This is a genomic window from Faunimonas sp. B44 (assembly GCF_052655945.1).
In genome coordinates this window covers 274807-329636 of record NZ_JBQYEX010000002.1, presented here as the reverse complement: position 1 = coordinate 329636, position 54830 = coordinate 274807, and the positions used below count along the sequence as shown (strand labels likewise).

At 69.2% G+C, this 54830-nt stretch carries 56 protein-coding genes (2 of these 56 only partly in view); 26 read left to right on the top strand and 30 right to left on the bottom strand.

What is annotated here, in order from left to right; genetic code table 11:
* The 3 genes from ACUN0C_RS04800 to ACUN0C_RS04790 form a co-directional block, all read right to left on the bottom strand.
* Positions 1–717 carry the beginning of an ATPase domain-containing protein gene (locus ACUN0C_RS04800; RefSeq protein ID WP_445465182.1) on the bottom strand. The gene continues 819 nt to the left of window position 1, outside the view, so 717 of the gene's 1536 nt are visible here — the first part of the coding sequence; it begins with the start codon at positions 715–717; its stop codon lies beyond the left edge, outside the window.
* 383 nt (positions 718–1100) lie between these two features.
* Positions 1101–2216 (bottom strand): diguanylate cyclase domain-containing protein, encoded by a 1116-nt coding sequence (locus ACUN0C_RS04795; protein ID WP_445465181.1) that lies wholly within the window; start codon positions 2214–2216, stop codon positions 1101–1103.
* A 112-nt stretch (positions 2217–2328) separates the two neighbouring features.
* Complete coding sequence (locus tag ACUN0C_RS04790) at positions 2329–3288, bottom strand: DUF2125 domain-containing protein (protein ID WP_445465180.1); 960 nt, start codon at positions 3286–3288, stop codon at positions 2329–2331.
* 65 nt (positions 3289–3353) lie between these two features.
* On the opposite strand from ACUN0C_RS04790, the gene ACUN0C_RS04785 reads away from it, so the two are divergent.
* Positions 3354–3932, top strand: coding sequence for a gamma-glutamylcyclotransferase (locus tag ACUN0C_RS04785; protein ID WP_445465179.1), 579 nt, complete (start codon positions 3354–3356; stop codon positions 3930–3932).
* Here ACUN0C_RS04785 and ACUN0C_RS04780 read toward each other — a convergent pair.
* The 5 genes from ACUN0C_RS04780 to ftsE form a co-directional block, all read right to left on the bottom strand.
* A complete protein-coding gene (locus ACUN0C_RS04780) occupies positions 3890–4207 on the bottom strand; it encodes a hypothetical protein (protein ID WP_445465178.1) in 318 nt (105 codons plus the stop codon). The genes ACUN0C_RS04785 and ACUN0C_RS04780 overlap by 43 nt on opposite strands.
* Before the next feature lie 101 nt (positions 4208–4308).
* The gene (locus tag ACUN0C_RS04775) at positions 4309–5079 is read right to left on the bottom strand and encodes a lysophospholipid acyltransferase family protein (RefSeq protein ID WP_445465177.1); all 771 of its coding nucleotides are present in this window, start codon (positions 5077–5079) and stop codon (positions 4309–4311) included.
* 69 nt (positions 5080–5148) lie between these two features.
* Positions 5149–5793 carry a YdcF family protein gene (locus ACUN0C_RS04770; protein ID WP_445465176.1) on the bottom strand — a complete coding sequence of 215 codons (645 nt, stop codon included), beginning with the start codon at positions 5791–5793 and terminating at the stop codon, positions 5149–5151.
* A gap of 32 nt (positions 5794–5825) precedes the next feature.
* A complete protein-coding gene (locus ACUN0C_RS04765) occupies positions 5826–6848 on the bottom strand; it encodes a cell division protein FtsX (protein ID WP_445465175.1) in 1023 nt (340 codons plus the stop codon).
* Entirely contained in the window at positions 6841–7500 is a 660-nt protein-coding gene (gene ftsE, locus ACUN0C_RS04760; protein ID WP_445465439.1) for a cell division ATP-binding protein FtsE, read from the bottom strand. Before ftsE ends, ACUN0C_RS04765 begins: the two co-directional genes overlap by 8 nt.
* Before the next feature lie 110 nt (positions 7501–7610).
* Here ftsE and ACUN0C_RS04755 point away from each other — a divergent pair, with 110 nt between their 5' ends.
* The 3 genes from ACUN0C_RS04755 to ACUN0C_RS04745 are packed head-to-tail and all read left to right on the top strand — an operon-like array spanning position 7611 to position 9337.
* Positions 7611–8357, top strand: a complete 747-nt coding sequence (locus ACUN0C_RS04755; RefSeq protein WP_445465174.1) for a hypothetical protein — start codon at positions 7611–7613, stop codon at positions 8355–8357.
* Between the two features lie 29 nt (positions 8358–8386).
* Complete coding sequence (gene hpt, locus ACUN0C_RS04750) at positions 8387–8944, top strand: hypoxanthine phosphoribosyltransferase (RefSeq protein ID WP_445465173.1); 558 nt, start codon at positions 8387–8389, stop codon at positions 8942–8944.
* A 12-nt stretch (positions 8945–8956) separates the two neighbouring features.
* Positions 8957–9337 carry a response regulator gene (locus ACUN0C_RS04745; protein WP_445465172.1) on the top strand — a complete coding sequence of 127 codons (381 nt, stop codon included), beginning with the start codon at positions 8957–8959 and terminating at the stop codon, positions 9335–9337.
* A gap of 9 nt (positions 9338–9346) precedes the next feature.
* On the opposite strand, the gene ACUN0C_RS04740 is transcribed toward ACUN0C_RS04745, so the two are convergent.
* The 4 genes from ACUN0C_RS04740 to argH form a co-directional block, all read right to left on the bottom strand.
* On the bottom strand, positions 9347–11947 hold the full coding sequence (locus ACUN0C_RS04740; RefSeq protein ID WP_445465171.1) for a TIGR02302 family protein: 2601 nt from the start codon (positions 11945–11947) through the stop codon (positions 9347–9349).
* A gap of 90 nt (positions 11948–12037) precedes the next feature.
* Positions 12038–13300: a diaminopimelate decarboxylase gene (gene lysA, locus ACUN0C_RS04735; protein ID WP_445465170.1), complete on the bottom strand. Its 1263-nt coding sequence runs from the start codon at positions 13298–13300 to the stop codon at positions 12038–12040.
* Positions 13301–13315: 15 nt separating this feature from the next.
* Positions 13316–13522, bottom strand: a complete 207-nt coding sequence (gene lptM / locus ACUN0C_RS04730; protein WP_445465169.1) for an LPS translocon maturation chaperone LptM — start codon at positions 13520–13522, stop codon at positions 13316–13318.
* A complete protein-coding gene (gene argH / locus ACUN0C_RS04725; RefSeq protein ID WP_445465168.1) occupies positions 13522–14958 on the bottom strand; it encodes an argininosuccinate lyase in 1437 nt (478 codons plus the stop codon). Before argH ends, lptM begins: the two co-directional genes overlap by 1 nt.
* Positions 14959–14991: 33 nt before the next feature.
* On the opposite strand from argH, the gene tlpA reads away from it, so the two are divergent.
* Complete coding sequence (gene tlpA / locus ACUN0C_RS04720; protein WP_445465167.1) at positions 14992–15630, top strand: thiol:disulfide interchange protein TlpA; 639 nt, start codon at positions 14992–14994, stop codon at positions 15628–15630.
* Positions 15631–15634: 4 nt separating this feature from the next.
* On the opposite strand, the gene ACUN0C_RS04715 is transcribed toward tlpA, so the two are convergent.
* The gene (locus tag ACUN0C_RS04715) at positions 15635–16822 is read right to left on the bottom strand and encodes a diguanylate cyclase (protein ID WP_445465166.1); all 1188 of its coding nucleotides are present in this window, start codon (positions 16820–16822) and stop codon (positions 15635–15637) included.
* Between the two features lie 144 nt (positions 16823–16966).
* Positions 16967–17848: a 3-hydroxybutyryl-CoA dehydrogenase gene (locus ACUN0C_RS04710; protein WP_445465165.1), complete on the bottom strand. Its 882-nt coding sequence runs from the start codon at positions 17846–17848 to the stop codon at positions 16967–16969.
* A gap of 195 nt (positions 17849–18043) precedes the next feature.
* On the opposite strand from ACUN0C_RS04710, the gene ACUN0C_RS04705 reads away from it, so the two are divergent.
* Positions 18044–20047 carry a BCCT family transporter gene (locus ACUN0C_RS04705; RefSeq protein WP_445465164.1) on the top strand — a complete coding sequence of 668 codons (2004 nt, stop codon included), beginning with the start codon at positions 18044–18046 and terminating at the stop codon, positions 20045–20047.
* Positions 20048–20071: 24 nt separating this feature from the next.
* Here the strand turns inward: ACUN0C_RS04705 and ACUN0C_RS04700 are convergent, their stop codons facing one another.
* The 8 genes from ACUN0C_RS04700 to ACUN0C_RS04665 all read right to left on the bottom strand — a co-directional run bounded on the left by ACUN0C_RS04700 (position 20072) and on the right by ACUN0C_RS04665 (position 25510).
* On the bottom strand, positions 20072–21019 hold the full coding sequence (locus tag ACUN0C_RS04700) for an electron transfer flavoprotein subunit alpha/FixB family protein (protein ID WP_445465163.1): 948 nt from the start codon (positions 21017–21019) through the stop codon (positions 20072–20074).
* A gap of 14 nt (positions 21020–21033) precedes the next feature.
* Positions 21034–21783 (bottom strand): electron transfer flavoprotein subunit beta/FixA family protein, encoded by a 750-nt coding sequence (locus tag ACUN0C_RS04695; RefSeq protein ID WP_445465162.1) that lies wholly within the window; start codon positions 21781–21783, stop codon positions 21034–21036.
* Positions 21784–21858: 75 nt separating this feature from the next.
* A complete protein-coding gene (locus ACUN0C_RS04690) occupies positions 21859–22572 on the bottom strand; it encodes a rhomboid family intramembrane serine protease (protein WP_445465161.1) in 714 nt (237 codons plus the stop codon).
* A gap of 4 nt (positions 22573–22576) precedes the next feature.
* Positions 22577–23158 carry a cob(I)yrinic acid a,c-diamide adenosyltransferase gene (locus tag ACUN0C_RS04685; protein ID WP_445465160.1) on the bottom strand — a complete coding sequence of 194 codons (582 nt, stop codon included), beginning with the start codon at positions 23156–23158 and terminating at the stop codon, positions 22577–22579.
* Positions 23159–23201: 43 nt separating this feature from the next.
* A complete protein-coding gene (locus ACUN0C_RS04680; protein ID WP_445465159.1) occupies positions 23202–23813 on the bottom strand; it encodes an acyloxyacyl hydrolase in 612 nt (203 codons plus the stop codon).
* Between the two features lie 144 nt (positions 23814–23957).
* Positions 23958–24149, bottom strand: coding sequence for a twin transmembrane helix small protein (locus ACUN0C_RS04675; protein ID WP_445465158.1), 192 nt, complete (start codon positions 24147–24149; stop codon positions 23958–23960).
* A 23-nt stretch (positions 24150–24172) separates the two neighbouring features.
* Positions 24173–24670, bottom strand: coding sequence for a TspO/MBR family protein (locus tag ACUN0C_RS04670; RefSeq protein ID WP_445465157.1), 498 nt, complete (start codon positions 24668–24670; stop codon positions 24173–24175).
* 12 nt (positions 24671–24682) lie between these two features.
* Positions 24683–25510: an SDR family oxidoreductase gene (locus ACUN0C_RS04665; protein WP_445465156.1), complete on the bottom strand. Its 828-nt coding sequence runs from the start codon at positions 25508–25510 to the stop codon at positions 24683–24685.
* A 40-nt stretch (positions 25511–25550) separates the two neighbouring features.
* Here ACUN0C_RS04665 and ACUN0C_RS04660 point away from each other — a divergent pair, with 40 nt between their 5' ends.
* Complete coding sequence (locus tag ACUN0C_RS04660; RefSeq protein WP_445465155.1) at positions 25551–26582, top strand: AEC family transporter; 1032 nt, start codon at positions 25551–25553, stop codon at positions 26580–26582.
* Here ACUN0C_RS04660 and gluQRS read toward each other — a convergent pair.
* Complete coding sequence (gene gluQRS, locus ACUN0C_RS04655) at positions 26579–27448, bottom strand: tRNA glutamyl-Q(34) synthetase GluQRS (RefSeq protein WP_445465154.1); 870 nt, start codon at positions 27446–27448, stop codon at positions 26579–26581. The two genes, ACUN0C_RS04660 and gluQRS, sit on opposite strands and share 4 nt — an antisense overlap.
* Before the next feature lie 110 nt (positions 27449–27558).
* Between gluQRS and ACUN0C_RS04650 the strand changes: the two genes are divergently transcribed.
* The 6 genes from ACUN0C_RS04650 (at position 27559) to ACUN0C_RS04625 (ending at position 32541) form a co-directional block, all read left to right on the top strand.
* Entirely contained in the window at positions 27559–28374 is an 816-nt protein-coding gene (locus ACUN0C_RS04650; protein WP_445465153.1) for a creatininase family protein, read from the top strand.
* A 27-nt stretch (positions 28375–28401) separates the two neighbouring features.
* Complete coding sequence (locus ACUN0C_RS04645) at positions 28402–28614, top strand: cation transporter (RefSeq protein ID WP_445465152.1); 213 nt, start codon at positions 28402–28404, stop codon at positions 28612–28614.
* 74 nt (positions 28615–28688) lie between these two features.
* Positions 28689–29879: an amidase gene (locus tag ACUN0C_RS04640; RefSeq protein ID WP_445465151.1), complete on the top strand. Its 1191-nt coding sequence runs from the start codon at positions 28689–28691 to the stop codon at positions 29877–29879.
* Between the two features lie 5 nt (positions 29880–29884).
* A complete protein-coding gene (locus tag ACUN0C_RS04635; RefSeq protein WP_445465150.1) occupies positions 29885–30793 on the top strand; it encodes a LysR substrate-binding domain-containing protein in 909 nt (302 codons plus the stop codon).
* A 99-nt stretch (positions 30794–30892) separates the two neighbouring features.
* The gene (locus ACUN0C_RS04630; RefSeq protein ID WP_445465149.1) at positions 30893–31540 is read left to right on the top strand and encodes a DUF1007 family protein; all 648 of its coding nucleotides are present in this window, start codon (positions 30893–30895) and stop codon (positions 31538–31540) included.
* Entirely contained in the window at positions 31537–32541 is a 1005-nt protein-coding gene (locus ACUN0C_RS04625; RefSeq protein ID WP_445465148.1) for a nickel/cobalt transporter, read from the top strand. Before ACUN0C_RS04630 ends, ACUN0C_RS04625 begins: the two co-directional genes overlap by 4 nt.
* Before the next feature lie 8 nt (positions 32542–32549).
* On the opposite strand, the gene ACUN0C_RS04620 is transcribed toward ACUN0C_RS04625, so the two are convergent.
* Entirely contained in the window at positions 32550–33311 is a 762-nt protein-coding gene (locus tag ACUN0C_RS04620; protein ID WP_445465147.1) for a gamma-glutamyl-gamma-aminobutyrate hydrolase family protein, read from the bottom strand.
* A 137-nt stretch (positions 33312–33448) separates the two neighbouring features.
* Between ACUN0C_RS04620 and ACUN0C_RS04615 the strand changes: the two genes are divergently transcribed.
* The 5 genes from ACUN0C_RS04615 to ACUN0C_RS04595 all read left to right on the top strand — a co-directional run bounded on the left by ACUN0C_RS04615 (position 33449) and on the right by ACUN0C_RS04595 (position 37938).
* A complete protein-coding gene (locus ACUN0C_RS04615) occupies positions 33449–33997 on the top strand; it encodes a TRAP transporter small permease subunit (RefSeq protein WP_445465146.1) in 549 nt (182 codons plus the stop codon).
* Between the two features lie 38 nt (positions 33998–34035).
* Positions 34036–35613, top strand: a complete 1578-nt coding sequence (locus ACUN0C_RS04610; RefSeq protein ID WP_445465438.1) for a TRAP transporter large permease — start codon at positions 34036–34038, stop codon at positions 35611–35613.
* Complete coding sequence (locus ACUN0C_RS04605) at positions 35603–36397, top strand: SDR family NAD(P)-dependent oxidoreductase (protein ID WP_445465145.1); 795 nt, start codon at positions 35603–35605, stop codon at positions 36395–36397. The genes ACUN0C_RS04610 and ACUN0C_RS04605 overlap by 11 nt, the downstream gene beginning before the upstream one ends.
* Positions 36398–36464: 67 nt before the next feature.
* Positions 36465–36653, top strand: a complete 189-nt coding sequence (locus ACUN0C_RS04600; protein ID WP_445465144.1) for a DUF3008 family protein — start codon at positions 36465–36467, stop codon at positions 36651–36653.
* 76 nt (positions 36654–36729) lie between these two features.
* On the top strand, positions 36730–37938 hold the full coding sequence (locus tag ACUN0C_RS04595; RefSeq protein ID WP_445465143.1) for an acyl-CoA dehydrogenase family protein: 1209 nt from the start codon (positions 36730–36732) through the stop codon (positions 37936–37938).
* Positions 37939–37944: 6 nt separating this feature from the next.
* Here the strand turns inward: ACUN0C_RS04595 and ACUN0C_RS04590 are convergent, their stop codons facing one another.
* Complete coding sequence (locus tag ACUN0C_RS04590) at positions 37945–38874, bottom strand: branched-chain amino acid ABC transporter permease (protein ID WP_445465142.1); 930 nt, start codon at positions 38872–38874, stop codon at positions 37945–37947.
* A 77-nt stretch (positions 38875–38951) separates the two neighbouring features.
* Between ACUN0C_RS04590 and ACUN0C_RS04585 the strand changes: the two genes are divergently transcribed.
* The 5 genes from ACUN0C_RS04585 to ACUN0C_RS04565 all read left to right on the top strand — a co-directional run bounded on the left by ACUN0C_RS04585 (position 38952) and on the right by ACUN0C_RS04565 (position 45612).
* Complete coding sequence (locus tag ACUN0C_RS04585; protein ID WP_445465141.1) at positions 38952–39572, top strand: CGNR zinc finger domain-containing protein; 621 nt, start codon at positions 38952–38954, stop codon at positions 39570–39572.
* The gene (locus ACUN0C_RS04580; protein ID WP_445465140.1) at positions 39573–40151 is read left to right on the top strand and encodes a hypothetical protein; all 579 of its coding nucleotides are present in this window, start codon (positions 39573–39575) and stop codon (positions 40149–40151) included.
* 79 nt (positions 40152–40230) lie between these two features.
* A complete protein-coding gene (locus ACUN0C_RS04575; RefSeq protein WP_445465139.1) occupies positions 40231–43683 on the top strand; it encodes an indolepyruvate ferredoxin oxidoreductase family protein in 3453 nt (1150 codons plus the stop codon).
* A 2-nt stretch (positions 43684–43685) separates the two neighbouring features.
* Complete coding sequence (locus tag ACUN0C_RS04570) at positions 43686–44048, top strand: MliC family protein (protein WP_445465138.1); 363 nt, start codon at positions 43686–43688, stop codon at positions 44046–44048.
* Between the two features lie 142 nt (positions 44049–44190).
* The gene (locus ACUN0C_RS04565; protein ID WP_445465137.1) at positions 44191–45612 is read left to right on the top strand and encodes a mannose-1-phosphate guanylyltransferase/mannose-6-phosphate isomerase; all 1422 of its coding nucleotides are present in this window, start codon (positions 44191–44193) and stop codon (positions 45610–45612) included.
* 42 nt (positions 45613–45654) lie between these two features.
* Here the strand turns inward: ACUN0C_RS04565 and ACUN0C_RS04560 are convergent, their stop codons facing one another.
* The 3 genes from ACUN0C_RS04560 to ACUN0C_RS04550 form a co-directional block, all read right to left on the bottom strand.
* Positions 45655–45960 (bottom strand): chorismate mutase, encoded by a 306-nt coding sequence (locus tag ACUN0C_RS04560; protein WP_445465136.1) that lies wholly within the window; start codon positions 45958–45960, stop codon positions 45655–45657.
* 163 nt (positions 45961–46123) lie between these two features.
* Positions 46124–47386 (bottom strand): M23 family metallopeptidase, encoded by a 1263-nt coding sequence (locus ACUN0C_RS04555; protein ID WP_445465135.1) that lies wholly within the window; start codon positions 47384–47386, stop codon positions 46124–46126.
* A gap of 114 nt (positions 47387–47500) precedes the next feature.
* Positions 47501–47980: a peroxiredoxin gene (locus tag ACUN0C_RS04550; RefSeq protein WP_445465134.1), complete on the bottom strand. Its 480-nt coding sequence runs from the start codon at positions 47978–47980 to the stop codon at positions 47501–47503.
* 226 nt (positions 47981–48206) lie between these two features.
* Between ACUN0C_RS04550 and ACUN0C_RS04545 the strand changes: the two genes are divergently transcribed.
* Positions 48207–51401 (top strand): hypothetical protein, encoded by a 3195-nt coding sequence (locus ACUN0C_RS04545; RefSeq protein ID WP_445465133.1) that lies wholly within the window; start codon positions 48207–48209, stop codon positions 51399–51401.
* On the opposite strand, the gene tyrS is transcribed toward ACUN0C_RS04545, so the two are convergent.
* Positions 51398–52648, bottom strand: coding sequence for a tyrosine--tRNA ligase (tyrS, locus tag ACUN0C_RS04540; protein WP_445465132.1), 1251 nt, complete (start codon positions 52646–52648; stop codon positions 51398–51400). The two genes, ACUN0C_RS04545 and tyrS, sit on opposite strands and share 4 nt — an antisense overlap.
* A gap of 98 nt (positions 52649–52746) precedes the next feature.
* Between tyrS and ACUN0C_RS04535 the strand changes: the two genes are divergently transcribed.
* A complete protein-coding gene (locus ACUN0C_RS04535) occupies positions 52747–53892 on the top strand; it encodes an anhydro-N-acetylmuramic acid kinase (RefSeq protein ID WP_445465131.1) in 1146 nt (381 codons plus the stop codon).
* Here ACUN0C_RS04535 and ACUN0C_RS04530 read toward each other — a convergent pair whose 3' ends face one another.
* A complete protein-coding gene (locus ACUN0C_RS04530; RefSeq protein WP_445465130.1) occupies positions 53893–54549 on the bottom strand; it encodes an alpha/beta hydrolase in 657 nt (218 codons plus the stop codon).
* Positions 54550–54737: 188 nt separating this feature from the next.
* Here ACUN0C_RS04530 and ACUN0C_RS04525 point away from each other — a divergent pair, with 188 nt between their 5' ends.
* Positions 54738–54830 carry the start of a cysteine desulfurase family protein gene (locus ACUN0C_RS04525; protein ID WP_445465129.1) on the top strand. It continues 1071 nt past the right edge of the window, so 93 of the gene's 1164 nt are visible here — the first part of the coding sequence; its start codon is at positions 54738–54740; its stop codon lies beyond the right edge, outside the window.

Below are 54830 nucleotides of genomic sequence, written 5' to 3'. Positions count from 1 at the left end.
GCGCCGGATGGTGAAGTCGTGAAAGCCGCCACGGAAATTCGTCCCCCGCATCTTGAACACGCGAAGGCGGCGGCGTTCGGACCCATACTGAACGGCGATCTGCTCGAGGCGAATCACGCCATGGCTGATCGAGTGGAGGTTCAGGTCGTCGCCTTCGGAGGTGAGGTCGTCGAGCAGCAGAACGGTGCAGGCGTGCTGCGCGAAATAGTGCTTTAAGGCGAGCACCTGCCGGCGGTAGCGCAGCGACGACTGCGCGAGGAGGCGGATCTCCGAAAGGCTGTCGAACACGATCCGCTGCGGCCTGACCGTGTCGACCTGTTCCAGCACGGTCTGCACGGTTTCGCCGAGCTCGAGGTCGGCCGGATAGACCACCGTCTGGGTCTGATCGGAATCGAGGCTCAGTTCGGGCGGCACGAGCTCGAAGATCTCGATGCTCTCGAGCGACCAGCCATGGGTCTTGGCGACGGCGAGAAGCTCGTTCTTCGATTCCGACAGCGTGATGTAGAGGCCCCGTTCGCCGCGCGCGGCCCCGTCCATGAGGAACTGGAGCCCGATCGTGGTCTTTCCGGACCCCGGCGCACCTTCCAGCAGGTGGACCCGGTGGCGGGCGAACCCGCCGGCGAGAACGGCATCGAGCCCTGGCACGCCCGAGGGCACGACGGCAGGTTCATCGAGTTGCACGTTGTCGTGCGTCGTGTGCCCGGACGAAACTGACATGCAGCGATACGACCCCGCTCATTGCGCGATCCGGGCGGCGCGGTCCGGGACCGAATGTAGCCGTCGAAGCGCTTTGGCGCCCCGTTAACGAGCAGGATGGCGGTTTTGTTTCTGCGACTAACCCGGACTTCCCGACCGCATGCCGCGTAGCCTTTGGGCCTATGCGAGGGCTGCGTTCTGTCGCTGCTACCGCGGGCCTGCCGTCGCCATGCGGACAGGATCCCATCGGGATCCGTGATGCACGTTCCGCATGGTCGTCCGACTGGGGTCCGGTGCCGAAGAGCTGGCGATCGGCTCTTGCCACCGCCGCGTTCCGCGAGGCGCCGCACGCGAGAGGCACCGAGGCGATTGCCGTCGGCGCAGCCCGTGGGCGAGGTCCGGTGTCACCCCGTCTTCGCGAGGACTCGATTTTCCCTGCTCACCCGACGGCCGACCTCTGCAGTGCGGCCCGAATGCGTCGGCGGGCCGTAGACCCGGAAGGTGTTCCGGCCGGCCGCCTTCGCGGCATAAAGGGCGGCGTCGGCGCGCATGAAGAGTTCCTCGGCGGCGCAGCCGTTCGCGTGCGCGATGCCGACCGAGGCGCCGAGCCTCAGGGTTTCGCCGCCGAGTTCCACCGGCCGGCTCACGGCGCGGACGATCGCATTGGCCAGGCGCTCGATCCCGGTGCGGGCCGGGTCGGGTCCGAGGAGCACGGCGAACTCGTCGCCGCCGATCCGCGCGACGAGTTCGGCCTCCTGGCAGGCGCGGGCGAGACGCTGGGCCGCGAGCTTCAGGCACTCGTCGCCGAGGGCGTGGCCGTAGGTATCGTTCACCTGCTTGAAGCCGTCGAGGTCGACGAGAAGGAGGGCGCCGATCCGGCTCTCTTCGGGACCCGAACTCTCCAGTTCGGCCAGCCTGGCCTGGAAGCGCGCGCGGTTGGAGAGGCCGGTCATGACGTCGAACTCCGCCAGGTAGCGGGTCCGGTCGGCGAGGATCTTCTCCTCGGTGATGTCCTGCTTCATTCCGAAGATGCGGACGGCCCGCCCGTTCTCGCACTCGACGGTCGCGGTGATCCGGATCCAGCGGTGCCGGCCGGCGGCCGTGACGATCTCCGCGTCGAGACCGAATCCGCTGCGCTCGGCGATCGCCTGGCTGCGCAGCCGGTGCAGCTCTTGCCGAGACTGTTCGGAATAGCAGGTGAGGATATGGTTCCGGTCGAGAGCGGAACCCCGCGGCAGGTCGAAGATGTCGTAGACGACATCCGTCCAGCGGAGCGTCTGATCGGGGAGGTCGCATTCCCAGACGCCGATCCGGGCGGCCTCGGATGCGCGCGCGAAGGTCTTGCGGCTGTGGGCGAGTGCGGCCTCCTGCTCGCGGATGATGCGTGCCTTTGCCGCGAGCTCCGCTTCCAGGCGCGCGATGATCGCGGCCGATTCCGTTCCGGCCTTCGGGGCAACCGGCTCGTTCGCCGGCGCGCCGGCGGCCGCCGATGGAACACGGATGTGCTGGATGCCGGCCATGCGAGCTGATGCGTCCCCTTCTCCCATCGGCCCATAGACTAGCCGACATGGCATTAAGACTTCCCTTCGGTCAACCGCTGGCGATCCGGGGGACCCGCGGCCGGCCTGTGGCTCACCAGAGCGGAGGAAGGCGTCCGGCCGAGAGCATCGCGATCGAGAGCTTGCCGCGGTCGACGACCACGTCGATCTCGCGCGCCGGCCGGCCGTCGCGTTCGACGGATCGGCCGAAGGCGAGCAGGCCCGCGACGACGGTGTTCGCCATGCCGCGGGCGCCCTCGGGAAGGAGCGCGACGAATTCCGGCAGCCGGTCGATATCGGCGATCGAGAGGGTGAGCCGCCCGTGGGGGATGCCGTCGGGGCTGACGGCGAGATCGCCGGAGAGGAGCGCGTCGAGCGAGCCGGAGGCGATCGCGAGCCGCAGGGCGGAGATGTCGAGCCCGTCGGCGCGGGGCTCGACGCTTCCGGTGAGGAGGGCGGCTGCGGGGGCGGCGACCTCCGCCCCGAGATCGAGGTCGAAGGCGGGCAGGGCGGTCCCCGCGAATTCGGCCGCCACCGCCTCGGCGCGGGCGGCGACCGTGCTCCACTGCCCCGACCCGCCGGACGGCGCGACCTCGGCGTTGAGCGATCCGAAGGCGAGGCTCAACTCGCGCCAGGCGAGCTTCAGCCCGGACGCGTCGATCGCGGCCCTGTCGCCCGCGGTCGCGACGCTGCCGTCGGCATTGTCCCAGGCGAGCGTCACGGGCTCCGGGAGCGCAGCCCCGCCGATCTCGGCCGGCCCGCCGAAATCGAGCGCGAGCGTAGTCGGGCGATAGATCGCCGCCTGCGCCGTCATCGTCCTGAGCGATGCGGACAGTCCCCGGGCCGAATCGGTTGCGCCTGCGCCGTGGCACTCGAGACGGATGTGGAACGGGAAGCCGCCGATCGTCCGGTCGCCGCAGGCGAGCGCGATCGGCCCCGATGCGGCGTCGACGGCGAGTCCGACGGCGTCATCGACGCGGCCCGCGAGCACGTGCCAGCCGACCGCCCAGGTCGCAGCCAGAATCACAACGAAAGCAAGGAGAAGACGGCGCATGGCGTTCCCGTACGCAGCGGTTGCGGCGGCGTGATGGCGCTGCTACCGACACCCGAGGATATTCCATGAACTATCTCTGGGTCTTCGGCTACGGTTCGCTGATGTGGCGCCCTGGCTTTTCCTACGTGGAGGCCCGTCCCGCCCGCATGATCGGCGTCCATCGCGCGCTCTGCGTCTATTCCTGGGTGCACCGGGGCACGCCGGAGCGGCCCGGACTTGTCCTCGGCCTCGACCGCGGCGGGACCTGCCGCGGCATCGCCTTCCGGGTCGCAGCCGAGGACAGCACGGCCGTCATCGGCTATCTTCGCGCCCGCGAGCAGGTCACCGGCGTCTACCTGGAGCAGATGCGGGCGGTGCGCTTCGAGGACGGGCGGACGGCGCAGGCACTGACCTACGTCGTCGACCGGGCGCACGAACAATATGCCGGCAAGCTCGGCGCCCACGACCAGCTCCGCATCGTCGCGCAGGCGCAGGGGCAGTCGGGCCGCAACGCGGAATACGTCATCAATACTGCCCTCCACCTCGCCGCCATGGGCGTACCCGACCGACTGCTGAGTGCGCTGGCGGAACGGCTCGGCGCGGGCGAGCATCTCGATGCCGATCAGGCAGCGTCCGAGACGGCCGACCCGGGCGCAAGATCCTGAATTATGCGCGTGCGCTCGGCCGGGCTGGAGGCGAGGAAATGCACGAACACCGCGCATCCGGCAGTCGTTTCCGCAGGGGTTTCGGCCGCGGGGCCGACCCATGTAACGGCGTCGCCATCGGCGAGGATCGCCACGGTGCCCTCCCAGTTCGGGAGATCCTCGGCTTCCGTGCGCGTGAAGAGATAGCGCGCGCCCGAGCGCCCGATCCAGTAGCGGTACCGGTCGAGAAGGCCGGCCTCGCGGGCGATCTGCGGAATGGACGACGATCGGGTCATGGCCGTTGCCCAGCAACGCTGGAACATAAAGGGAACGCTGTATAGCCGCAACAATGGCTGCATGTCAACCAGGCGCCGACGGTGAGCGACTGACGGCTGCCTCAGCCGGTCTCTGCCGCCGCCTCGCCGGGCGCGGAGTAACGGCGGAGCGCCGGATTGCGCGCGATTGCTTCCCGGATGACGGCGTCCGTCTCGCCTTCGAGCCGCTCCTTCAGCAATGCCGCGAAGGCGTCCGCCTCAAGTCCCGGCGCGATCGGCGGAAGACAGCTGAGGGTGACCGTGCCCGGCCGATGCGCGATGGAGCGGCGTGGCCAGAACAGCCCGGAATTCAGCGCCACCGGCAGACACGGGATCTGCAGGGCGCGATAGAGGTGAACGACGCCGTAGCGGTATGCGGGCGGCGCGAGCGGCGCCCGGCGGGTGCCTTCCGGGAAGATGATGATCTGGCGCCCTTCGGCCGCGGCGCGCCTTGCGCGCTCCGTCATGCCGGCGAGCGCCTTGCTGCGCTTTCCGCGGTCCACGGGAATCTGGCCGAACTTCCAGAGGTACCAGCCGAACAGCGGGACCCAGAGGAGTTCGCGCTTCAGGATGAAGGTCGGGCGCTCGAACAGGCTGACGAGACGGAGCGTCTCCCACGCCGACTGGTGCTTCGCCGCCACGAGCAGCGGGCCGTCCGGTATGTTGTCCCGCCCTCGGATGTCCTCGTCGATGCCGCAGATGATCCGGTACAGCCACAGCATGGATCGGGCCCAGAAATGGACGACGGGCCAGCCGTAGCGCTCGGGCAGGAGCAGGACCGGGGAAAACAGGACGCCTTCCACGAGAAAGGCAACGTAGGCGGCGAAATAGAAGACGATCGAGCGAAGGAGCACTGGCCGTTCCTGGTGTGCGTTCGATACGGCCGAATCCGACCGGCCGCCGATCGGCCGATCCGCGCCGGCTCAGCCGAGCCGCGCCACGATATACTTGGTGTATTCGACCAGGAGAAGCCGCAAGGTCTGCCGATTGGAGTACCACCCGGAGAGCTTCTCGGTGTGGATCGGGAATGGCACGAGCCTGACGTTCGGCAGTTCGCGCGCCATCTCCGCGAGGCTGCGGGGCATGTGATAGGCGCTGGTCACGACGATGAGGGAATCGTAGCCGTTGACGCGGGCCCATTCACGCGTTTCTCGCGCGTTCCCCTTGGTATCGTGCGCCGCATAGCCGATATCGACGCAGCAATCGAGGAGGGCGGCGAGCTTCGGCGTGCGGTCTGCCAGCGCGTCCGGGCTCGTCCGTTCGTATACGCCTGAGATGAGCAGGCGGTTCGCCGAGCCGCGGCCGAGGAGGTCCACCGCACCCTCGATCCGCTGGGCGCCCCCTGTCAGAGCGACGATCCCGTCCGCCTGGGGCCGGGCCGGCGGGCGGCTGTTCGTCACCTGATCCGCGAACACGAGGAAGCCGCCGACGAAGGCCGAGAAGGCGACGACTGCCACGACCGAGAGAAGCCGGATCATGAGGCTCACCGGCCTGAAGCGTCTGGCGACGCCCGTGGGGGTCGCGCCGAGATCATCGACCGTAGCCATGCCGCCGAACATGCCCGTCATATCCGGCAGTGTGATGGCAACGCTTTCCGAACTCAAGCACCTGTCTGCTCCAGTTCCTTCAGTGTCCGTGTGACGGTCCATCGCGCCGTCAGCGCGATGATCACCGCCGTCACGACGACCGTGACGAGGGAGCCGAGATACCCCCAGGTCCCGATGCTTAAACTTCCGAACAAGCTCCTAAGTTGCGCTTCTTCGGGTGTGGGCCCCTGGGCCTGGGCCAGGAAGGCGGTGACGAGAAACAGGAGAATGGCGGCCGCGCCGCCGATGCCCGCGCCCTTCAGCCCGAGCAGGAGGAAGTGCCTTTCGTACTCCCGCGCGACGTAGGTGTCCTCGGCGCCGATGAAGTGCAGGACCTCGATGACGTCGCGGCTCCCGGCCATCGCGCCCCGCGTCGCGAACACGACGCAGAGGGCCGTCGCCGTCATGACGAGCAGCAGGATGAAGATGCCGAGCATGGTCATGACGTTGGCCATCGCGGAGAGCCGCTTCAGCCAGAGGCCGTGATCGTCGAGGCTTGCCCCGGCCACCTCTTCGCGCAATTTGCGGGCGAGGGACGTCAGGTCCGCCTCCGGAGAGACCGCCACCGAAATGAGCCGTGGGACCGGAAGCTCGGCCCGGTCGAAATCGTTTCCCAGCCAGGGCTCGAGAAGCCGCGCCGAATCGGCTTCGCTGAGCGGGACCGCTGCCCGCACCCCGGGCGCCTGGAGCGCGACCTCCACCGCGCGGGCGACGAGGCTGTCGGTGGAGCCGTCTTCCGCCGGCTTGATCTGGATCGTTACCTCGTCCGCGATCTGCCGCTCCCAGTCCTGGGCCCGTTCGGTGACGAGCGACACCGCAGCAACGGAGAGGCAGGCGAGAAAGCTCATGATCGCCACGAGCGCGAGCAGCGCGCGGCGCGCGACCGTCCGCGGCGGCACGATCGGATTGACCGTCCGCGGACCTTGCACGTTGCCGTCGGCCGCGGCGGAGCCCGGGCCGAACCGCGCGCGACGGGCCCGTACCGGTTTGCCGAGCGTGCGCAAACGCCCGATCAGCGCAGATCGCGCATCAGTCATGGATTTCGAGGTGTCCCCCTTCCAGTACGAGTCGCCGCGCATCGTACTGGTCCATGAGCGCCAGGTCGTGGGTTGCGATGACCACCGAGGTGCCGAGACGGTTCAGCTCGATGAACAGCCGCAGGAGGCGACGGGCAAGCGGCGGGTCGACATTGCCGGTCGGCTCGTCGGCCAGGAGGATTTCGGGTTTCGTGATGAGCGCGCGCGCGATCGCGGCGCGCTGCTTCTCGCCGCCCGAGAGCACCTGGGGATAGACCCACATCTTCTCGCCGAGGCCGACCCATTCCAGCAGCTCGGAGACGTCGCGTCGGTAGGATGCCTCCTCGGCGCCGAGCACCCGCAGCGGAAGGGCCACGTTCTCGAAGGTGGTGAGGTGCTCCAGCAGGCGGAAGTCCTGGAAGACGATGCCGATCCGGCGGCGCAGGCCCTGCGCCTTCTCGCGCCGGAGGGTCGCCGCGTCATGTCCGAAGATCTGGACAATGCCGCGGGTCGGCCTGAGCGAAAGGAAGAGCATCCGGAGCAACGACGTCTTGCCGGCGCCGGAAGGGCCGGTGACATACTGGAAGGATTCGGGGGCAATCGTGAAGCTGACGTCGCGCAGCACTTCCGGACCGAGGCCGTAGCGCAGTCCCACGTTCTCGAACCGAATCACATTGGCTGCCGCGTCCACCATTGAAACCTACGAGTAGCCGCCCCCGTTAAGACGCCGTTAACGATAGCGGCTCAGGAATTGGATCGCATCCGACGTGGAGCGGGCTTTCCGTGACCGACCGCAGTTCCGCCGCCGCAGAGCCACTGTTCATCATTCTCCGCTGCCCCGCTTGCGGCGCCGCGGAGCCGGTCGAGCCGGACATGGTGGGGACAGCCGTTCACATGATCGTTTGCCGGAAATGTGGCGAGGCATGGCCGGCGCGCGAATCGTCCGGGAATCCCGGCGCGCCGGACGGGGCGGCCGGACCCGAGCAGCCGCGCGACGAGCCGGTCCTGCAGGCGGTCCGGAGGCCGCTCGTCGCCTATGCGGTGGGCGGTCCGGATCCCTGGGCGGCAAAGCTGGCGGCCGATACGCCGCGTGCCGATGCAAGGACGCCGGCCGGCGGCCTTGGCATCGGCCTCGCCACGATCGGCGTGCTTTTCCTGGCGGGCATGCTTCTCGCGCGTCCGGCCCTGGTCGGCATCCTCCCGGACCTCGCCGGCCTCTATGGGGCGATCGGCCTGCCGGTCAACCTGGACGGTCTGGAGATGCGGGCCGTTTCGAGCGAACGGGCACGCACGGGCTCGTCCGCCGATCAGATCGTCGTGCGGGGAACGATCGCCAATCCCGGCGGGCGGGAGCGCACGGTCGCGGGGGTCGTGGTGACCGTCAGGGATACCGGGCGCGATCCCATTCTGGCACGGTCCTTCGACGCGCCGATCAAGCACCTCGCGGCCGGCCGCTCGGCCGCGTTCGAGTTCAGCGTCGACGATGTGCCGCGACAGGCCCACGATGTCGTTCTACGGTTCCGGCCCTGAGGAGTGACACAGCCGTCCGGTGTTTGCGTATGACTGAACAGAGTCCCGACAGGATCAGGTGCCTTTTCTCCGCCGACGCGATCGCGAAGCGGGTCGACGAGGTGGCTGGCGAGATCGCGGCGAGCGAGCCGCATGAACTGCTGATCGTCGTGGTCCTCAAGGGCGGCTACATGTTCGCCGCGGACCTGTCGCGCGCACTCTCGCGATATGGCGTCCGCCTCGAGGTGGAGTTCATATCCCTGTCGAGCTACGGGTCGGGGCGCCGCTCGACCGGCGAGGTGAGGGTGCTTTGGGACATCGGCACGGAGGTGTCGGGTCGCGACGTCCTGATCATCGACGACGTCCTCGATTCCGGGCTCACGCTGAAGTTCGCGCGCGACCTCATGCGCCAGCGTGGTGCGCGCCGTGTCGCGATCGCCGCCCTCATCGACAAACCCGTCGGAAGGCGTGTGGATATCGAGGGCGATTACGTTGGGTTTACCTGTCCTGATTATTTTGTCGTCGGGTACGGCATGGACGCGGGCCATGCTTATCGGGAACTCCCGTTCGTCGGTGTCCTCGTTTCGGAGGACGAGGTCGGCGGGTAAGGAGCGAGTCGGATGCGCATTCTCCTGACCGAAGACGACGAGTCCGTCCGCGCGTTCGTGAGCCGCGCGCTCGAACTCGACGGCCACAAGGTGGAGACGGCATGCGACGGCCTCGATGCCCTTCAGCGCCTGACCGAGAATGACGGGTGCTACGACCTTCTCGTGAGCGACGTGAAGATGCCGGTCATGGACGGGATCGCCCTCGCGCACAGGGCTGCCGACCGCTGGCCCCGGCTGCCGATCCTCCTGATGACCGGGTTCGCCGATCAGCGGGAACGCGCTGAAGACCTCGAACAGGTGATCCGGGACGTACTGACAAAGCCTTTCACGCTCCAGCAGATCCGCGAGGCGGTCACCGACGCCGCTGCGACGCCGGAGCCGAAAGCGGCCTGACGCGGCTGCTCACTGGGTGCCGAGCAGGCGCTCCAGATAGTCCAACTCGAAATTCGGGCGGAAGCGCTCGCCGAGGCGCTCGCGGATCGCATTCAGGATCTGGCGGGCGCGTTCCACGTCGATCTGGTCCGGGACGTTCACGCTGTCGCCGAAATCGGGGCCCTCGGTCCGCTGCGGCCTGCCGAGCGGGTCGGTGCGGCCCTGCGGGTTGCCGCGGCCGACCTGCTGCTGCGGGCCGCCGGGGCCGGGCTGGTTGGCACCCATCATCTGCTGCATCATGCCCTGCAGACCCTGCCGCATCGCCTCCAGCGCCTCGCCCTGGCTGCCATAGGCGTCGCCGGGCTGGCCCTGGCCGAGCTGCCGGGCGGCATCGCCCATCGCACGGCCGGCACGGCCGAGGGCGCGTTGGCCTTCCCCCTGACCCTGGCCCTGGCCGGGCTGCATGCCTTCGCCCTGGCCGTCCTGTCCCTCGCCGTTCTCGCCTTGCTGGCCCTGCTGCATCTGGTCGAGAAGCGCCTGGAGCTGCTGTTCGAGGTCGGCCTGGCCCTGCTGTAGCTGCCGCATGAACTCGGCCATCTCCTCGGGCGTCATCGGCTGCTGCTGGCCCTGCTGGCCCTGCTGTCCGCCACGGGGCGGCTGGCCCTGATCTAGCCTGAACGTCTCGTCCATGAGGCGCTGCTGCTCGCGCATCATCTTGGACAGCTCGTCCATCATCTGCATGGCTTCGTTCGACATGCCCTGCTGCATCATCTGGCCGCGCTGGGCCATCTGCAGATTGTCGAGCATCTGCTGCAACTGCGAGAGCAGCTCCCGGGCCGCGTCGCGGTCGCCGAGCTTCGCGAGGTCCTCGATCCGATCGAGCATCCGCTCGAGATCCTGCTGCGACAGCATCTGCGTGTTTGGATCCATCGGCATCTGCATCTGGTCGAGGCCGCGCCGCGCCATCTCCTCGGCCATGCTGCGCATGAACTCCTGCATCGCCTGGCGGAGCTCCTGCGTCAGGCGCGCGATCTCGTCCTCGGAGGCCCCCTCGTCGAGCGCCTTCTGGAGCGCGTCGCGGGCGGCGTTCAGGCGCTCCTGCGCGTCCGACATATCGCCGTCCTCGATCGCCTTGGCCATCGTCCAGAGATAGTCGAGCACGGCGCGCAGCGAATCGTCGTTGGCGGCGTCCACCAGCCGGTGGTAGCCGACGCGAAGCCCGAGATAGGTGCCGGCGTCCTTCGTGAAGACGTCGGGCGCGATCGTGAGGGCGTCGAGGGCCTGTGCGACCTCATCCTGCTTGCGCGCGTCGAGGGCGAGGATCTGCCGCTGTTCGACGAGCGCCCTGGCGAGCGGATTGTAGAAGGGCCGCGCCGGGAGCTTCATCGCGCCGTCGTCGGAGGGCCGGCCTTCCTGGCCCGCGGCATCCTTGACGACGGCGTCGGCGAGAACGTCGAGGCCCGAATAGGGATGCTCCTCGAGGCGCGCGTCGGCCTTCGCGTCGGCGGCCCCGCCCTGGGCACGCCCCAGCCGGAGCGGCACGGTCGGCGGCTCGACGAGAGGGCGTGCGCCTTCGTCTCGGTCGGAGTGCCGGAAGGTCACCGAACCTTCCTTCACGCCGTAATCGTCGGAAACTCTGAATGCGAGCGTGAAAGAGCCGGCCGGCGTCTGGGTCATCTCCCCGCGCTCGATACTTGGCGGCCGGTCTTCGACCACCTTCACCGGATAGAGCGCTTCCGACCCGCCGTGCCGGACGCTGATGCTGGTGTCGGTGGCGAGGGTCGCGGCATAGGTCCGGATCCGCTCGCCGGTCGTGCCGGCACCGGGTCCAGCCGCTCCGGGATCGCCCGCTTCCGCCAGCGTCCTGGCGCCGGCCGTGTCGCGCAGTGTAACGTCAGGCGCGCCGTCGGAGACGACCCGGACGGTGAGCTTGCTGCCTTCGGGAACGCTCACCGGCTCGCCCGGCGCCTCCGCCCGGCGCGACAGGAAGACCGGCGCCTGCCGCGTATAGGCGGGCGGATCGATCCAGGCATCGATCCGTACGACCGGAGCCGGCTTCCTGATCTCGACCGGTCCGAACGATTCCGTCAGGCGCACGCCCCACTCGCCCCACGCCATCGCGAAGGCGACCACAAGGAGCACGGGGAGGGCGAAACGGAGCGCGTTCGGGTCCCGGCGCGCCATTTCGGGACGGGGGCCGCCTGCGCGCGGATTGGCGATGCTCGCGAGCAGCCGGCGCCGGTGCGCCTCCCAGAGCGCACGTGCCGGACCGTCGTCCGAGACGGACGAAAGCCTGTCCTCGAGCCCGCTCGCGGGCCGATGCACCATGCCCGACCGCGTCTCGACGCGGCGGATCGCCTCCTCCCGGCTCGGCACTCTGAAGCGCAGGAGCGGAAGCAGGCTACCGAGAAGGAGGGCGCCGAGCGCGACGAGGATGCCAATCCGCAGCCAGTCGCCGGTCACGCGCCAAAGGCCGAACCAGGAAAGCGTGACGTAGAGCGCCGCCACCGAGAGTACGGCCACGAGAACCGGCCAAAGCCGCTCCCAGATCAGCGCCGCATGCGCCCGCCGGATTGCGAACTCCAGCTCGGAAAGCCGCCGTGAACCTGGATCGGGTGAAGCCGCCGACATGCGTTCCTCTCAGGGGCTCGCGAGCGCCCTCATCGGTAAACTAGCACAGACCCTCCCTGTGGCCAGATGATGACGCCGCAGGGTACGGGCTCAGGCGAGCCAAGGCGGAAGGCGGTCGAGCCCGATCAACTCTTCGTAGGACGGGCGCGGGCGGACGACCGCGAACGCATCGCCGTTCACCAGCGTCTCGGGAACGAGCAGGCGGCTGTTGTAGGTCCCGGACTGGACGGCGCCGTAGGCCCCGGCCGAATAGACCGCGAGGAGATCGCCCTCCTGCGGACGGGGGAGTGCGATGCCCTTCGCCAGAAAGTCGCCCGTCTCGCACACGGGGCCGACCACGTCGCAGACAATCGTCGGCGCGTCGCTTGCGCTCACCGGGCCGATCCGGTGGTAGGCGTCGTAGAGCGTCGGCCGGATCAGGTCGTTCATCGCCGCGTCCACGATCACGAAGGTGCGGTCCTGCCCCTCCTTCACGTAGATGACGCGGGTGACGAGGATCCCGGCGTTGCCGGCGATGAGTCGACCCGGCTCGAAGAGCACCGTGCAGCCGATCGCGTTCATGTGCTTCCTGACGATCTCGGCATAGGCCGTCGGCAGCGGCGGGGCCGCCTGGTCGTCGCGGTAGGGAATGCCGAGCCCGCCGCCAAGATCGACGTGCTCGATCGCGTGGCCGTCGGCGCGCAGCGCGATGACGAGCTCGGCCAGGACCGCGAAGGCGTTGTCGAAGGGGGCGAGTGCGGTGATCTGGCTGCCGATGTGCATGTCGATCCCGGTCACGCGGATGCCGGGAAGCGCTGCGGCCTCGGCGTAAACGGCACGCGCCCGCTCGAAGGGAATGCCGAACTTGTTCTCCTTCCGCCCGGTGGAGATCTTCTCGTGCGTGAGCGCGTCGACGTCGGGATTGATGCGCAGGCTAACCGGGGCGCGGAGACCCCGTTCCGACGCCATCCGGGACAAATGGAGCAGTTCGGGCTCCGATTCCACGTTGAAACAGCGGATGCCAACGTCCAGCCCGAAGGCGAGCTCGCGTTCGGTCTTGCCGACCCCGGAGAAGACGATGCGCTCGGGCGGGATCCCGGCGGCGAGCGCGCGCCGCATCTCGCCCTCGGAAACCACGTCCGCGCCCGCGCCGAGCCGCGCGAGCGTCGCCACGACCGCCTGGTTCGAGTTCGCCTTCATGGCGTAGCAGACGAGGTGGGGGATGCCCGCGAACGCGTCGGAGAAGACGCGGTAGTGCCGCGTCAGCGTGGCCGTCGAGTAGCAGTAGAAAGGCGTGCCGACGGCATCGGCGAGCGCATCGACCGGAACGTCCTCGGCATGGAGGACGCCGTTCCTGTGGGCGAAATGGTGCACGCGTCCACCGGCCTCTCAGAGCAGCGGATCGAGCAGGAAGCCGTCGCCGGCGGGCTCCGCGGCGGCAGGCGCCTGGTTGGGGCCGACAGGGCCGGAGCGCGGCAGCGCGGCTGGTTCCGCAGCGGCGGGACCCGGCGGCGGCTCGAGCGGGCCGCGCCGCCCGCAGCCCGCGACCGAGGCGGCAGCGAGAGCAAGGATCAGGACGATACGGATCGCAGCCATCACGAATCCCTCTTGTCGTGTCCGCCGTCCAGGTGCCGCTCCTGGCTCCGGCGGCCCGCCTCGATGCGCTCCAGCCAGCGCCGCGCCTCGCGCCGGACGTTGTCGGGGCTGGTCCCGCCCTCGCTCGTGCGGCTGCGCACGGAGGCATCGACGGACAGCACGTTGTAGACTTCCACCGTGATCGCGGGATGGATCATCTGCATCGCCGCGAGCGGCATTTCCTCGAGCGGCGAGCCGAGCCGCGCCGCCTCCGCCACGATGCGGCCGGTCACGTGGTGCGCCTCGCGGAAGGGCAGGCCGGCCTCGCGGACGAGCCAGTCGGCGAGGTCGGTCGCGGTCGAATAGGCGGCCCCGGCCGCGGCGCGAAGCGCCGGCAGGTTCGGCTCCATGTCGAGCACCATGCCCGTCGTTGCCGCGAGCGAGAGCGACAGGCTCGGCAGGGCATCGAGCACCTGCTCCTTGTCCTCCTGCATGTCCTTGGAATAGGCGAGCGGCAGGCCCTTCATGACGATCAGCAGCGCCTGCAGCGCACCGATGATCCGCCCGGCCTTTGCCCGCACCAGTTCGGCCGCGTCGGGATTGCGCTTCTGCGGCATGATCGAGGAGCCGGTGGTGAACCGGTCGGACAGGCGCACGAACTCGAACTGGGCCGTGCACCAGAGCACGATCTCCTCGGCGAAGCGGGAGAGGTGGACCGCGCAGATCGAGGCGGCCGAGAGCGTTTCCAGCGCGAAGTCACGGTCGGAGACCCCGTCGAGCGAGTTCGCCGTCGGTCGGTCGAAGCCGAGCGCGGCGGCCGTCGCCTGCCGGTCGATCGGGAAGGCCGTGCCGGCGAGCGCCGCCGAGCCGAGCGGCGACTCGTTCAGGCGCCGGCGTGCATCGGCGAAGCGCCCGCGGTCGCGTGCGAGCATCTCGACATAGGCGAGGAGATGGTGCCCGAAGGTGATCGGCTGTGCGCTCTGCAGATGCGTGAACCCGGGCATGACGGCATCGGCATGGCGCAGCGCCTTCTCGGCAAGCGCCTGCATGAGGCGCTCGATCTGCCCGTCGATCTCGTCGATGGCGTCGCGGACGTAGAGCCGGAAATCCGTTGCGACCTGGTCGTTGCGCGAGCGTGCCGTGTGAAGCCGCCCCGCCGGCTCGCCGATCAGCGCCTGCAGGCGCGACTCGATGTTCATGTGGATGTCTTCGAGCGCGCGCGAGAAGGCGAATCGGCCGTCTCGGATCTCCGCCGCGATCGCATCCAGTCCTGCGACGATCCGCTCGGCGTCTTCGCTTGCAATGATGCCCTGGGCGGCCAACATCCGGGCATGCGCCTTGGACCCGGCAATATCCTGCTCGGCGAGAGCCTTGTCGAAGTCGATCGAGGCGTTGATTTCTTCCATGACGGCGTCCGGTCGCTCGCTGAACCGGCCGCCCCACATGCGATTCGACATGGCCTGTGAACTCTCGTTCGAAACGGTGGTGGCGTGAGAAAGACGGTCTACGCGGCGGTCGCAGCCGTGGCCGCCATTGGCATCGGTGCCCTATACGGGATCGCCGGGCCGGATAGCAACGGCGCTGCGCCTGCCTGCGATGGTGCGCTTTCCGCCGCGAGACAGCTCGATCCGCTCGCCGTCGGGGAGGTCGCCGCGTTCAAGGTCGCCGCCCGCGCCGAGCATCTCGGCGGCCTCGCCTTCAGGGGCGATCAGGACGAGGCGAAGACGCTCGCCGATTTCGCCGGCCGCACGGTGCTGGTCAATCTCTGGGCCACCTGGTGCGCGCCGTGCCGAGCGGAAATGCCGGCGCTTGACCGTTTGCAGGCGGCCGAAGGCGACGACGGCTTCGCGGTCGTGCCAATCTCCATCGACATCGGCAGCCGCGACAAGCCGCGCGCCTTCCTCGAATCGGTGAACGCCGCGAACCTGCCGCTCTTCACCGATTCATCGACCGCCATCTTCAACGAGGTGAAGCAACGCAGCCTGGCGCTGGGCCTGCCGGTGACGCTTCTTCTCGACGAGCAGGGCTGCCTGCTCGGGCACATGAACGGCCCCGCCGAATGGGACAGCGAGGACGCGCTCGAGCTCGTGCGTGCCGCGAAGAACGGTGGTCGGTCTTCCCGGACCTGAGCTGTCACGCGATGCGGGCGGTCGTCGTGTCAGGGCCTGAAGGCGCGTGGAGTTCAGCCTCGACCCGGTTCCTGCCGAGCCTCTTCGCCCGGTAGAGCGCCGCGTCCGCGCGCTTGAGAAGGGCATGGAGGTCGCCCTCGGCGCCCCCGTCCGTAGCGATGCCGACGCTGATGGTCGCGCCGACCGCCGCGCCGGCGATCTCCCGCGCGGATTCCATGAAGGCGAGCCGCAAGCGCTCGGCGACCGCACGGGCCACTTCGATCTCCGTCTCCGGCAGGATCACGACGAACTCTTCGCCCCCCCACCGCGCCAGCACATCGTGCGGTCTCAGCGTTTTCTGCGCGACATCTGCGAGCGTCTGGAGGACGCGATCGCCCAGATCGTGGCCGAACGTGTCGTTCACCGCCTTGAACCGGTCGAGGTCGAGCATGAGGGCGGAAACCGGACTTCGGGCGTGAACCGCCCGCGCGAAGATCGGCTCGGCGCGGCCGATGAAGGATCGGCGGTTCGGGACACCCGTGAGGGGGTCAATCAGGGAGGCGTTGCGGTGCTCGGCCTCGCTCCGCTCGCGCACCATCGCCAGCACGAAGAGCGAGGTCGCGACCGTGTAGACGAAGGTTTCGAAGTGGATCAGGCCGAAGATGCTGCCGACCGGAGGCGGTCCGGAGAGCTGACCGGCCGGCACCTCGACCAGGCAGGCGGACATGTACGCGAAGTGCAGCAATACGAATATGAGGAGCGCACGGGAGCTGCGCAGCCGCTCGCCCGCAGGACGGCCGAGTTCCCACGCGGTCAGGGCCATGTAGACGGCAGTCGCCGCAATGTTGAAGGTGATCATGCCGGAAGGGCTGTCGTGGACCGGAAAGGCCGTCCAGACGATGAGCCACAAGAGGGGCCCGGCGGTGACGACGGCCCAATTGATCCGCCGGTCGTTGAACCTGCGCGCCGCAGCCCAGGCAAGCGCCGGGCTGAGTGTCAGGAAGAAGAAGGCGAGCAGCCCCACCAGCGCGGACCGCTCCGTCCAGTGGCTTGCAAGCAGCGCGATCCCGAGCGCCAGGGACAGGTTGCCGAACGCCCACCAGAGGGCGCCGGCGCCGTCGCGGAACTGGAACCAGGCATAGATCAGGAGAGCACCGGTGAGCGCCGCGGTGAAGCTGCCCGCCACCATCATCGTGGTCTCGTCGATACGCATTCGAAGCGGTCCCGGGAGCAGGGGGCGCGACTGTCGATCGTGGCGTCCGTATTGGAAAATGCTCCCAACCCGGCCAACGGACGTTCGAGATCGTGCAGAAAGGGTTAGCGCCTGGGCGGCGTCCGAGCCGCAGATGGGCTCGGGTCAGCGCGTCGGCACCGGCGTCGGGCCGCGATAATCGTAGAAGCCGCGGTTCGTCTTGCGGCCGAGCCAGCCGGCTTCGACATACTTCACCAGCAGAGGGCAGGGGCGGTACTTCGAGTCCGCCAGGCCCTCGTAGAGCACCTGCATGATGGAGAGGCAGGTGTCGAGGCCGATGAAGTCGGCGAGCTGGAGCGGTCCCATCGGGTGGTTCGCCCCGAGCCGCATGGCCGTGTCGATCGCCTCGACCGAACCGACGCCCTCGTAGAGGACGTAGATGGCCTCGTTGATCATCGGAAGGAGGATCCGGTTGACCATGAAGGCCGGGAAGTCCTCCGAGACCGCGGCCTTCTTGCCGACCTGCGCCACGAACTGCTTGGCGGCCTCGAACGTCGCGTCGTCGGTCGCGATTCCCCGCACGAGCTCCACGAGCTCCATGACCGGAACCGGATTCATGAAGTGCATGCCCATGAACCGTTCGGGCCGGTCTGTTGCCGCCGCCAGCCGGGTGATCGAGTAGGACGACGTGTTGGTGGCGATCATCGCCTCGGGTTTGAGGTAGGGGCAGACCTCGGCGAAGAGCTTGCGCTTCACCGTCTCGTTCTCGGTGGCCGATTCGATCACGAGGTCCGCCTCGGCGAGTTCCTCGAGCCCGCGCACCGGAACGATCCGGCCGATCGCGGCCTGGCGATCCGCCTCCGATATGCGTCCGGAGCCGACCTGACGCGCGAGGTTTCCGTTGATGGTGGCGAGGCCGGCCTGCACCCGGTCGGGCGACAGGTCGGCGAGCAGCACCTTGATGCCGTGCAGCGCGCTCACATGCGCGATCCCGCTGCCCATCTGCCCAGCGCCGATCACCCCGATCGTCGAAATCGTTGCCGTCATTCGCCTCTCACTCCTGGCGGCCGGAGTATTTCGTATACGCACCCAAAGGGGAAGGGTGCGCCGCAGCGAAATTGGTGCCGCCGTCGCGGTCGTGCGCCGCCCGTCGGTCTCGGAACCCGATGGTGAACATTTGAGCCGCGAAAGTGTTGAGCCGGTGTTCGGCTCCACCTTCAAAGGCAAGCAGGGAGAGATTTCGTGTCCGCTTCGTCCCGCAGCGCGACCACCGTCCGGATCCGAGGTCCCGTCTTCGTCGGGTCGAGCCTCATCATCGCAGCCTTCCTGGCAATCGGCCTCCTATTCCCGCAACGGGCGGAGGCGATCTTCTCCGCGATACAGGCGTCCATCATCGACGGCTTCGGCTGGCTCTACATCATCGCGGTCACGGGCTTCCTGTTCCTTGTCATCTTCCTGGCCGCCAGCCGATTCGGCACCCTCAAGCTCGGACCCGACGATTCCGAGCCGGACTTCAGCTATCCGAGCTGGTTCGCCATGCTGTTCGCCGCCGGCATGGGAATAGGCCTTATGTTCTTCGCAGTAGCGGAGCCCATCCAGCACTATTCGGCTCCGCCCGAGGCCGACCCGATGACGTTGCAGGCCGCCCGCCAGGCGATGGTCATCACCTTCTTCCACTGGGGTGTTCACGCCTGGGGCATCTACGCCGTGGTCGGCCTGTCGCTCGCCTATTTCAGCTTCCGCTACAACCTGCCGCTGACGATCCGGTCCGGGCTCTATCCGCTGCTCAAGGGCAGGATCGACGGGCCGATCGGCGATGCCGTGGACATCTTTGCGATCGTGGGCACCCTGTTCGGCATTGCGACCTCTCTTGGCCTCGGCGTCTTGCAGATCAATTCGGGGCTCGCCTACCTGTTCGGCGTGCCGAACGAGCCTTGGGTCCAGGTCGTGCTGATCGCGGTGATCACCGTGCTCGCGACCGTCTCGGTCCTGAGCGGCCTCGATGTCGGCATCAGGCGGCTTTCCGAATTGAACCTGCTGCTCGCCGTCCTTCTGCTGCTGTTCGTGCTCGTCGTCGGGCCGACCGCATACCTGCTGAAGGCCTACCCGCAGAATGTCGGAGCCTATCTCGACGACTTCTTCCGCAGGTCCTTCAATCTCTACGCCTATGAGCCGCGCGGCTGGATGAGCGCCTGGACGCTGTTCTACTGGGCGTGGTGGATCGCCTGGTCGCCCTTCGTCGGCATGTTCATTGCGAGGATTTCCCGCGGGCGGACGGTGCGTGAGTTCGCGACCGGCGTGCTTCTCGTCCCGAGCCTTTTCACGTTCCTCTGGATGACGGTCTTCGGGAACACGGCCATCACGCTCGACATGGGTGAAGCCGCCGGGGCGATCTCGCGCGCGGTGGCGGACGACGTCTCCGTCGCCCTCTTCGCGTTCTTCGAGTTCCTGCCGCTGGCTTCCGTCGCCTCGGGCCTCGCCATCCTCCTCGTCGCGATCTTCTTCATAACCTCGTCCGATTCGGGCTCGATGGTCGTCGACAAGATCGCCGCTGGCGGCGCCGACGACACCCCAGCCTGGCAGCGGGTTTACTGGTGCGGCCTGGAAGGCGTCGCTGCCGCCCTCCTTCTGCTGGCCGGCGGCCTCACGGCCCTGCAGACGATGACGCTGATCAGCGCGCTGCCGTTCACGATCGTGATGTTGTTCCTGGGTTTCGGACTGATCCGGGGGATGCAGGCCGACTTGGCGCGCGAACGGTCCGCCGGCATTGCAACGCCGGCAAGCGACCTGCCGTGGACGAAGCGGCTCGGGCTGGCGCTGCACACGCCGGGCCGGCGGGAGGCGGAAGCCTTCATCGCGGAGACGGCACGCCCGGCGCTCGAGGAGGTGGCGGCCGAACTGCGCCGGCACGGGCATGACGCGGCCCTCAAGGTGGAAGCCGACGCGCTGGAGCTTTCGGTCACCGCCGAAAGGGTGCGGAACTTCGTCTACGGGGTCAGGCCGGCAAGCCGGGCCCTCGCCGCCTTTTCCGTGGCCGATTTCGGAACGGCCGAAGGGCGGCTGCCGCAGGCCTGGGAGGTCCGGACCTACTTCTCCGACGGCAGCCGCGGCTACGACGTCATGGGCTTCACGCGTCGGCAGATCGCCGACGACGTGGTCACGCAGTACGAGCGTTACCTCGCTCTCACCAGTTCACGCGAGACCGCGCTCTACGCTGGCTCGCCCGATCCGGCGGCCGCGATCTGACGCCGCGGGAACCCGGCGGGCCGCTCAGCCGGCGCGCTTGTCGAGCTCCGCCACGAGTTCGGGCAGCACCTGGAAGAGATCGCCGACGAGGCCGTAATCGGCGACCTGGAAGATCGGCGCCTCTTCGTCCTTGTTGATGGCGACGATGACGCGCGAATCCTTCATGCCGGCGAGATGCTGGATGGCGCCGGAGATGCCGCAGGCGATGTAGAGGTCCGGCGCCACGATCTTGCCGGTCTGCCCGACCTGCCAGTCGTTCGGCGCATAGCCGGCATCGACCGCCGCGCGGCTCGCCCCGATCGCCGCCCCGAGCCGGTCGGCGACCGGGAGCATGACCTCCGTGAACTTCTCCTTGGACCCGAGCGCCCGCCCGCCGGAAACGATGATCCGGGCCGCCGCGAGCTCGGGACGCTCGCTCTCCGAAAGCCGCTCCTCGACGAACCGCGAGACGCCGGGATCCTCCGCGGCCTGCACGGTCTCGACCGGCGCGGCGCCGCTGCCCGAGCCCGCCGCCTGGAAGGAGGCCGTGCGGATCGTCAGCACCTTCTTCGCGTCCGTGGAGCGCACGGTCTGGACGGCGTTGCCGGCATAGATCGGGCGCCGGAAGGTGTCGGACGACACGATCTCCTGCACGTCGGACACCTGCATGACGTCGAGGAGCGCTGCGACGCGCGGCGCGACGTTCTTGCCCATCGTGGTGGCCGGCGCGACCACCGCATCGTAATCGCCGGCAAGCAAGGCGATCAGCGCGGCGAGCGGTTCGGCGAGCTGATGGGCGAGCGGTTCGGCCTCGGCGAGGAGGACCTTCGCGACCCCGTCGAGGCTTGCGGCGGCGTCCGCGGCCGCGCGCGCGCCCTGTCCGGCGACGAGGACGTGCACGTCGCCGCCGAGCGCCTTGGCAGCGGTCAGGGCTTTGGCCGTCGCCTCATTGAGGGCGGCATTGCTGTGTTCTGCGATGAGGAGAGTGGTCATGGTCCCGTTCCGCCCTAGAGGACGCCCGCTTCGTTCTTGAGCTTGTCGACGAGGTCGGCGACCGACGTGACCTTCACGCCGGCCTTCCGCTTCGGCGGCTCGCGCGTTTCGATCACCTCCAGCCGCGGCGCCGTATCGACGCCGAAATCGGCGGCGGTCTTCGTGTCGATCGGCTTCTTCTTGGCCTTCATGATGTTCGGCAGCGAGGCGTAGCGCGGCTCGTTGAGGCGGAGGTCGGTCGTCACGATCGCCGGCAGCTTGAGGTCGAGGACCTGGAGCCCGGCATCGACTTCGCGCGTCACCGCGATGCGGCCGTCGGCGATGGCGATCTTCGACGCGAAGGTGCCCTGCGGCCAGCCGAGCAGGGCGGCCAGCATCTGCCCGGTCTGGTTCGCGTCGTCGTCGATCGCCTGCTTGCCGAGGATCACGAGCTCGGGCGCCTCCTGCTCCACGACGGCCTTCAGGATCTTGGCGACGGCGAGCGGCTCGACCGCGCCGTCGGCCTGCACCAGGATGCCGCGGTCGGCGCCCATGGCGAGGCCCGTCCTGATCGTCTCCTGCGCCTGCGCCGGCCCGATCGACACGAGAACCACTTCGGTCGCCGTCCCGGCTTCGCGGAGACGCAGCGCCTCCTCGACGGCGATCTCGTCGAACGGGTTCATCGACATCTTCATGTTCGCCAGCTCGACGCCGGAGCCGTCCGCCTTCACGCGCGGCTTCACGTTGGCGTCGATGACCCGCTTGACGGGCACGAGAACCTTCATTGCGCTCCTCCGAATTCCCGGGAAGGGAACTAGCCTTGCGGGGGCAGGGGCGCAAGCCGCGCCGGGCATGCCCCCTCAGCGGGTCGGATGGTCCGGCAGGTTCCGGTCGAAGAGCGGGACGGCCCGGCGGCGCAGGACCAGGATCAGCAGCGCGCCGGCGACAAAGCCCCCGATATGCGCCCACCATGCGACCTGCTCGCCGTCGGCGGGCACCGCGAGGAACAGGTTCCCGACCTGGAACACGGCCCAGGCCCCGAGCACCCAGGCCGCGGAAAGCCGCAGCGGAATGCGGCCGAGCAGGAGCACCCACAGTTTCACGCGCGGGTGAAGGACCAGGTATGCCCCGACAATGCCGGCCACGGCGCCGGAGGCGCCGATCAGCGGCAAGGTCGAATCAGGATGCACGGCGCCGTGCACCAGCGCGCCGGCCGCAGCGCAGCCGAGATAGAAGGCGAGGTAGCGCAGGTGCCCGACGGCATCCTCGACATTGTCTCCGAACACCCAGAGGAAGATCAGGTTGCCGCCGAGATGCAAGAGGTTGGCGTGCATGAAGGCGTAGGTGACGTAGGTCGCGCCTTGCGGGACGATCTCGGCGCCGGGCGGCAGCACCGCCAGGTCGTGGATGACCGCCGGAATGAAGCCGAGGCCGATCGCCGCCTGTTCGAAGGCTGCCTGGTCGAGCCCGCCGAATAGGAAGAAGGAAAGCACCGTCGCCGCCATGATGGCGTAGTTGACGTACGGGCGCGTGAGGTGGCGGAGCGGATTGTAATCGTAGAGCGGGACGAACATCGCACTAGCGGTTCTTGCCCGGCACCCAGAGCACGTCCGCTTCGCCCTTTGCGTTCACCCAGCGGCTCGCCACGAAGAGGAAGTCGGAGAGCCGGTTGACGTAGCGCAGCGCCGGATCGCCCACCGTGCCCGGCTCCTGGGCGGCGAGTTCCACCATCAGCCGCTCGGCGCGCCGCGAGACGGTGCGTCCCAGATGCAGCGCCGCCGCGGCGGCGCTGCCGCCCGGCAGGACGAAGGAGCGGAGCGGCTGCAGGTCTGCATTCAGCGTGTCGATCTCCGATTCGAGCCGCGCGACCTGCGAATCGATGACCCGCAGCGGCTCGTAGCTCTTCGGAGCGCCGTCGTCGGGCGTGGCGAGTTCGGCGCCGAGGTCGAAGAGGTCGTTCTGGATGCGGCCGAGCATGGCGTCGACCTCGGGGAAGTTCGCGCCGAGCGCCGCGCGCGCGACGCCGACGACGGCGTTCGTCTCGTCGACGGTGCCGTATGTCTCGATGCGAAGGTCGTATTTCGGGCGCCGCTCGCCGGTTCCAAGCGCGGTCGTGCCGTCGTCGCCGGTGCGCGTGTAGATCTTGTTCAGAACGACCATGCTCGAGCCCGCTCGGTTTCGGACGCGGCGGGAGCGCCGGATCTCAGAACTTGTAGCCGACCCAGACGCCGGCGTGGGTCAGGCCGTCATTCGGCGTGCAGAGCCCGCTGTTCGAAGAATGATCGACAGCGCCGATGATGCTCCATCGGTCGGTGACGTTGAAGCCGAGCCCGATGCTTTCCCGGAACATCACGCTGCATCCGGTCCAGGGCTCCGTTTGCACCGGCTGCGGGTCGGTCTCGCCGTTGTGGACGGTCCCGCCGAAGCTGCCCGTGATGAAGAAGCGCCCGAGCGGGATGTCCCAGGTCAGGCCGGCATAGAGCTGGCTCGTCTTTCCGGCCGTCGACACCGTCGCGCCGACATGCGGCCGCGGCCTGAGGAGGACGTTGAGGATCGGGTTCTCGAGCTCGGGGACGAATCGGGAGAACAGGATCTCGCCGGAAACGAACACGCCGTCTTCGCGGACGAAGTCGCGGTCGTCCACGAACATAGTCGCGCCGGCCCGAATCTCGTCGATGAAGCCGCCGCGGCTCGCGACCGGCTCAGGCGTGAAGAGGTCCGCGCTCGGAGCGGCGGGCAGGTCGATCGGGATGTCCGAGGCCCCGGCCGTTCCGGCTGCGAGGAGGAGGACGAGAGCTGTGACCGCGAGGCGCATGACCGTACCTGCCGAAGACGGACATCGCTAGCCTCGTACTCTGCCGGATGCAAGGAGAACGGGCCGGACGGACGCGGCGGCCAGGCGATTGGGCCACGATGTCGCCCGCCTGCGACACCCGCTCCGGCTCGGAAGACAGCGCCTTCAGCGGCCCATGAACCAGAGCGCGGTCATGGCCAGCACGATCGCCACGAACTGCGCGATCACGCGGGCGCGCATCAGCTTCTGCGAGGTGTTGGCGCTGCCGCCGCGCATCATGTTCCAGAGCCCGAGGAGAAGGATGATGACGACCACGGCCATCGCGATCGGCGTGATCACCTGGAAAAGCGAGTTCATGAGAGATCCTGTGGAGAAGCCCGCTAGTTGAGCGCGACGATGGCGACGTTCAAGGCGGTGGCGTAGCCGACCCACGCGGCATAGGGCAGCAGCATCAGCGCAGCCGCCCGATCGACGCGCCAGAAGAGCGCGATCGTGCAGACGATCATGGTCACCAGGCTGAGGATGATCGCCATCCCCGCCAGCGGGCTCTCGAACCCGAAGAACGCGATCGACCAGGACAGGTTAAGAGCGAGCTGGAGCGCGTAGGCTCGGAACGCCATCCGGCGCTCCAGCGGCATTCCCCGGACCCGCCAGACGCGCCACCCCGCGAGTGCGATGAGCGCATAGAGTACGTTCCAGACCGGCGCGAACACCCAGTTCGGCGGCTGGAAGTCCGGCTTGGCCAGTGCGGCATACCAGCCTCCGATCTTCGGCGTCGTCACCGCCCCGCCGATGGCGGCGATCCCGAAGCAGACGAGCACAAAGCCGGCCAGCGCGTAGAGCGAGCGCCGGTCGGTGGCGGGGATGAGGTCGGGCAAGCGGCTCTCCTGTCAGCCCCGCTTTAGCACCCGGTGCAGGGTGGAACGAGGCAGGACGCGGCGGGCGAACGCCATCAGCCGCGTCGGTTGGGTGACGTAGTAATGTGTCCGGGGCCGGTCGCTCTCGCAGGCATGTACGACGGCGTCGAGAACCGCCTCGGGCCCGAGCTGGCCGCGGGTGTTGCCGCCCTTCGCCATCGATGCGAGCCGCCGCCTGTACGCCTCCCGATGAACGGAGCTCTCGATGGGCAGGTTCTTCTGGGCGTAGCGCAGCGCGGTCTCCGTGAAGCGGCTCGCGATCGGCCCGGGCTCGATGGTCGCGACGCGAATGCCGGCCCGCTCCACCTCGATGCGCAGCGTGTCGCTGTAGCCCTCGAGCGCGAACTTCGTGGAGGTGTAGGCGCCGCGGAAGCGCAGCGCGATGAAGCCGAGGACGGACGAGTTCATCACGATCCGCCCCGACTTCTGCCGCCGCATGACGGGCACCACGCGGCGGGTGAGGGCGTGCCAGCCGAAGAAGTTCGCCTCGAACTGCTCCTTCAGCACCTCGGTCGTGAGGTCCTCGAGTGCGCCGGGCTGGGCGTAGGCGCCGTTGTTGAAGAGGGCGTCCAGCCGTCCGCCGGTCGCCGCGAGCATGCTCTCCACCGCGGCGGCGATCGAATCGTCCTCCGTGTAGTCCAGGTAGAGCGCGTCGAGTCCCGCCGCCCGCAGCCGATCGATGTCCTCGGGCTTCCGTGCCGTGGCGAACACGCGCCAGCCGCGTGCCTTCATTCCGTGGGCGCAGCACTCTCCGATCCCGGACGAGCAGCCGGTGATGAGGATCGTTCCGCGTTCGCGCATCGCGTGGCCCGCCAGCTTTCCAGAGCGTTGAACGGGGTCTATGGCAGGCACGCACCTCCCGCCAGAGGCCCGCACCCAGATTCCTCTCCTCCCGACCGGCGAGGGCCATTGCGTGATCCAGTTCCTGGACGTCGTTCTCCCGGTCTTCGGGCTGATCGCGATCGGCTACGCGGCTCGGCGCCTCGGGATCCTCAGCGCGGCGGCGGGCGAGGGGATCTCCGAGTTCGTCTTCACCTTCGCCATCTCCGTGCTACTCTTCCGCACCGTCGCGACCGCCGATCTGGGCGGCGTGTCGCCGTGGCGGATCTGGGGCGCCTATTACGGCGGGATCGTCGTGGTCTGGCTGGTGGCGCATGTGCTCATGCGCCGCGCCTTCGGCCGGGATGCCCGCGGATCGGTCGTCGGCGGCGTGTCCGCCGCCTTCGCCAACACGGTGCTGATCGGGCTGCCCTTCGTGCAGCAGATCTACGGTGACCGGGGCGTCGTGGTCGCCCTGGTGATCATCTCGATCCACACGCCCGTGATCATGGTCTCGGCGCTCCTCATGCACGATTGGGCGCTGCGGACGGACGCCGTCGCGGGCGAGGCGGCCGGGCCGCGCCATGCGCTCCTGAACCTCGGGGCGGAGCTCGTCCGCAATCCTGTCATCGTCGGGATTCTGGCCGGCGCGCTCTGGCGAGGGCTCGGCCTGCCGCTCGCCGGGCCGTTCGGTGAAATCGTCGATGCGCTGGCACGCACGGCGGGGCCGCTCGCACTCGTCGCCTCCGGCATCGGCCTCGCCCGCTACGGCCTGCGCGGCCGGTTCGGGCAGGCATCGGCGATGGCCGCGGTGAAGCTCGTTCTGCTGCCGACAGTGGTGCTCGCATTCGGCATGGCGCTCGGCCTGCCTCCGCTCGCGGTCGAGGTCACCACCCTCGTCGCGGCGTGCCCGACCGGCGTCAACGCCTTCATCCTGGCCAGCCGGTTCCGGACCGGCGAGGCGCTCGCCTCCACCGTGATGACCCTTTCCACGGGGTTTGCCCTCGTGACGATGGTCGGATGGTTGGCCGTGCTGCGCGCCGTGCTCGACTAGAGACCGATTCCTGCGGCGACCTCTGCCGGCGAAACGCCGGCCGCGCGCAGGACCCGGATCGCCTGCGAGCCGCGCGACTTCGCCAGCTTGTGTCCGTTCTCGTCGAGCACCAGGCGATGATGGAAGTAGAGCGGTTCGGGGAGGCCGAGCAGCGCCTGGAGCACGCGATGGACGGATGTCGCCGCCGCGAGATCCCGGCCGCGGACGACGTGCGTCACGCCCTGGAAGGCATCGTCGACCACCACCGAGAGATGATAGCTCGCCGGCACGTCCTTGCGGCCGAGCACGACGTCGCCCCAGGCGAGCGGCTCGGCCGTTCGACGCGACCGGACGGCCGGAGCGAACGGATCCGCTTCGGTCCAGCCGAGCGGGGGCAGACCGCCGGACGCGCGGGCCATGTCGAGTCGGAGCGCATAGGGTCGCCCGCTCGCTATTTCACTCCTCCGGCGCTGGTCGGACCAGTCCCGCTCCAGTCCCGGATAGAGTGGTGCGCCGTCCGGATCGCGCCGCCAGGGCTTACCGCTCCGCTCCCGATCCGCGATCAGCCCGGCCGCTTCGCCGCGCGAGAGAAAGGCGGGATAAAGGAGGCCGAGCTTCGCCAGGCTGTCGAGCGCCGCGCCATAGGCCGGGAAGCGCGCGCTCTGGCGCAGGACAGGTTCCTCCCAGGCGAGCCCGAGCCAGCCGAGGTCCTCATAGATGGCGTCTTCGTAGCGGGCGAGGGCGCGGGTGCGGTCGATGTCCTCGATCCGGAGCAGGAAACGCCCGCCTTGCCGCTCCGCCGCCCGGAAGTTCAGAAGCGCGGAGAGCGCGTGCCCCCGGTGCAGGTAGCCGTTCGGGCTCGGGGCGAAACGGAAAGTCGGTATCATCGGCGCCGGACCATCTCCCGTCCCGCCCGCAGCATCAACACCCTGGCTGCGGTGTTGCTTCCCGTCGGGTGCCGGGCGATCCTGCGCGCCGCCGCGATCCAGGTATAGAAATGGCTTTTTCCCGCTGGCAGGAGATGAAGTCGGGCGACTTCCGCGACCTCGATGCGGAGCGCGCCGTCGTCGTTGCGCCACTGGCGGCGACGGAGCAGCACGGTCCGCATCTCCCGACCGGCACCGACGCCTTCATCGCCGAGGGATTGCTCGCCGAGACGGAGCGTCGCCTTGCGCCGGGCGTGGACGTGATCGCGCTGCCGGTCATGACGATCGGCGCTTCCCTGGAGCATGCGGCCTTCGCCGGCACGCTCGATTTCTCGCAGGCGCTCTTCACCGCCGCGCTCGAGCGGATCGGCGGGTCCGTGGCCGCCTCGGGCCTGAAGAAGCTCGTCTTCGTCAGCGCGCACGGCGGCAACGTCGCCGGAATGCTTGCGGCCGCGCTCGCGCTCCGCGCGCGGCACGGGATGCTCGCCGTCCATCTCACCTGGAACCGCTTCGGCTATCCGGATGGAATGGTCGACGATTTGGAACGGGTTGCGGGCGTGCATGGCGGGCTCGTGGAAACCGCGCTGATGCTCCGCTTCCGCCCGGATCTCGTTTCGATGGACGCTGCGCGCATGTTCCCGTCGCGCCAGACGGCCCTCGTCGCGGAGAACAGCCATCTCAGGGCCTACGGCCCAGTCGGGTTCGGCTGGCTCGCCGGCGATCTCCACCCCGAAGGCGTGGTCGGAAACGCAGCCGCCGCCACGGCGGAAACCGGCGCCGCGATCGCCGCGCACCAGTCGCGCTGCTTTGCCGAACTGCTGCACGAGGTTTCCCGCGCCGATCTCTCCGAACTGCTGGCAAGCGGCCCGCTTCCTCGTCATCATTGATTTCATCTCTTGCGGGCGAGGACGGACATGGATCACACGGAGCTGAGGATCGTCGGGCTCGACGGTATCGCGAGCATCCAGAAGGTGGAGGATGCGCTCCTCTGCGTCCCGGGCGTGCTTCGGGCGCGGGTCCACCCCGACCACCACACGGCCAGCGTCGAGCACGGCGAAACGGTAACATCGCAGCAGCTTATCGACGCGGTGATCAGCGCCGGCTACGACGCTCAGCTCATTGCCTGATCCGAGGGCGGTGCGGAGCACGCCGCGGCCGTCCGGCGCCCGGCCTTTCGAGTGACCGACCAGAGGAGTTGCATATGGATGCGAGCGGCACGGTCGCCGAGGACAACATCGGGGCGTTCGTGCGCTGCGACCGGGTGCCGGTGGCCTCGGCCGAAGCCGGCCCGCTGCAGGGGCTCACCTTCGCCGTGAAGGACATCTACGACGTCGCCGGCTATCGGACCGGCTGCGGCAGCCCGGTCAAGCTCGCCGAGAGCCCCGTCGCGGCCGCCAGTGCGCCGGTCGTGCAGCGGATGCTCGACGCCGGCGCGCGCTTCGTCGGCAAGACGAACACCGATGAACTGGCCTTCTCGCTCAACGGCCAGAACATGCATACGGGCTCGCCCGTCAACGTCCGCGCCCCGGGGCGGATCACAGGCGGATCCTCCTCCGGCTCCGCCGCGGCCGCCGCGGCCGGGCTCTGCGATTTCGCGATCGGGTCGGACACCGGCGGGTCGGTTCGCGCGCCCGCCAGCTATTGCGGCCTCTTCGGCATCCGGCCGACGCATGGGCGCGTGCCGCTCGACGCCACCATGCCGCTCGCGCCCTCGCTCGATACCGCCGGTTATTTCGCCGATGACGCGGCCGTATTCGCACGGGTGGCGCCGGTTTTCCTCGGTGAGGACCCCGCGCCGGTCCGGTTCCGGCGGGTGCTGCGGGCCGACGATGCGTTTGCGCTCCTCCTCTCGGAGCGGGAGGCGGAGGCGCTCGCCGGTGCCGAAGCGCGGATTGATGAGCGGCTCGGACCGGCCGAGCCGGTGACGGTGGCGCCTGAGGGGCTGGAGCGCTGGTACTGGCTCTTCCGTCACATCCAGGCGTGGGAAGCGTGGCGCGCGCACGGCGCCTGGATCGAGGCGCGCAATCCGGTGATGACGCCCGGCGTCCGCGAGCGATTCGAGTTCGGTCGCACCGTCACGGACGAGACCAAGGCGAAGGCCGACGCGGAGCGGGAAGGAGTCCGGGGCCGGATGGACGACCTTCTCGGCGACGACGCTGTGCTCGTCCTGCCGAGCGTGCCGTCGATCGCACCGCCGAGCGATCTGTCCGGGGACGGGCTTCAGGCGTTCCGGGAGCGTGCGCTCTGTATGCTTGCGATCTCGGGGCTCTCGGGGCTGCCGCAGGTCTCCATCCCGCTCGCCAGGCTCGACGGCTGCCCGTTCGGGATCTCCGTGATCGGCCCGCGAGGCTCGGACCGCGCGCTGGTCGAGCTCGCGGCTTCGCTGGCCTGACGCAGGTGGACGCGATCACCCGCATGCGCGCCTTCGTGGCAGTCGTCGACGCAGGCGGGTTCTCGGCTGCGGCGCGGCAGACGGGGCGCTCCAAGGCACTGATGTCGAAATACGTCTCCGAGCTCGAGGACGAGCTCGGCGCGCGCCTCCTGAACCGCACCACGCGGCAGCTCTCGCTTACTGAGGCCGGCGAGGCGGCCTACGAGGAGGGGCAGGAAATCCTGCGGCGTGTCGACCATCTCCGGGAGACGCTGGAGGCATCGTCGCAGGCGCCGCAGGGCAGGCTGCGGATTTCCGTGCCGCGCGCCATCGGCGAGAGCGCGCTCAGCCGCGTCATCATGGACTTCGTGTCCCGCCATCCGGACATCCGCCTGGAGCTCCACCTCGAGGACCGCTTCGTCGACGTGGTGGACGAGGGCTACGACTGTGCCGTGCGCATTTCCGCGCTCGCCGATTCGAGCCTGATCGCCCGCAAGCTCGCGGACTTCCGCGTGGTCGTCTATGCGGCGCCCGAGCTGATCGCGAGCCATGGCCGGCCGGAGCATCCCTCCGAGCTCGCCGGCTTGCCCTGCATCGTTGACACCAACCTCCGCTCCCGCGCCAACTGGCCGTTCCGCGACGGCGACAGCCGCATCACGACGAGCGTGACCGGGCGTGTCCAGGCGAACAGCCCCGTTGCGGCGATTTCGGCCGCGCTCGCCGGCCTCGGCTTCTCACGGGGACCGTGGGTGCTCGTTCGCGAGCACATCGCGCGCGGCGCCCTCGTGACCGTGCTCGACGCGTACGAGCTCGACGGCCTCGGCGTCTTCGCCGTCTACGCGCACCGGGAGCGGATGCCGGCCAAGGTGCGGGCCTTCATCGACCATCTCGTCGCCTGGTACGAGTCGGAGCGGCGCGCCGGCCGAACCTGCTGACCGGGTGCTCGTCACCATGATTTCGCCGGCTTGAGGCTGCTATTGCGGCTTCGGACGAGGTGGCGCGATTCGGGCGGTCGCGGGCGAGGGCTGATCATCGTGTTTCGCGGACTTCTTCTTTCGGCGGCGTTGCTCGCCGTCCCGGTCTCGACGGCGGCGGCGCATCCCCATGTCTGGGTCGATGCCGCCTCCGAGATCGTGTTCGACGATACCGGGCAGATCACCGCCGTTCGCCATCATTGGCGCTTCGACGAGGCATTCTCCGCCTTCGCCGCCCAGGGGCTGGACACCGACGGCGACGGCAGGCTTTCGAAGCACGAACTCCAGCCGCTCGCCCAGGTGAACGTGGAATCGCTGAGCGAGTACGAGTTCTTTACCTGGCTCGGCATCGGCGAGTATTCCGCCGGCTTCTCCGCACCGGTCGATTACTGGCTCGACGAGCAGGACGGCTTCCTGACGCTGCACTACACGCTCCCGCTCGCCCGGCCGCTCAAGCCCTCCGGCGAGGTCGTTCTGGAGGTCGGCGACCCCGAATATTTCGTGGCTTTCTCGCTGCCGAGCGAGGAGGCGGTGCGCCTGGTCGACGCGCCGGCAGGCTGTACCCTGACCGTCCAGCTCGCGAAGGAGCTGTCGCCGCAGGCGCAGGCGGCGCTCGCCACGATCGGGCCGGACCAGCGCGAACTGCCGCCTGAACTGCAGGAACTCGCCGCCGGCACCGAGAACGCGGCGAGGGTCGCCTGCCGGTGAGCGGGCGCGGCGCATCCGTGGCGGCGCAGTGCTTCCTCGTCGCCGCGCTGGTCCTCCTCCTCGCGCTGCCCGCCATGGCGCAGACCTCGCCCTTCGGCGTCGGATTGCCCGACCAAAGCGGGGGAGGGTGGCTGCCCTGGATCGCGGACCTGCAGCGGCAGTTCTACCGCGACCTGACGGGCGCCCTGAAGGCCCTGCGCGAGGACGGCAACGCCTTCTGGTGGCTGGCGGGGCTCTCGTTCAGCTACGGCGTCGTGCATGCCGCGGGCCCCGGGCACGGCAAGGTCGTGATCTCCTCCTACCTGGTGGCGACGAAGCAGAGCGCCCGCCGCGGCGTGCTGATCGCCTTCCTGGCGGCGATGGCGCAGGCGGTGGTGGCGATCCTGATCGTCTCGATCATGGCCGCTGCGCTCCGGATGACGAGCTTCGCCATCACCGACACTGCGCGCGTGCTCGAGGTCGGAAGCTACCTGCTGATCGCCGCGCTTGGAATCGTCATCCTCGCGCGCAAGCTCCGGGAGGCCGCCCGCCTCCTGCGCCCGCGACCCGTCATGGCCCCCGTCGGCGCGGGCGTGGCCGCCCTTCACGTGCATGCCCATCACGATCACCACGGCCATGACGATTCCTGCGGGTGCGGACACGCGCATGCGCCGTCCCCGGAAGTGGCGGCCAAGGCGAACGGGATCCGCGGCGCCGCCGCCGCGATCCTCGCCGTCGGGATCAGGCCCTGCACCGGCGCGCTGATCGTGCTGGTCTTCGCGCTGGCGCAGGGCATCTTCTGGGCTGGGGTCGCCTCGACCTTCCTGATGGCCCTAGGCACCGCACTCGCCGTTGCGGTGCTCGCCACATTGGCCGTCGGCGCCCGGGCGGCGGCCGAGCGGCTCGCCGGCTCGACGGGATCCCGGAGGGGGGCTGCGCTCGTGCTTGGCGTGGAGATGCTCGGCGGCCTCGTCATCGCCGCGCTGGGCACGGTCCTGCTCGCCGGCGCGCTGATCGGCTGACGAAGCGCCTATTCGGCCGCCGCTGGCGACTTGCGGCGCATCTGGGCGAAGACCGCCCCGGCGAAAGCCGCGAACAGCGCCTTCGACGGCGCATCGGACGCCGCCCAGTATTCCGGATGCCATTGCACGCCCACCGCGAAACCGGGCGCGTCCGCCACGCGCACCGCCTCGATGGTCCCGTCCGGCGCGAGCGCCTCTACGGCGAGCCGCGGCGCCAGGCGGTCGATGACCTGCCGATGGACCGAGTTCACCTCGATCTCGTGCCGGCCCATTGCCGCGGCGAGCACGCCGCCCGGCTCGAACCGGACGGTGTGGGCGAGGCCGAAGCGGACGTCCTGGTCATCCGATGGCCGCGCCCGGTGATCGAGCGAGCCCGGCCGCTCCTGCGCCTCGGTGATGAGGGACCCGCCGAGCGCGACGTTTAGCTCCTGGAATCCCCGGCAGATCGCAAGGAGCGGCAGCCCGGCATCGAGCGCCGCGCGGATCAGCGGCAGCGTCGTGGCGTCGCGCGCGGGGTCGTAGGGCTCGTGCTTCTCCGACGGCGGAACCCCGTAGGTGGCCGGATGGACGTTGCTGCGCGAGCCGGTCAGGAGCACACCGTCGACGCGGGCGAGCACGTCCTCGATGCCGAACGCGCCCGGCAGGCTGGGCAGGATCAGCGGCGCAAGGCCGATCCCGGTGAGCGCCTGCAGGTAGGTCTGCGGCGCGGCGTGCCAGGTATAGCCGTCGGCCAGCCGTACGTCGGCCGAGACGAGCACGATCGGTGTCATGTGCGCTCCCTGTCGGCACGTTCCTGCCGCTTCGCAACCTCCCGGCGCGCCGGCGGCAGGTCGCCTCCGTGATTGTTGTCGGCCCGACACCCCCTTAGAGAGGAAGTCTGGCCCGGCGAGACGAAGGTGAGCCTGCAATGGGCGTCGCGGAGCGCATCCTCTCTACCATCGACGGCATCAACCGATCCATCGGCGAAGTGGTGAAGTGGCTCGTCGTGGCGACGGTCCTCGCGCAGGTCGCGAACGTCGTCCTGCGCTACGTGTTCTCCATCGGCATCCTCTCGCTGCAGCAATCCGTCTGGTACTTCCATGCGCTCGTCTTCATGCTCGCAGCCGGCTATGCGCTGACGTGCGATGCCCATGTCCGCATCGACGTGCTCTACCGTGACGCTCCGGCGCGGCGGCGCGCATGGACAGACCTCTTGGGCTCGCTTCTGCTTCTCTTGCCCTTCTGCGCGTCGGTGCTTTTGTTCGGGATGCCTTACGTGGAACACGCCTGGGGCAGCCGCGAAAGCTCGGCCGAGATCGGCGGGCTCCCCTTCGTGTTCCTCCTGAAGACCGTCATCCCCGTCTTCGCCGTGCTGCTCGGTCTTGCGGCCGTCGGGCTGGCGCTCCGGGCCTGGCTTGCGCTCCGCTCCGGCGCGGACCGCTATACCGCCGCGGCGCCGGCGGCGCGGCAGCCATAGGCGCCGCCTTGGGCCTCCCGGATCTTCTCTGCCTCGCGATGGTGGTGTCCACCTTCGCCCTGCTGATGGCGGGGTTTCCGGTCGCGTTCACGCTTGCCGGGACATCTCTCGCCTTCGCTCTGCTGGGGGCCGCGGCCGGCGCCTTTCCGCTCGGGCTCCTCGGCGCATTGCCGCAGAACATCTACGCGATCATGACGAACGAGGTCCTCGTCGCGGTGCCCCTCTTCGTGTTCATGGGCGTCATGCTCGAACGTTCGCGCATCGCGGAGGACCTCCTCCTGTCGATGGGGCGCGCATTCGGCGGCAGGCCGGGCGGTCTCGTCAGGTCGGTGACGATCGTCGGCGCGCTCCTTGCTGCATCGACCGGAGTCGTCGGTGCGACGGTCGTTACGATGGGCCTGCTCGCGCTGCCAACCATGCTCCGCAGCGGCTATGCGCCCGCGCTCGCGACCGGCTCGATCGCGGCTGCCGGCACGCTCGGGCAGATCATCCCGCCCTCGATCGTGCTCATCGTCCTCGGCGACCAGATCGGCATCGCCTACCAGAACGCCCAGTTCGAGAAGGGCGTCTTCGATCCGGAGACGGTCGGCGTGAACGAGCTGTTTGCCGGCGCGCTTCTTCCCGGCCTGGTGCTGGTCGGCCTCTATCTCGCCTACCAGATGGCGATCGCGCACCTCCGTCCCGCATCGGCCCCTGCGCTGCCCGCGGCGGAAGAAGCCGGTCCGGGCGCCGGGCGCACTCTCCTCCGGTCGCTGCTCGCCCCCGTTCTGCTCGTCGTGGCCGTCCTTGGCTCCATCCTCGTCGGCCTCGCCACGCCGGCGGAGGCGGCCGGCATCGGAGCCCTCGGCGCGACCATGCTCGCGGCGCATCGGATGGACCGCCGGCGCGCAACGCCGATCGTGGCGGGCGCAGCCGCGTTCGGCGCCCTCGTCCTCCTCGCGCGCCTGTTCGATCTCCGGCTCCAGCGCAGCGCGGTGCCGGCGGCCGACCTGGCGGCGATCGTCCTGGCGTTCGCCCTGGCCGCGCTGCTCGTCTGGGGGACGGCGGTCGCCTTTGCGCGCGTCCACCGCGCCAGGGATGCCGACGGCAGACCGGTGCTTGCCGCGGTCGCGCGGTCGACCATGGTGATCTCGGCGATGATCTTCGCGATCGTGATCGGCGCGCGGCTCTTTTCCCTGGTCCTGCGCGGCTATGGCGGCGACGACTGGATCGAAGCGTTCCTCGCTGATCTCCCGGGGGGCGCGACCGGTGCGATCCTGGCCGTGATGGCGGTCATGTTCCTGCTCGGCTTCTTCCTCGAGTTTCTCGAGATCGTCCTGATCGTCGTGCCGGTCGTCGCGCCGATCCTGCTGAAGCTCGACGTGCCGGGGGGCGGGGCCGTCGACCCGGTCTGGCTCGGGGTCATGATGGCGATGAACCTGCAGACGTCCTTCCTGACGCCGCCGTTCGGCCTCGCCCTGTTCTATCTGCGCGGCGTCGCACCGCGGGAGGTCGCGACGCTCGCGATCTATCGCGGAGTCGCGCCTTTCGTCGGGCTTCAACTCGGTGCCCTCCTGCTGCTCTGGTATCTTCCGGGGCTCGCGACCTGGCTCCCGGAGGTGCTCTATGGCGAGTGAGGAACAGCCGGTCGTCCCGGCGCTCGGACTCTTCGACCTGACCGGCCAGACGGCCCTCGTCACCGGCGCCTCCTCGGGGCTGGGGCGCCGCTTCGCCCGCGTGCTCGCGGCGAACGGCGCGACGGTCGCGCTCGCCGCCCGACGGCTCGAGCGGCTGGAGGCGCTCGCGACCGAGATCGAGAAGGAAGGCGGCAGCGCCATTCCCGTCGCCTGCGACGTTCTCGATCCGCAGAGCGTCGCCCGCGCCTTCGAGGCGGTGGAGGCTGCATCCGGACCGGTGACCGTGCTCGTCAACAATGCCGGCATCGCCCATTCCGACGGCGCCCTCGAGCTTGCGCCGGAAACCTGGCGCGCCGTGCTGGCCACCAATCTGGACGCGGTGTTCTTCGTCGCCCGCCACGCCGCCGAGCGCATGATCGCCGCCGAGCGGCCCGGTTCGATCGTGAATGTCGGCTCCGTTCTCGGGCTTACCGTCGAAAAGGGCGTCGCCGCCTATGCCGCATCGAAGGCGGGTGTGCTGCATCTCACCCGTGCGCTCGCGCTCGAATGGGCGCGCCACGGCATCCGCGTGAATGCGCTCGCGCCGGGCTGGTTCAGGACGGAGATCAACGCCGAGTTCCTGGACGGCGCTGCGGGAAAGGCGCTCGCACGGGCGAACCCGATGCGCCGGCTCGGCCGCGACGGCGATCTGGACGGCGCGCTGATGCTGCTCGCCTCGCCTGCCGGCGCCTACATCACCGGCGCGCATCTCGTCGTCGACGGCGGACATTTGCTCGGCTCCTGACGCGTCGGTGCCGGAACTCCGGACCCGCCCATCCTGTTGGTTCCAGGCCAGCAAGAAGGAGGGTTCCATGCCCGCGAAATCCAAGGCGCAGCAGAAGGCGGCCGGCGCGGCGCTCTCCGCCAAGCGCGGCGAGACGCCGAAGAGCAAGCTGAAGGGCGCTTCGAAGTCGATGGTCGATTCGATGAGCGAGAAGGAGTTGCACGACCTCGCCGCCACGAAGCGGAAGGGCAAGCCGGAGCACGCATCGAAATCCTGAACCGGCTGGGTCGCCCGGCACTCTTGCGATCCGCCGGCCAATGGTGATGCTCCCCCGAAGGACGGGGGGAAGCGCCATGGACTTCACGCTCGACAGCCGTGCCGAGGACCTGAGACGCCGCGTCCGCGCCTTCGTCGGCGAGCACGTCGTGCCGTATGAAAGCGCGCGCGGCGCCTGGGACGAATGGGGCAATATCGGCCTTGCCGAGCGCGATGCGCTGCGGGCCGAGGCGCGCGCGGCCGGCCTCTGGGCGCCGCAGATCTCCGAGGCGCGTGGCGGCCTCGGGCTCTCCATGGTGCAGCTGGCGGCGTTCTACGAGGAGGCGAACTGGTCGATCTTCGGACCGAGCAGCCTCCATTGCGCCGCGCCCGACGACGGCAACATGCGCCTCCTGGAGCGTGTCGCGACCGAGGCGCAGAAGCAGGAGTTCCTCGATCCGATCATCGCCGGCGCGAATTCCTCCTTCGTCATGACCGAGCCCGCTCCGGGCGGCGGCTCGGATCCCGGCATGATCCGAACGTCCGCCGAGCGGCGCGGGGAGTCCTGGGTGGTGCGCGGCCGGAAGTGGTTCATCTCGGGCGCCGCGCTCGCCGGGCATTTCATCCTGGTCGCCCGCACCGATCCGAATCCCGACGAGAAGCGGCGCCACCTCACGGCATTCCTGTTCCACCGCGACCAGCCGGGCTGGCGCATCGTCCGCCGCATCCCGAACATGGGGCCGGACGAGCACGGCGGCGTCTGCGAGCTCGAATTCGACGGGCTCGAGATCCCCGACCGCAATCGTCTCATGGAGGTGGGCGACGGGCTGAAGGTGACGCAGATCCGGCTCGGACCGGCGCGGCTCACCCATTGCATGCGCTGGCTCGGACTCTCGAAGCGCTGCATGGCGATCGCGGCCGATTACATCGGCGAACGCGAGGGCTTCGGCGTGAGGCTCGCCGACCGCGAGAGCGTCCAGCTGAAGATGGCCGATGTCGCGCAGGCGATCGAGGTCGGGCGGCTCCTCGTCATGCACGCGGCGTGGAAGCTCGACCGCGGCGACTTCGCCCGCAAGGAGGTGTCCATCGCCAAGATGCACGTCGCCGACACGCTCCATCTGGCGGCGGACACGGCCGTGCAGCTCCAGGGCGCGCGCGGTTATTCGACCGATTCGGTCGCGGAGTGGATCTACCGATATGCCCGCTGCGCCCGGCTCGTCGACGGCGCCTCCGAGGTGCACAAGATGGTCATCGCCGGCCGCTATGCGCGCGAGGGCACGGACTTCTGGCGCTGGGAGACGGCCTGACCAGGCCTATCGGTCGCGGTCCATCCGCCGCGCGCCTGCGAAAAGGCCGCCGGGACGGAGCGCGAGCAGGAGCGTCAGGCCACCGAAGGTCGCGACGTCGCGCCATGCGATCGGGAAATAGGCGGACCACAGCGTCTCCGCGAAGCCGAGCAGGCCCGCGCCCGCCATTGCCGCCGGGACCGAGCCGATGCCGCCGAGCACGACCACGTAGAGCACCTTCAGGCCGAGCATGAGGCCCTGGTAGAAGCTGACATTGCCGTAATAGAGGGCGGCCAGGATCCCGGCTGCGGCGGCATAGAGCGAGCCGAGCACGACCGAGCCGGTCAGGACGCGCCGGACGTCGACGCCGAGGAGACGCGCCATCCCGGCATCGTCGGCCACCGCGCGCCATGCGCGCCCGAGGGGATGGCGCGCCATCGACACGGCAAGCGCGAGGATCAGCGTCCCGGCGACGGCGAGATTCACGAACTGCATCAGCGTGACGCCTACGCTGAAGGTGCCCGGGGCGAGCGTCACCGGCATGGCGAGCACCGGCTGCAGCCAGAGCTCCCTGCTGCCGGAGGCGAAGCGCGCGGCTTCCTCCAGGACGATGGCGACCCCGATCGTCGCGACCAGCATGGCGAGCCGCGTCCCTTCGGCGAGCGGCAGGACCACGAGGCGCGCAAAGACGACGCCGAAGAGGGCCGCGCCGGCAAGCGCCGACGCCACCGCCAGCAGCAACGCGGGGCCCGCGGCCAGATAGAACATGCCTCCCAGCATGCTGGCGGCGAGCACCGCGGTCTGGCCGCTCCACATGGCGATCGCGCCGAAGGCGAGATTGGTCCGGTTCGTGACCGCGTGGACGAGCAGATAGCCGACGGCGAGCAGCGCGTAGAAGGCGCTGACCTGGAGGCCGTTCCAGACCTGCTGGGCGAAATAGGCGACGTGCTCCGGCATGGCTCGGCTCCCGCAATCGCGATCGGATGCATGCAGCGGAAACTTGTCAAGGCGCGTTTGCCGGTTAGACTTCCGCCATGGCGAACATCTGGACCGAACGGCAGTTCGTGGGCGGGGCGCTCGCGCTCGACTTCGCCAACACCGTCTGCTTCCGCGCCGATCCGATGCGGCGCTTCGACAAGCTGAAGGATTGGAACGACCTGTCGGATTTCGTCGCAGCCGCAGGCCGGCACGGCGGATCCGGCAGCGCGTACCGGATCGCCTGCGGCGCCGGTGCCGAATCGATGGCGCTCGCCTATCATCTCGAGCTGCGCGAGGCGGTCGACGACCTCCTGCGCGCCGCGGCACTCGGCATTGCGCCGCCGACAGGCGATCTCCGGCGCATCCTTCGCTTCCACCACGACCTCATCGCGGGCATCCCGCTCCGGGCCGGCGCGCACGGACTCGAACTCGGGACGGCGAAGCCGCTGCCGTTCGCTGCGGCCGTCACCCAGTCCGTGCTGGTAATTGCGCATTCAGAGGCCCTGATCAGGCTGAAGGTCTGCCCGAACTGCCACTGGCTCTTCATCGACGCTTCGCGCAACGCCACACGCGTCTGGTGCGACATGGCGACGTGCGGGAACCGCGCCAAGGCCGAGCGGCACCGCCGGCGCCGCGCCGCATTCCATGAACCGGCAAGAGCCGGTATGGAGGTTTGAATGCCGGAGATCGTGCTCGTCACTGCGGCGCCCCGGCGCGACGGCACCCGGCAGCCGAAGCAACGCCTGCCGGCCGTTTGGCGCCCCGCGGTGCTTCTCGCCGTCCTCCTGGCTCTCGTCGCCTGCAGCGAGGATGGCGACCGGCCCTATCTCGAGGTCGCGGGCGGCGGCTTCGTCTTCAACTATCGCAACGCCGAGGCGAGCTACGGGCTCGTGCTGAAGCCGCTCCGGCCGCTTCCCGAAGGCAGCACCGTTGAGGCCCGTTTCGAGGACCCCGCGGGCGGCGAGCCCATCGTCGTCCGCACGAGCGTCGTGCCGGGCCGGGACCGGATCATGCTCGATTCGAAGCCCGTCCGCGGCATCCGGAAGGGACAGCCGTACGGGGTCCTCCTGACGCTCTCCGACGCCTCGGGGCGCGAGCTCCAGCGCCTCGAAAGGACCTACGCGTCGCGCCTCGACCAGGCCGTCCTTCCGGAGCAGCCGCTCGCGATCGGCCCGGGATACCAGCGCAACATCGACCGGAGCGCCACGCCGTTTCCGCCTTCGCTGAACCGTTCATTCCCCGAACCCGCCAAATGAGAATGGAAATTTCCCCGCTGCCGGGCCAGATTCGAACGTAAGTGCGGTCTCGGAGAGAGGATCGCGTACGGAGGTACCGATGCCCAGGCGAACGGTCACCCTCGACGACAAGTACGATCTCGGCGCCGACCGGATCTTCATATCCGGAACGCAGGCCGTGGTCCGGCTGGCGCTGATGCAGAAGGCGCGGGACCGCCAGGCCGGCCTCAACACCGCAGGCTTTGTCACGGGGTATCGCGGGTCGCCGATCGGCGGCCTGGACCAGCAGTTCTGGAAGGCCCGGAAGCTGGTCGAGCCGAACGACATCCGCTTCCAGTCCGGCCTGAACGAGGACCTCGCGGCCACTGCGCTGTGGGGCTCGCAGCAGGCCGAGATGCGGGGCGAGGGCCGTTACGTCGGCGTGTTCGGCATCTGGTACGGCAAGGGGCCCGGCGTCGACCGCACCGGCGACGTCTTCCGCCACGCCAACTTCGCCGGCACCTCGAAGCATGGCGGCGTGCTCGCTCTGATGGGCGACGACCACACCTGCGAGAGCTCCACGGTGGCGCACCAGTCGGAGTTCGCCTTCGTCGATGCCATGATGCCGATCCTGAACCCGGCCGGGGTGCAGGAGATCCTCGATTACGGCCTCTACGGCTATGCGCTGTCCCGCTTCGCAGGCACCTGGGTCGGCCTGAAATGCATGAAGGACAACATCGAATCGACCGCGGTCGTGGACGGCTCGATGAACCGGGTGTCGGTCGTCCTTCCCGAATTCGACATGCCGCCCGGCGGGCTCAACATCAGGCCGGGGGTGCATCCGCTCGAGCAGGAGCTCCTCCTTCACAACTTCAAGAAGCCGGCGGCGATCGCCTTCATCCGCGCGAACGGGCTCGACCGGATCGTCATGCGGGGCGGCCCTTCCGCTCGCCTCGGCGTGCTGTCGCTCGGCAAGAGCTGGCTCGACACGCTCGCCGCGCTCGACCTCCTCGGCATCGACGAGGTCCGCGCCGCCGGGCTCGGGCTTCGGCTGTACAAGGTCGCCGCGCCCTGGCCGCTCGAGCCGGAGGGCGTGAACCGCTTCGCCGACGGGCTCGAGACGATCATCATCGTCGAGGAGAAGCGCTCCCTGGTCGAGACCCAGGTGAAGGAGCAGCTCTACGGGCGCGCCGACGCCCCGGTCGTCATCGGCAAGAAGGACGAGGCGAACCGCATCCTCTTCCAGGCGCCCGGCGCGCTCGACGCCATGCAGATCGCGCTCGCCATCGGCCGCCGCATCCTCGCCTACGCGCCCGATGCCGAGATCGCGGCGCGCGTGGCCGACCTGGAGCGTGCCGAGGCCGTGTTCCGGGCAACCGATGACGTGGCAATCCGCACGCCGCACTTTTGCTCGGGCTGCCCGCACAACACGTCGACCCGCGTGCCGGAGGGGAGCCGCGCCTATGCCGGCATCGGCTGCCACTACATGGCGCAATGGATGGACCGATCCACGGACGGCTTCACGCAAATGGGCGGGGAGGGGGCGAACTGGATCGGCGAGGCGCCGTTCTCCACGCGTGAACACGTCTTCCAGAATCTCGGCGACGGCACCTACAACCATTCGGGTTATCTCGCTATCCGCGCCGCCGCGGCCGCCGGCGTAAACATCACGTACAAGATCCTCTACAACGATGCGGTGGCGATGACCGGCGGGCAGCCGAACGACGGCAACCTCAGCGTCGACGGGATCGCCCGGCAGGTGGCGGCGCAAGGCGCGGCGCGCATCGCCGTCGTCTCCGACGAGCCCGGCAAGTATCCGCCCGGCACCGCATGGCCGGCGGGCACGACCTTCCATCACCGGTCCGAGCTCGACGAGGTGCAGCGCGAGATGCGGAAGGTGGAGGGCCTCTCGATCATCATCTACGACCAGACCTGCGCCTCGGAGAAGCGGCGGCGGCGCAAGCGGGGCCTCTATCCGGACCCCGACAAGCGCGTGGTGATCAACAGCCTGGTCTGCGAGGGCTGCGGCGATTGCGGCGTGAAATCGAACTGCGTTTCGGTGCAGCCGCTGGAGACCGAGTTCGGGCGAAAGCGCACGATCGACCAGTCGAGTTGCAACAAGGACTTCTCCTGCATCGAGGGCTTCTGCCCCTCCTTCGTGACGGTCCACGGCGCGAAGCTGCGGGCCCCGGACCCTGTGGCGAGACTGCCCGGCGACCTGCCGGAGCCAATGATCGCGCCGCTCGAGCGGCGGATGTCCATCCTCATCACCGGCGTCGGCGGCACCGGCGTGGTCACGATCGGCGCCGTCCTCGGCATGGCCGCCCATCTCGACGGCCATGCCGTCGGGCTCATCGACATGGCGGGCCTCGCGCAGAAGGGCGGGGCGGTGACGACCCACATGAAGCTCGCCCCGACCGCCGACGAAATCCATGCGATCCGGGTCGCGCCCGAAGAGGCCGACACGGTGCTCGCCTGCGACATCGTGGTCGCCGGCTCGAAGAAGGTGCTCGCCGCGATGCGGACCGGCGCGAGCCGCGTCTTCGTCAACACCCACGAGACCTTCCCGGGCGATTTCACGCGCAGCCCCGATTTCACCCTGCCGTCCCGTCGTCTGGTGGCGGCGATCGAGGAGCGCGCCGGCCCGGGTCAGGCCCGTTTCGTCGAGGCCCAGCGCCTCGCGACGAGACTGATGGGCGATGCGATCGCCGCCAACATGTTCATGGTCGGCTTCGCCTGGCAGCAGGGCGGCATCCCGCTCTCGCGCGCCTCGATCCTGGAGGCGATCCGGATGAACGGCGTCGCAGAGACGCTGAATGCCGCCGCCTTCGAATGGGGCCGGCGCGCCGCCCACGACCTTGCCTCCGTCGAACGGGCCGCCGGCGCCGGCGAGGAGAAAATCGCAGAGGATCTGCAGACACTCGTCGATCGCCGCGCCGCGTTCCTGGCCGGCTATCAGGATCGCGCCTATGCCGAGCGGTATCGTCGGCAGGTGGGGCGGGTGGCCGAGGCGGAGCGCGGCCTGGGGCTGGAGGGAACCCCGGTCGCCGAGGCGGTGGCACGTTCGCTGTTCAAGCTGATGGCCATCAAGGACGAGTACGAGGTGGCGCGGCTCTACACGGACGGCGCCTTCGACCGGCAGCTCTCCGAGGCCTTCGCCTCCTTTGACAGGCTTGAGTTCCACCTGGCGCCGCCGCTCCTCGCCAGGCGCGACCCGCGGACGGGGCATCTCCGAAAGCAGAGCTACGGGCCGTGGATGATGCGGGCGTTCCGCCTGCTCGCCCGCATGCGCGGCCTGCGCGGGACCTGGATCGACCCGTTCGGCCGGACCGAGGAGCGCCGATGGGAGCGCGCGCTGCTCGCGGACTACGAGGCGGTCGTCGAGGCGATCGCCGCAAGGCTGGATGGACGAAACCGCGAAACGGCCTTGGCTCTCGCCGCCTACCCGCAGAAGATACGCGGGTTCGGGCACGTGAAGCAGGCGCAGGCGGAAACGGCCTTGCAGGATCGCGACGCGCTTATGGCGCGCTTCCTCGAGGCCCCGGCGCCCGCTTTCGCTGAAGCGGCGGAGTAGGGATGACACGCACCATTGGAATGCTGATCGCTTGCGCCACTGCGGCAGCTGCGCCGGTCGCGGCGGCCCTCGCCGACGACATCACGATCGCCTTGCCCGCCGGGCAGACGGTCGAGCGGACGAAGGTGCGATATCACTGCGAGGGCATGACGTCCGTGGACGTCGAATACATCAACGCCGGTGAGAACGCGCTCGCGGTCGTCACCCTGGTCCGGATGCCGATCGTCTTCGCCGGCGTCCTGGCCGCGTCCGGGGCGCGCTACGCGGCCGGGCCCTACGTCTGGTGGACGAAGGGGCGGGACGCGGATTTCTACGACCTGCGGCGCGGCGAGGATGCCTCGCCGGTCAACTGCCGGGAGCAGTGATCGCGGGCCCGCGTTAGCTCAGCCTCCGGAGGCTCCCTGGAGCGATCCCGGTTGCCGGAGGCGCCGCTTGCAAGCGAGGGGAGAAACGCTGGACAGTTCGCCCTGGAAGGCCGCTAATCTCGGTCCCCAGGGAGGGCGAACCGTGACGATCACACCGGTCATTCTCAGCGGCGGGTCGGGGACCAGGTTGTGGCCCGCCTCCCGCGCCTGCCACCCGAAGCAGTTCCTGACGTTCTCCGGCTCCCGCTCCCTGCTCCAGAACACGCTGCTGCGCTTCCACGACGAGCCCGGCTTCGGAAAGCCGACGGTTGTCGCGAGCGAGGAGCACCGGTTCCTTGCGGCGGAACAGGCCCGGGCCTGCGGGGTCGAACTCGGCGCACTGCTGGTGGAGCCGGTCGCGCGCGACACCGCTGCCGCGATCGCCGCCGCCGGATGCTGGCTCGCCCGCAAGGACCCGGACGCGCTGCTGCTCGTGATGCCGGCAGATCACCTCATCGACGATCCGCGCACGCTCGGTGACGCCGCCCGGTCCGCCGCTCCCGCGGCGAGGGACGGCTGGCTCGTGACCTTCGGCATCGCGCCGACCTACCCGGAGACGGGCTACGGCTACATCGAAAAGGGCGAATGCGAGATCAGTCCCGATCTCTGGCAGGCGGCCGCCTTCATCGAGAAGCCGGATCGGGCGCTCGCCGAGCGGCTCCTCGAGGAGGGCGGGCGGTACTGGAACAGCGGCCTCTTCCTGTTCCGGGCCGCGGCGCTCCTGTCCGAACTCGAGCGGCATGCCCCGGAAGTCCTCACGGCAGCGGCCGAGAGCGTCGATGCCGCCCGCGCCGATCTCGATTTCGTCCGCCTCGACCGCGCCGCGCTCGAGCGCTCGCCGAGCATCTCGATCGATTTCGCGCTCATGCAGGGTTCCGAGCGCGTCGCCGTCCGGCCGGTGGGCGAGATCGGCTGGAGCGACATAGGGTCTTGGGATGCGCTCTATGCCGCCACGCCGAAGGACCCTCAGGGGAACGCCGCCGTCGGCGAGGTCCATTTCGCGGATGCGGCCCGGAACTACGCATACCTGCCGGACGGGCGCCTTCTCGTGGCGCTCGGCGTCGAGGATCTCGTGGTGGTCTCCACCTCGGATGCGATGCTCGTCGCGAAGCGCGACCGCGTCCACGGGATGAAGGGCATCGTGGACGCGCTGCGCACACGGCGGCCCGACCTCGTGGAGAGGAACCGTCGAATGTACCGGCCCTGGGGCCATTACGAATCGCTCGACCAGGGCGAGCGGCACCAAGTGAAGCACATCTGCGTCAAGCCCGGAGGCCGCCTGTCGCTCCAGCGCCATCTCCACCGCGCGGAACACTGGATCGTGGTGAAGGGCACGGCACGGGTCACGTGCGGCAACGACGTCATGGAGGTCACCGAGAACGAGAGCGTGTACCTGCCGCTCGGCGCCCACCACCGGCTGGAGAACCCGGGCCGCATCCCGCTCAGCCTGATCGAGGTCCAGACGGGCTCCTACCTCGGCGACGACGACATCGAGCGCTTCGACGACGTTTACGGGCGAGAGTGAACGGCAAGGCCCCGGATGGGTGGGGGCGCCGGGCCGGCCCCCTCAGTCCGCCTGCTTGATCCGCTCGTGGTGGCGGATCACCTCCTGGATCACGAAGCTCAGGAACTTTTCGGCGAAGTCCGGATCCAGCTTGGCGGATTTCGCGAGTGCGCGGAGCCGGGCAACCTGCTCCTCCTCGCGCTTCGGATCGGCGGGGGGGAGGTCGTGCTCGGCCTTGAACTGGCCGACGCGCTGCGTGCACTTGAAGCGCTCGGCGAGCAGGAATACGAGCGCGGCATCGATGTTGTCGATGCTTTCGCGCCACTCCCGGAGCTGGTCCCCGATCGCCGGATCAAGCGTTTCCGTCACTGGCCCTGCCCCTGCTCGTCGCTCGCACGCATGGGCCTCTCTCAGCAGGTTTTGCGTTCTGCGGCAACGGTCACCCGGGTCGGCGTCCGAACGGCTCAAAGGAAACGGGACGGCGATCGGCGGCGGAAAGGCGGGCGGGCCCGCCTGCTTCCCGGCGGGCCCGTCAGATCGCCCGCCCCGCCGCCAGGTATATGCGCGGATCGACCGCTTCGCCGCGCCGGCGCGTCTCGTAGTGGAGATGCGGGCCGGTCGAGCGGCCGGTCGAGCCGACGCGGCCGATCACCGTCCCCGCGGCGACCACCTCGCCCTCCTGCACCGTGATCGCCGACAGATGGCCGTAGCGGGTCATGATGCCGTTCGGGTGCGCGATCTCGATGCAGCGGCCGTAGCCGCCCTTCCAGCCGGCGAATACGACCTTGCCCGGCGCGGTCGCGTGGACGTGCGTCCCGTGCTCGGCGCGAAAGTCGATGCCGGAATGGAGGGCAGGGCGCCTCAGGAACGGATCGACCCGATAGCCGAAGCCGCTCGTCACCTCCGCCCCCTTGATGGGCGTGGCGAGCGGAACCGCAGCCACCTTCTTCCTGAGCTTGGCGATCTCGTCGAGCGTGCGCCCGAGGCCCTTGAGGCGGTCGACGAAGTGCATTTCCGCCGGAACGAAGGGGCCGCCCAAGCTGGCGCTCGGCGCCCCCGGCAAACCGACCCGCGTGAGCACGCCCGAGAGACGGTCGATCTCGGATTCCGATGCGAGATTGAGCGCTTCGATCGCGGCCACCTGGACCTGCTCGGCGAGGTCCAGCGAGGAGTGTACATCCTTCAGCACGGGGCGAAGCCTCTCGGCGGCTGGCAATTCCGCTCCGTCCTCCGGCGGCGCGCGGAACACGGAGCCGGTAATCACATCCGCTTCGGAGCGTTCGGACGGGCCGTAGGCGAGCGGGGCGCCGCCTGCCTCCCTTGCCGCAGCCGCCGCACCGGGTTTCGGAACGGGTCGCGGCGCGGCCCCGGCGGCGACGGCAAGCCCCGCCTTGCGCGCCTTGCCGATGATCTGGTCGAGCACGGCCTGGCGATGCTCGAGAACCTCCTGCCGATCGAGCAGAAACCCGATCTGCGCCTCCACCCCCTGGGCCTCGACGGCGTGGCGGCTGGTCACGCGGTCCATCTCCGAGCGCAGCCGCGCGATCCGCTCCTCGTACTCGTCCTCCAGTGCCTGCTGCTTGGCGACGCTCGCGCCCAGGAGATCGTCGCGGTAGAGCAGGTAGCCGGTCGCGCCGAGATAGCCGGCGCCGAACATCAGGAAGGTCCCGATCACGGTCCCGAACAGCCAGGGCCGGACCGTGTAGGTTCTTGTCGTCCCGCCCCGCGTGATGCTGACGCGGGGCAGCTCCTTGCGACGTCCGAACGCCTTCGTCTGCTGAGTCGGATGGATCATTGCTCCGGGGGCCGCGGTGGGATTCGATTGCCTCCCGACCATGCCCGCGGCACGGTTAACGGATTGTTGTCGCCCGGCCGAAAATGCCGGCCGCCGGCTCCCGCAGAGCGCGGCTCAGGCGAGCGTTCGGGCTGCCGCCAGCACGTCCTCGGCGTGTCCGGGCACCTTCACGTTCCGCCAGGCCCGGGCGATGCGGCCGTGCGCGTCGATCAGGAAGGTCGAGCGCTCGACGCCCATATAGGTCCGCCCGTACATGGACTTCTGCTTCCAGACTCCGTAGGCCTCGGCGGCTTCCTTCGTCTCGTCCGCGGCGAGCAGGATCTCCAGGCCGTGCTTGGCCTTGAACTTGTCGTGGCTGGCCACCGGATCGGGCGAGATCCCCACCACCGCCACTCCGATGCGGTCGAATTCCGCCTTCTGGGCCGTGAAGGCGACGGCCTCGGACGTGCAGCCGCTCGTGTCGTCCTTCGGATAGAAGTAGACGACGACCGGCTTGCCGCGCTGCTCCGACAACCGGAAGCTTCCGCCCCCGTCGGTCGGGAGCGCGAAATCCGGCGCCTCGTCGCCTTCTGCCACCTGCCTGTCCGTCGTCATGCTTTCGTCCCCATTCCCGGGCAGAGCACCCTGTCGCTACACCCATTGTCGCTGCTTCGGGCAGCTGAATCGTGTATCAATTTCAATTGCAAGCCCCGGATCGCTCCGTGGTCAGGCCCGCCGCGCGGAGAAGATGGCGCTGAGAGGAAGACCTTCACGAGAGATCGGCCCTGTGCTGCCCGGTCGGAGGCGGCGGCCCTGGGTGAGATGGACCGCCACTTTGGCCGTGACAGTGGTGGTCGCGTTCGCCGCGGCCCTTGCGGGCCTCGCCTATCAGATCAGCGCAGGCGAGATCCGGTCCGATTTCCTGCGCGACCGCCTCGCGGCAGCCATAGCGGCGCGATTGCCCCCGCAGTCGCAGCTCCGGGTCGGCACGACCGCAATCGCCTTCCGGTCCGGGCAAGGCCTGGCCGTCGACGCGACCGACGTGGCCGTCGCACTGCCCGACGGTGTCGAGATCAGGGCCCGTTCCGTGTCCACGCTGTCGGAGCTGGCCGAGCTCGTTTCCGGTCGGATCGACCTGAACTCGGTCCGTGTCGAGGGCCTGACCGTCGTGCTGCCGTTCCCGGCCGACGGCACGATCCCGGCCGACTATGCCGATGAGGCGCGCCGCATTGCCTTGGCGATCGCCCGGGGCGTGGCCGAAGCCGATGACGGGCTCCGGTCCGCCGGCCTCGACGACGTCACGATCTCCGACGCGGTCCTGGAACTCGCATCAGCGCCGGCAAATGTCCCCGAGCGCCTGGCGATCCGGCAGGCAAGCTGGATGCCGCTGCGGAGCGGGCGGAGCAAGGTCTGGGTGGATCTCGGGTCCGGCGAGGAATCCTGGACCATGCAGCTCGAGCGGGAGCACCGGCAGAGCGGCGAGAGTCGCGTCGAGCTCGCCGTCTCCGACCTGCCTGCCGGCGCCCTGTCGCGCTCGCTCGCCGGACCGGCCACCGCGCCGGCGTTTCCCGTCCCGGTCGACCTGCGCGGGTCGATTGCCCTTCGCGCGGACGACAGCCTCGCCGGCCTGAGCGCGACCGTGAGCCTCGGCTCGGGCAAGGTGATGCTCTCGCCCGTGGATGCGGTCGAGCTGGTGCAGGCCTCGTTCGATCTCGCGCTCGGCCCGTCCGGCAACCTCATGCTCCTGCGGAGCGGGAGCATCCGGACGGTCGGTTCGTGGTTCAACTTCGCCGGCGGCGTTTCCCTCGGAGGCGGCGACAAGACGATCGGGCTCTCGGGTCGGCTCGTGAGCGGCTTCATCGATACTGGCCCGCGAAGCGATCGCGTCAACCTGGTCGGCGGCACGCTGGCCGCGACCCTGGACCTCGCGCGTCGTGCGATCAGCCTCGATCAGGTGGAGGTCATCACCGATCGGGGGCATGCCTCGGTCGTCGGCCAGGCGAGCCTCGACGGCCCGGCTGCGGGGCTGTCGCTCGCCATTTCTGCGAGCGAAATGCCGCCGGAGACGGTGCGCGCGCTCTGGCCCGACTTCGTCGCGCCGAAGACGCACGAATGGGTCGACCAGCACGTCATCGGCGGCACGGTCGGCCCCGCGACGATCAGCGTGGCTCTGCCGATCGAGTTCCTCGGCGAGGGCGGCAAGGACAAGGTGCTGCCGCCCTACGGCGTGGTCGGGAGGGTGCCGTTCCGCGACGCGGTCTTCACGCCCCTCGACCTGTTCCCGCCGATCGTCGGCGGCAGCGGCGAGATCGTGCTCGCCGACGCGACCGCCGCGATCACGGCGAAAGGCGGGCGCATTCCGGTGCCCGGACGCGGTGACGTCGACGTGGCGGGAACGACGCTCACAATCCCGTCGCTGGGCGGGCCCGACCCCGTCGGAACCGTAGCGTTGAAGGCGTCGGGGCCGGCATCCGCGCTCGCCATGCTGGCCGACACGCCGCCGTTCGACATTCCGTCCCGTCGCGGCATCGACCCCGCCCGGCTGACCGGATCGGCAACGCTGAAGCTCGACGCGGCGGTGCCGCTCACGGCCGGGAAGCTCGGCGACGTCGAGCCGTTCTTCGAGCTCGCGCTGACCGGCTTCGCCTCCGGCCAGCCGATCGAGGGACGCTCGGTCGAGCAGGGGGATTTGCTCCTGAAAGGGGCCGGACGGAGCTATCGGCTGATGGGCGACGCGCTGGTCGACGGGATCAGGGCCGCCCTCGACCTGAACCTCGGGGAAGACGACGTGGCGTCGAAGGGCGTCACCCTGACGCTCGACGCGGCGGCAAGGAAGCGCCTCGGCATCGACCTCGACGGGCTGGTCGACGGAACGGTGCAGGCGGCGGTCTCTCGGGTCGACGACAGGACCCAGGCGATCGAGCTCGATCTTTCCAAGGCCAGGATCAGCCTTCCGTTCCTCGGTTGGGAGAAGGGCGCCGGCGTTCCCGCCAAGGCGCGCTTCCGGCTGCAGGAAGCGGGAGCGCAGACGCGGCTCTCCGAGATCAGGCTCGAGGGCAAGGGCTTCGGCGCTGCCGGCGACGCCGTCCTCGCCGACGGCCGGTTGACCTCGCTGGCCCTCGCAAAGGTTAAGCTGAGGCCGGGCGACGATTTCTCGCTCGACGCCAAGGCGAGCGGCTCCGGCTACACCGCGAGCGTCCGCGGCGAGAGCCTGGATGCACGCGCGCTCCTGCAGTTCGGCGGCGGCGGAAATGCGGAATCCGCCCCGCCGCGCATCGCGCTCGACCTCAATTTCAATCGCGTCATCGGCAAGAGCGGAACCGTGTTGGAGGGCGTCAAGGGTGAGCTGGCCGTGGTCGACGGCCGGTTCCGGTCGCTCTCGCTCCAGGCCAGCACGGGCGGCAATGGCAAGGTGACCGCTTCGGTCGTCCCCGACGGCAAGCTTCGCCGCACGACCCTCCATGCCACCGACGGCGGCGCCTTGCTGCGTTTCGCCGGGATCTACGAGCGCCTGTCCGGCGGCGAACTCACGCTCGATTTCGCGGGGCCCGCCGGCGATGGGCCGGGCCGCGGGCTGCTGCGGCTCGTCCGCTTCAGCGTGCTCAACGAGGCGGCCCTGGCGGAGGTGCTGAAGCAACCGGCCGCCGGCAGCCGGTCGCGCGCCTCGGTTCCGGCGAGCGCGCAATCCGGCACGATGAGCTTCACCGAGCTTCACGTGCCGTTCCGCAGCAGCGAAGGCGCGCTCGAGATCGGCGAGGCCTATCTGCGCGGCCCGAGCCTCGGCGGCACCGGCAGCGGAACCGTGAACCTCGCCGGTCAGCGGATCGCGATCACGGGCACGCTCGTGCCGGCATTCGGGCTCAACAACATCGCCGGCGCCCTGCCGTTCATCGGCGGGATTCTGGGCGGCGGCCGGAACGAGGGTCTGGTCGGCATCACCTACAAGCTCTACGGCCCGCTCGACGCCCCCACCATGACGATGAACCCGATCTCGGCGATGGCGCCGGGCATCCTGCGCAAGCTCTTCGAGTACTAGGACACCTTCAGCAGCGCGTGCCTCTTGCGGCCGAGCGAGAGCTTCACGACCCCGTCGGCGCCGACATCGGCTGGCCCGAGCGTCAGCCGTTCGTCAGCGACGACCGCGTCGTTGACCCTGACCGCACCGCCCTTGAGCTGCCGTCGGACATCACCGTTCGAGGGCGAGAGTCCGGCGCGCACGAAGGCGGAGAGGACGCCGAGGCCGGCCTCGAGCTCGGACGCGGCGATCTCGACGGTCGGCAGCGCGTCGCCGGTCGCGCCTTCCTCGAAGGTCCGGCGCGCGGTGTCCGCCGCGCCCTCGGCGGCATCGCTTCCGTGCAGCAGCGCGGTCGCCTCGGTCGCGAGCACCTTCTTCGCCTCGTTGATCTCCTGGCCCGGAAGTGCCTCGAGCCGCGCGATCTCGTCCATCGGCAGCTCGGTGAAGAGCCGGAGGAAGCGCCCGACGTCGGCGTCGGAGGTGTTGCGCCAGAACTGCCAGTACTCGAATGGGGAGAGCATGTCGGCATTGAGCCAGACCGCGCCGGACGCGGTCTTGCCCATCTTCGTTCCGGCCGACGTCATGAGCAGCGGCGTCGTCAGGCCGAAGAGCTGGGCGTCCGCCATGCGGCGGCCGAGATCGATGCCGTTGACGATGTTGCCCCACTGGTCCGAGCCGCCCATCTGTAGGCGGCAGCCGTAGCGCCCGTAGAGCTCCACGAAATCGTAGGCCTGCAGGATCATGTAGTTGAACTCGAGGAAGGAGAGCGGCTGCTCGCGCTCCAGCCGGAGCTTCACCGATTCCATCGTCAGCATGCGGTTCACGGAGAAATGGCGGCCGACGTCGCGCAGGAACGCGACATAGTTCAGGTCGAGCAGCCATTCGGCGTTGTCGACCATCACCGCGTCGTCCGCTCCGCTGCCGAACCGGAGGAAGCGGTCGAACACGCGCTTGATGCTGTCCTTGTTCGCCTCGATCACCTCCGGCGTGAGGATCTGCCGCGTCTCGTCGCGGCCGGACGGGTCGCCGACGCGGGTCGTCCCGCCGCCCATGAGGGCGATCGGGCGGTTGCCTGTCTTCTGGAACCAGCGCAGCATCATGACCGAGAGGAGGTGCCCGACATGAAGGCTCGGCCCGGTGCAGTCGAACCCGATATAGGCCGTGAGCGGCCCTTCCGTCAGGAGCCGGTCGAGCGTGTCGGCGTCGGAGCACTGGTGGATGAAGCCGCGCTCCTCGAGGGTCGCGAGAAATTCGGATCGGAAGGCCATGGTGCTATGCTTGCTTCTCTGGCGCCGCCGCGGGCGCGTTCGGCGCGGCTCTTAACACGGCTTTCCTGCAACGGCACGGGCTAAGGACGATGAGAACAATGAGGACCGCCCTTGGCCTGATGAGCGGAACCTCGCTCGACGGCATCGACGTCGCGCTGGTGGTCACCGACGGCGCGCGCATCGAGCGGCTCGGGGCGGCGCGCACCTATCCCTATGCGCCGGCCGAACGGGCCTGCCTCGCCGCCGCCCTGAGGGAGGCGAGCCGGCTGGCCGGCCGCGCCGACCGCCCCGGCATTCTCGCCGAGGCGGAGCGGCTGGTCACCGAGCGGCACGTGGCCGCGGTGGAGGCCTTCCTCGCGGAAGCGGGCGCCGGCGCCGCGATCGACGTCATCGGGTTCCACGGCCAGACCGTGCTCCACGATCCCGCCCGCCGCCTCACCGTCCAGATCGGCGACGGCCAGGCGCTCGCCGATCGCCTCGGGACGGCCGTGGTGTGGGACATGCGGGCCGCGGATGTGGCGGCCGGAGGGCAGGGCGCGCCGCTCGTCCCGGTGTTCCATCGCGCGCTCGCCGAGCGCACCGGGCTCGCACCGCCCGTCGCCTTCGTGAACATCGGCGGCGTTTCCAACGTGACCTTCATCGGCTCGGACGAGACCTTGCTCGCTTTCGACGCTGGCCCGGGCAACGCGCTGATCGATGACTGGATGCTCCGCAGGACGGGCGAGCCGGTCGACCGCGACGGCGGCACGGCTCGCGCCGGCACTGCCGACGAGGAACTGCTCCGCCTCTTCATGAGCGACCCGTTCTTCTCGGTCGCGCCGCCGAAGTCGCTCGACCGCGATCATTTCCGGATCGCTGCGCTCGATGGCCTGTCGACGGCCGACGGGGCGGCGACGCTCGCGCATTTCACCGCCGCTTCCCTTGCGGCGGCGTCCAGCCATCTGCCGGAGGCTCCGCGGGCATGGGTGGTCTGCGGCGGCGGCCGCAACAACCGGTACCTGATGGAAATTCTCGCGGAGCGTCTGCCGCAACCGGTCCGCTCGGCCGACGACATCGGCATCGACGGCGATGCGGTCGAGGCGCAGGCCTTCGCCTATCTCGCCGTCCGCGCCTTGAACGGAGACCCGATCACCTTCCCGGGCACGACGGGCGTTCCCCGCCCGTTGGCCGGCGGGATCGTCAGCCGGCCGGGCGACGCATGGATCGCCCGGTCCGAGCCGGCGGTGCGGAGCCGCCGGGCCTGATCAGACCGTCGCGGCGATCTTGGCAAGACGCATGTCGAGATAGTTGGAGCAGGTCTCGATCAGCTCGTCCGTCTTGCTCTCGAAGAAGTGGTTCGCGCCCGGCACCACCGCGTGGTCGATCACGATTCCCTTCTGGGCCTTGAGCTTGTCGACGAGGCCCTGCACCGCGTCCTGCGGCGCGACCTTGTCCTGGTCGCCCGCGATGATCAGTCCGGAGGACGGGCAGGGCGCCAGGAAGGAGAAATCGTAGAGGTTCGGCTGCGGCGCGATCGACATGAAGCCCTCCACTTCCGGACGGCGCATCAGGAGCTGCATGCCGATCCAGGCGCCGAAGGAGAAGCCGGCGATCCAGACCCCGCGGGAATCCGGATGCAGCGTCTGGATCCAGTCGAGCGCGGCCGCCGCATCCGAAAGCTCGCCCAGGCCGTGGTCGAAATAGCCCTGGCTGCGGCCGACGCCGCGGAAGTTGAAGCGCAGCGTGGTGAAGCCGCGCTCCTGGAACATGTAGAAGAGGCGGTAGACGATCTGGTTGTTCATCGTCCCGCCGAAGCGGGGATGCGGATGAAGGACGAGGGCGATCGGAGCGGTCTTCGTCTTCGCGGGCTGGTAGCGGCCTTCCAGCCGACCGTCAGGTCCGGCAAAGATGACTTCTGGCATTATGGCAATCCTGTCTCAAAGCGGCCGCACGTGTCGGGAGCGTTCCTTGACACGTCACGGCCTCGCGCCTACACCCAGTTTGGAATTGTTCAAAACTGGGTGGCGCGCCGGGCCGATGCGGCAAGGCGCGTATGTAAACACCAAAGCACCTCGGCGATTCAAGTTTTTCGGGCGAGCGAGCGACAGGCGTGCCGACGGAGCGGATCTACTTCGACGCGAATGCCGGCCTCCCTCTTTGCAAAGAGGCGAGGGCCGCCCTCGTGGACGCCCTGGGATCGGTA

What these genes read in the sequence shown, in the direction of transcription:
- ACUN0C_RS04795 (WP_445465181.1), bottom strand. Translation starts at nt 2,216, where the DNA reads ATGGCCGGCATCCAGCACATCCGTGTTCCATCGGCGGCCGCCGGCGCG.
- ACUN0C_RS04790 (WP_445465180.1), bottom strand. Translation starts at nt 3,288, where the DNA reads ATGCGCCGTCTTCTCCTTGCTTTCGTTGTGATTCTGGCTGCGACCTGG.
- ACUN0C_RS04785 (WP_445465179.1), top strand. Translation starts at nt 3,354, where the DNA reads ATGAACTATCTCTGGGTCTTCGGCTACGGTTCGCTGATGTGGCGCCCT.
- ACUN0C_RS04780 (WP_445465178.1), bottom strand. Translation starts at nt 4,207, where the DNA reads ATGACCCGATCGTCGTCCATTCCGCAGATCGCCCGCGAGGCCGGCCTT.
- ACUN0C_RS04770 (WP_445465176.1), bottom strand. Translation starts at nt 5,793, where the DNA reads ATGACGGGCATGTTCGGCGGCATGGCTACGGTCGATGATCTCGGCGCG.
- ACUN0C_RS04765 (WP_445465175.1), bottom strand. Translation starts at nt 6,848, where the DNA reads ATGACTGATGCGCGATCTGCGCTGATCGGGCGTTTGCGCACGCTCGGC.
- hpt (WP_445465173.1), top strand. Translation starts at nt 8,387, where the DNA reads ATGACTGAACAGAGTCCCGACAGGATCAGGTGCCTTTTCTCCGCCGAC.
- ACUN0C_RS04745 (WP_445465172.1), top strand. Translation starts at nt 8,957, where the DNA reads ATGCGCATTCTCCTGACCGAAGACGACGAGTCCGTCCGCGCGTTCGTG.
- ACUN0C_RS04740 (WP_445465171.1), bottom strand. Translation starts at nt 11,947, where the DNA reads ATGTCGGCGGCTTCACCCGATCCAGGTTCACGGCGGCTTTCCGAGCTG.
- lptM (WP_445465169.1), bottom strand. Translation starts at nt 13,522, where the DNA reads ATGGCTGCGATCCGTATCGTCCTGATCCTTGCTCTCGCTGCCGCCTCG.
- argH (WP_445465168.1), bottom strand. Translation starts at nt 14,958, where the DNA reads ATGTCGAATCGCATGTGGGGCGGCCGGTTCAGCGAGCGACCGGACGCC.
- ACUN0C_RS04715 (WP_445465166.1), bottom strand. Translation starts at nt 16,822, where the DNA reads ATGCGTATCGACGAGACCACGATGATGGTGGCGGGCAGCTTCACCGCG.
- ACUN0C_RS04710 (WP_445465165.1), bottom strand. Translation starts at nt 17,848, where the DNA reads ATGACGGCAACGATTTCGACGATCGGGGTGATCGGCGCTGGGCAGATG.
- ACUN0C_RS04700 (WP_445465163.1), bottom strand. Translation starts at nt 21,019, where the DNA reads ATGACCACTCTCCTCATCGCAGAACACAGCAATGCCGCCCTCAATGAG.
- ACUN0C_RS04695 (WP_445465162.1), bottom strand. Translation starts at nt 21,783, where the DNA reads ATGAAGGTTCTCGTGCCCGTCAAGCGGGTCATCGACGCCAACGTGAAG.
- ACUN0C_RS04690 (WP_445465161.1), bottom strand. Translation starts at nt 22,572, where the DNA reads ATGTTCGTCCCGCTCTACGATTACAATCCGCTCCGCCACCTCACGCGC.
- ACUN0C_RS04685 (WP_445465160.1), bottom strand. Translation starts at nt 23,158, where the DNA reads ATGGTCGTTCTGAACAAGATCTACACGCGCACCGGCGACGACGGCACG.
- ACUN0C_RS04680 (WP_445465159.1), bottom strand. Translation starts at nt 23,813, where the DNA reads ATGCGCCTCGCGGTCACAGCTCTCGTCCTCCTCCTCGCAGCCGGAACG.
- ACUN0C_RS04675 (WP_445465158.1), bottom strand. Translation starts at nt 24,149, where the DNA reads ATGAACTCGCTTTTCCAGGTGATCACGCCGATCGCGATGGCCGTGGTC.
- ACUN0C_RS04665 (WP_445465156.1), bottom strand. Translation starts at nt 25,510, where the DNA reads ATGCGCGAACGCGGAACGATCCTCATCACCGGCTGCTCGTCCGGGATC.
- ACUN0C_RS04660 (WP_445465155.1), top strand. Translation starts at nt 25,551, where the DNA reads ATGGCAGGCACGCACCTCCCGCCAGAGGCCCGCACCCAGATTCCTCTC.
- gluQRS (WP_445465154.1), bottom strand. Translation starts at nt 27,448, where the DNA reads ATGATACCGACTTTCCGTTTCGCCCCGAGCCCGAACGGCTACCTGCAC.
- ACUN0C_RS04650 (WP_445465153.1), top strand. Translation starts at nt 27,559, where the DNA reads ATGGCTTTTTCCCGCTGGCAGGAGATGAAGTCGGGCGACTTCCGCGAC.
- ACUN0C_RS04645 (WP_445465152.1), top strand. Translation starts at nt 28,402, where the DNA reads ATGGATCACACGGAGCTGAGGATCGTCGGGCTCGACGGTATCGCGAGC.
- ACUN0C_RS04640 (WP_445465151.1), top strand. Translation starts at nt 28,689, where the DNA reads ATGGATGCGAGCGGCACGGTCGCCGAGGACAACATCGGGGCGTTCGTG.
- ACUN0C_RS04620 (WP_445465147.1), bottom strand. Translation starts at nt 33,311, where the DNA reads ATGACACCGATCGTGCTCGTCTCGGCCGACGTACGGCTGGCCGACGGC.
- ACUN0C_RS04615 (WP_445465146.1), top strand. Translation starts at nt 33,449, where the DNA reads ATGGGCGTCGCGGAGCGCATCCTCTCTACCATCGACGGCATCAACCGA.
- ACUN0C_RS04610 (WP_445465438.1), top strand. Translation starts at nt 34,036, where the DNA reads ATGGTGGTGTCCACCTTCGCCCTGCTGATGGCGGGGTTTCCGGTCGCG.
- ACUN0C_RS04605 (WP_445465145.1), top strand. Translation starts at nt 35,603, where the DNA reads ATGGCGAGTGAGGAACAGCCGGTCGTCCCGGCGCTCGGACTCTTCGAC.
- ACUN0C_RS04600 (WP_445465144.1), top strand. Translation starts at nt 36,465, where the DNA reads ATGCCCGCGAAATCCAAGGCGCAGCAGAAGGCGGCCGGCGCGGCGCTC.
- ACUN0C_RS04595 (WP_445465143.1), top strand. Translation starts at nt 36,730, where the DNA reads ATGGACTTCACGCTCGACAGCCGTGCCGAGGACCTGAGACGCCGCGTC.
- ACUN0C_RS04590 (WP_445465142.1), bottom strand. Translation starts at nt 38,874, where the DNA reads ATGCCGGAGCACGTCGCCTATTTCGCCCAGCAGGTCTGGAACGGCCTC.
- ACUN0C_RS04585 (WP_445465141.1), top strand. Translation starts at nt 38,952, where the DNA reads ATGGCGAACATCTGGACCGAACGGCAGTTCGTGGGCGGGGCGCTCGCG.
- ACUN0C_RS04580 (WP_445465140.1), top strand. Translation starts at nt 39,573, where the DNA reads ATGCCGGAGATCGTGCTCGTCACTGCGGCGCCCCGGCGCGACGGCACC.
- ACUN0C_RS04575 (WP_445465139.1), top strand. Translation starts at nt 40,231, where the DNA reads ATGCCCAGGCGAACGGTCACCCTCGACGACAAGTACGATCTCGGCGCC.
- ACUN0C_RS04570 (WP_445465138.1), top strand. Translation starts at nt 43,686, where the DNA reads ATGACACGCACCATTGGAATGCTGATCGCTTGCGCCACTGCGGCAGCT.
- ACUN0C_RS04555 (WP_445465135.1), bottom strand. Translation starts at nt 47,386, where the DNA reads ATGATCCATCCGACTCAGCAGACGAAGGCGTTCGGACGTCGCAAGGAG.
- ACUN0C_RS04550 (WP_445465134.1), bottom strand. Translation starts at nt 47,980, where the DNA reads ATGACGACGGACAGGCAGGTGGCAGAAGGCGACGAGGCGCCGGATTTC.
- tyrS (WP_445465132.1), bottom strand. Translation starts at nt 52,648, where the DNA reads ATGGCCTTCCGATCCGAATTTCTCGCGACCCTCGAGGAGCGCGGCTTC.
- ACUN0C_RS04535 (WP_445465131.1), top strand. Translation starts at nt 52,747, where the DNA reads ATGAGGACCGCCCTTGGCCTGATGAGCGGAACCTCGCTCGACGGCATC.
- ACUN0C_RS04530 (WP_445465130.1), bottom strand. Translation starts at nt 54,549, where the DNA reads ATGCCAGAAGTCATCTTTGCCGGACCTGACGGTCGGCTGGAAGGCCGC.